Raw genomic sequence first — 57,671 nt, 5'->3', positions numbered from 1 at the left:
CGACACGTTAACAGCTCCTTACAATAACAAAGAAGCTTTAAGTGAACTTATCACAAAAAATAAAGGCAAAATAGCAGGTTTAATACTTGAGCCTGTAGTAGGTAATATGGGTTGCGTATTGCCTGAAACAGGATATTTAGAATTTATACGAGAAATCTGTACCAAAGAAAAAATCGTTTTGATTTTTGACGAAGTCATGACAGGCTTCAGATTGGCATTGGGAGGTGCACAAGAGCGTTTCGGAGTTACACCTGACCTTACGACTATGGGAAAAATAATAGGTGGTGGAATGCCTGTAGGAGCATATGGCGGAAAAAAAGAATTGATGGAAATGGTATCTCCATCCGGACCAATGTATCAGGCTGGAACTTTATCAGGTAATCCAATTGCAATGTCAGCAGGTTTAGAAATGTTAAAACAGCTAAAAAACCATCCAGAAATTTATAAAAATTTAGACGAGGCTGGCCAAGAAATAGCCTATGGAATTAAAGCTGCTTTGAATGAATTAGAGTTAAACTATACTGTAAATCAAATCGGCTCAATGTATAGCTTATTCTTTACAGATCAAACGGTTACAGACTATGACAAAGCAAAAACTTGTGATACTCAAACTTTTGGAAAATACTTTAATTTTATGCTTGAGAAGGGAATTTACCTTGCTCCAAGTCAATTTGAATCACTTTTTATTTCAACTAGAATAGACAAAAAGTTGATAAAAAAAATACTAAAGGCAAATTTCCAAAGTCTATATGAACTTAAAGCTCAAAAATGAGAAAGTATTCGGTTATAATACCTATCTATAATAGACCCGACGAATTAGACGAACTTTTAGAAAGTTTAAAGCTCCAAACCTTTAAAAATTTTGAAATTATTGTAATAGAGGATGGTTCGGTAAACAAATGCGAGCATATTGTAGTAAAACATAGGGATTTCCTTGATATAAAATATTTTTACAAAACAAATGGTGGACAAGGTTTTGCAAGAAACTTTGGATTTGAAAAAGCCTGTGGAGACTATTTTGTGCAGTTTGATTCTGATGCGATAATACCAGAGAACTATTTTGAACTTGTAGAAATTCATCTCCAGAGTAACTATATAGATGCTTATGGCGGGCCTGACGCTGCACATTCTTCATTTACAGATACACAAAAAGCGATAAACTTTGCAATGACCTCGGTTTTGACAACTGGAGGAACTAGAGGAAAAAAGAAAAATCTTGGAGGGAAATTTCACCCAAGGAGCTTCAATTTTGGGATTTCTAGAAAAGTTTATGAGACCGTTGGAGGTTACAAAATAACCAGAATGGGTGAAGATATAGAATATAGTATTCGAATAATCGAAGCCGGTTTTAATGTTGGTTTAATTCCTGAAGCCTTTATTTATCATAAAAGAAGAACAAGTTTAAGCCAGTTTTATAAACAACTCTTCTTTTTTGGTAGAGCAAGAATAAATATTGGGCGTTTTTTTCCAAAAGAATTAAAACTAGTGCATTTTTTCCCTGTTGCATTCACACTATTTGTGCTTTCAATTCCTTTTCAATTTTTAATATTTAAAACTTTAGGATTAGCCTCATTAGTAATTTTAATATTTTTTTTACTTTTGATTTTTATGAGTTCAACTCTAGAAAACAAAAGTATTTCAGTGGGATTAAAAAGTATTCCTGCCGCTTTTATTCAATTGTTTGCTTATGGTATGGGTTTTTTGAAAGAAGCATTTTTTGGTAAATCTATGATAAAATAAGATCCAAATTCAATTGTAGGTTTCTTAAGTTTGATTTAATTGTTGGATACCAATCTAAATGCAGAGCAATTGATTTACAATTTATATTTAAACATTCGGTAAATTCATGTTGATATCCGCAGCTTGGGCATTTAGCTTGGTTTTTGAAATGATTAAAATTTTCACCACAAAAACAAAGTGATTTTTCGGAAGTAGAAGGAACTGTTTTACAATCAGGACAGCAAACTAGCATTTTGTATAGTTAAGGTATACAAAAATAGGAAATTAGAGTTGGCAAAAAAACATTTTAAAATTAAAAATAAAATAGAGTAATTGGAAACGGAAAAAGGCGAAAAAAAAATTATTGATTATCAAATACTTAAACGATTATTCGGCTTTATTTTGCCTTATAAACGTCCTTTTTACGTTTTGGTATTTTTAATAATCTTAAGTGCTATTTTAGCCCCAGCCCTACCTTTATTGATTCAATCTACCATTGATGGACCTATAGCAGATAGAGACTACAACAAACTTGCTATATATCTTGGTATAATGGTGGGAGTTTTAATGCTTAATTCTATTATTTCCTATTTCAACACTTATCAAGCAGGTTGGCTCAGTCAGCAAATTATTCATGATATTAGATTAAAGGTTTTTAAGAAAATCATTTCGCTAAAACTCAAATACTATGATCAAACACCGATAGGAAGATTGGTAACAAGAACCATTTCTGATGTAGAGTCTCTATCTGAGGTTTTTAGTTCTGGTTTCGCCGCAATAGCTGGCGACTTCTTACAACTAGCTTTGATAATTTCTGTCATGTTTTATCTAAATTGGAAACTTACACTTATAAGTATAAGTACTGTTCCGCTACTTCTGATAAGTACTTATATTTTTAAAGAAAAAGTAAAAAAGTCATTTAATCAGGTTAGAAATGCGGTTGCTAATTTAAACTCTTTTGTACAAGAGAGAATTTCAGGAATGAGTTTAATTCAAATTTTCAATGTGGAGAAAGAAGAATACCAGAAATTTGAAAAACTAAATCTAGATCATAGAAATGCCAACATCAAATCTATATTTTATTATTCTGTGTATTTTCCAGTTGCAGATGTGATTTCTGCACTCGGGGTAGGTTTAATTGTATGGTATGGAGCTCAAGGCTTGATTAACGAAGAAGTAACTTATGGTACCATAACGGCATTCATAATGTTTATCAATCAGTTTTTCAGGCCTATTAGGATGATAGCTGATAGGATAAATACCCTGCAAATGGGTATAGTCTCTGTTTCTAGGATTATCGAAATATTGGATGATGACGAAAACCTTGAAGTGGAAAAAGGAGAAATTTTTAATATAAAAGGAGAAGTAAGCTTTAAAAATGTTTGGTTTGCCTATATAGATGAACAATGGGTTTTGAAAAACTTAAGTTTTGATGTAAAAAAAGGTCAATCAGTTGCATTTGTTGGAGCAACAGGTGCTGGTAAAACTTCAATAATAAGTCTTCTAAATGGATTTTATGAAATAAACAAAGGTGAAATTCTGGTCGATGGAAATAATATTGTGGATTGGAAAAAAGAGAACCTAAGAAATCAGATTGGTGTAGTGCTACAAGATGTTTTCCTTTTTAAAGGAAGCATAGCTGAGAACTTAAGAATGGGTGATAAGAGCATTACTGATGAAATGATTGAATATGCGGCAAAAGAGGTTGGCGTGCATGAATTTATTTTGAAACTGCCTAAACAATACCAATATGAAGTAATGGAGCGTGGTGCCACACTTTCGATGGGCCAAAGACAATTACTTTCTTTTGTTAGAGTTTTACTTCATAATCCCAAAATTATTATTCTTGACGAAGCAACATCTTCGATAGATAGCGAGTCTGAAGAACTTATTCAAAACGCAATTGAAAAGTTAATGAAAAATAGAACTTCTATAATTATTGCTCATAGACTCAGTACAATTCAAAAGGCCGATAAGATAATTTTATTGGAAAAAGGTGAGATAAAAGAAGTTGGCACGCATCAAGAACTTTTAGAGCTTGGTGGATTATATACCAATTTATACGAAATTCAGTTTGCTGGAGTATAATAACTATCAATTAGTTATGTAAAATTTGGCTACTGTTGATAAAAATATAAAAAAACTTGAAAATAAATTTAAAATAAATAATTAGCATTTGGCATAAAATTTGGGTGACTTTATGTACTAACTATCGTACCCATGTTTAAAGGAAAAAAACAAATTATAATTACACTCGCGTTTTCAGCATTGATTTCAATATCAACATTTGCTCAAAACTCCAAAAAATTCGCTGCTGGATTTAAATATTCCAACGGCTTCTCCAAAATTGTATTAAATGGAAAATATGGATATATAGACAAAGATGGTTCTTTGGCAATACCATGTGTTTTTGATTATACAAATGATTTTTCAAACAATTTTGCAATAGTAAGAAATGAAAAAAAATACGCCATAATTAGTACCAATGGTCTTCCAATAGTAGATTTCAAATACGAATATTTAGAAAATTTCTCAGATGGATTAGCACTAATTAAACAAAATGGCAAATTTGGGTTTGTAAATCAGAAAGGAATAGAAGTAGTAGCTCCAAAATATGATTTTGCTATGAGTTTTTCTGAGGACCTTGCTTTAGTAGAAATTAATGGTAAATATGGTTTTATTGATAAATCTGGTTCCGTAAAAATAGCTCCCAACTTCGACTTTGCCAGTGCTTTTAATGACGGAATGGCCGTTGTGAAGGTAAATAACAAATTTGGATACATTAATGCCAAAGGAAATTTTGTAATTGAGCCGGTTTATGAGTCGGCAACAACATTCACAGAAGGTTTAGCTTCAGTAAAAATGGATGGTAAATATGGTGTAATAAATAAGAAAGCGAAAAACATTGCTGCATTTGAATATACAAGTATTACACCATATAAAAACGGACTTGCAGTTTTTGAAAAAGAAGGAAATTTTGGGTTGATGGACGTAAAAGGCAATGAAACAATAGCTGCAAATTTTCAATATATCGAAGAAGCATCTGAAGGTTTATTTGGCTTCAAAAAATTTGGTCTTTGGGGTTTTATGAATACTAAAGGTGAAACTATTGTTGAGCCAATTTTCGAAAACATAAGATCATTCTCTAACGGAATGGCCGTAGTAAGTGTAAATAATAAATATGGTTACATTGACGCCAAAGGAAAACTTGTAGTGCCAATAATTTTTGACAATGCTACTGATTTTTCTGAAGGACTTGGTTCTGTTAAATTCAGAGACTCTTATCTTTTTATAGACCAAAAAGCTAGAGAAAGAATGGAAATAACAAGAAGCATAGACAATTTAGACAAAATAATGGTGAAAGTTACTGACCCAACTCAAAAGAGCGAAGTGCTACTTTCAAGCTTAGGACTAGAATAACAAAACAATTTATATAAAAACTGAAATCACTTAGGTCAAAAACTTAAGTGATTTTTATTTTTTAAGGAGTTCTGTAACCTTCTCTATTGGCAACGCTTTGCCTTTAAAGCCATTAAAACCTTCACTATCTTCGGCCGCAAAAAGTGAGTTTATAATAGCCTCTTCGGTTGTTTCTACGCACGCTTGAAACAAAAGATCTAAATTATTATTATTCAATACTTTAAAAGTCTCAAAAATCTCTGAAGTAGAATAAGGTATTCTTAAATCTTTAGCAGTAGAAATAGCAATTACATAATCTCCGCTCCCATTGGCAGCCATGCCACCAGTTCTAGATAAGCCCAACATGGCTCTGGCGGCTAGTCTTTTTAGATTTTTAGCATTAAGAGGAGCATCTGTAATAATCACCATCATACAAGAGCCATCTTCTTTATATGCCTCGTCAATGTTTTTAAATTTATGATTGCCAAGCATTTGACCAACTGGAATTCCACCTATTTGTAAAACGCCACCAAAATTTGACTGTACCAAAACACCTAAAGTATAGCCACCTTTAGATTTTGGTAAAACCCTAGATGCTGTGCCAATTCCACCTTTATATCCAAGGCACATTGTACCAGTTCCAGCACCTACATTACCTTCTTCAACTTTCCCAGATTTGGCATTTTTTATTGCCTTAAACATATCTTCTTTGGTCAGTACTCTCGCCCGAATATCGTTTAAACCACCATCGTTGGTTTCGCCAACTACAGCATTAACACTCTTTACGTCTTTGTTTTCGGGGTTATTCAAAGTATAATCTACCAAAGCATCAATGGCTGTTGAAACAGCTAAAGTATTGGTTAGTAGAATCGGAGTTTCTATGCTTCCTAGTTCCTCCACTTGGGTGTATCCAGCCAATTTTCCAAAACCATTGCCTACATATATAGCTGCTGGAACCTTACTTTGAAAGATATTTTCCTCAATTGGTAAAATTGCTGTAACACCAGTACGGATATCAGTTCCTTCATTTAAAGTAAAATGTCCGACTTTGACACCAGGTACATCAGTTATAGCATTTAAAGGACCAGTCTTAAGAACACCAAAGTCAATACCAAAATCTCTTGCACGTTTTTTTTGAGCAGATAGTGAATAAACTGAAATTAAAATCAGGAGAAGTGTAAGTATGTTTTTCATTTCTAGAATTTTTCCAAAAAAGTAATCCTTATTTGAACAAATCCCAAATATGTGAAGAAATTATCTTGAAATAAAATTGGCTTTATCCTTAAATTCGGATGGAGAAAGATTTTTCTTTTTCTTAAATATGCGACAGAAATAAGAAAAACTATTAAATCCGCTAGCTAAATAGGCCTCTTTCACACTAATACGAGGATCACGAAGCAAACTTTCTGCGACTTTTAGTCGCTCTTCTATTATAAAGTCATTTGGAGACGAACCAAGTTCATGCTTAAAAGTTCTATAAAAATTAGATTCGCTCATGTAAGCCTTTTCACTCAACAATTCCACCGATAAATCTTCGGTCAAGTTATCTCTGATAAACTTAATGACGAAGGAAAGCCTATCGCTATTAGCATCTGTGAAAGATTTTTTAAGATACATAGATTTGGTTTCTGTCTGAAGTATCCTAATTACCAATTCCTGAATCAACAAGTCAGAAAAAATATCCTTTGATGGGTGATTTTCGGTAAAAATAAAAATCAGACGTTGCAAAATCTGATGAATAGCTATATCATTGGTAAAGTGGTAGTTATAATCCATCACAGACCATTCCGTGCCATTTTGTTTGGTTCCGCGATTGTTCAGCAAATCTACCGCTTCTTTGAGTTTGAGTTCAGAAAGCGATAAGGCCAAACATTGCGTTGGGTTACTAACAGATGCTTCCGGAAAGTCGATACACATCAACTCATTTGCTGGTAAAATAACTGACTCCCCAGGCAAAAAGCCGAAAGAAGGAGAATCTTGCAAATGCATCACTTTTTTACCTTTGATCATACTTGCCAAAACCGGCTGAGAAAACTGCAATAAAACTTGGGAAGCCTGAAGGTGAGTTTCAAAAATATTTAATTCTGCATTATTTAAAGTATGGACAGTTCTATTCTCCACATGGTTTTCCAGTTTCCTGTTTTGATAATGAGCAGAACTTAAATTAAGCATATCTTTCTTTTTTCTCTAAATTATTAAATAATATTTTTTCCACAAAAAATTGAACTATACAAATTAATTATCGCCCTGAAATTAAGAGAAATGTACAACTGTTTGGAGAATTGTACAACAAGATGACTGAAAAATGAAATCAGACGATAGGATTGTGCCAATAAATATGAAAATATTAAGATTCTTTTGTCCATAATCTATTTTTTACTTAAATATTAAAAATTATGTCATCTGAAAACAGCAATTTGGTTGAAAAACCCATATTCAAATCTCATTACGATAATTATATAGGAGGCAAATGGACAGCCCCAGCTACGGGTCAATATTTCGATGTTGTTTCTCCAGTGGATGGAAAAGTAATGTCAAAAGTGGCACATTCTTCAAAAATGGACATTGACATGGCGGTAGATGCTGCTCATGAAGCCTTCAAAACTTGGAGTCAAACATCTGCAACAGAAAGAAGCATTATTCTCAACAAGATTGCAGATAGAATTGAGGCCAATTTGAATTACATAGCTGCAGTGGAAACTATGGACAATGGAAAAGCTATAAGAGAAACCATTAATGCTGACATTCCCTTGGCTATCGATCATTTTAGGTATTTTGCAGGGGTTATTCGTGCAGAAGAAGGTTCAATTTCTGAATTGGATAAAGATACTGTTTCAATTATCGTACACGAACCGATAGGTGTGGTGGCACAAATTATCCCTTGGAATTTCCCTATTTTAATGGCTACTTGGAAACTTGCTCCAGCTCTTGCAGCAGGAAACTGTGTTGTGTTAAAGCCCGCAGAAAGCACGCCAGTATCTATAATGGTATTGATGGAATTAATTGAAGATTTGCTTCCGGCAGGGGTTATAAATATTGTAAATGGTTTTGGTGCCGAACTTGGTAGAACTCTGGTAACCAATCCGAAAGTATCGAAAGCAGCCTTTACAGGTTCAACAGCTACAGGTAGAATGGTAATGCAATATGCTACTGAAAATATCATTCCAGTAACTTTGGAATTGGGCGGCAAATCTCCAAATATCTTCTTCCCTTCGGTAATGGACGAAGACGATGCATTTCTAGATAAGGCAATCGAAGGTGCGGTACTTTTTGCACTAAACCAAGGCGAAGTATGTACGTGTCCATCAAGACTTTTGATCCATGAATCTATTTATGAAAAATTCATTGAGAGAGTTTTGAAAAGAGTAAAAGCCATAAAAGTTGGTCATCCACTTGACCCAACAGTTATGATGGGAGCACAAGCCTCTCAAATCCAGAAAGATAAAATTCTATCTTATATTAAACTCGGAAAAGAGGAAGGAGCAGAACTTTTATGTGGTGGCGACGTGAATAAACTAGGCGAAGAGCTTGATGGTGGATATTATATCCAACCTACACTATTCAAAGGACATAATAAAATGAGAATTTTCCAAGAAGAAATATTTGGACCAGTACTCGCAGTTACAACCTTCAAAACAACAGAGGAAGCTTTAGAAATCGCAAATGACACACTTTATGGCTTGGGAGCGGGTGTTTGGACACGCGATGCACATGAGTTGTATCAAGTACCGAGAGCTATTCAGGCAGGCCGTGTTTGGGTAAATCAGTACCATGCATATCCAGCTGGGGCACCTTTTGGAGGCTATAAGCAGTCGGGAATAGGTAGAGAAAACCATAAAATGATGCTTGGACATTATCGCCAATCAAAAAATATGTTGATTTCTTATAATAAAAACAAATTAGGGTTCTTTTGATAATTCTAAAACAACTGCAAATTCAGAGACTAACCTATTTCTGAATTTGCGGTTTTAATTTATGGAAAAAATAAAACGATTAGACGCCACTGCAAAAGCTCTGGAGCTTATAGAAATGCTGCAAGAAAAGTTTGGAGAATTGATGTTTTATCAAGCTGGTGGTTGCTGTGAGGGCACTCAACCGCAATGTTTTGAAAAAGGCAGCTTTTTCCCAAGAACCAACGATGTATGTATAGGTCAAATCAAAGGTTTTGATTTTTGGCTTGACAAAGATCTTTTTGAATATTGGAAATATTCACATTTTACTTTGGACGTAACAGATGGATTTGGTGCAGGAGGTTTTTCTCTAGAAACACCTTATGGAAAGACGTTTAAAGTAATTTACAGATTATTTACAGAAGAAGAAAACGGCAATTTAGAAGAGGTAAAACTGAATACTTATTGAAAATCAAATGTAGCTTTAGTTTTCCACCAGTTCGATTCTATTCTATTTTCGATATTTAATCTGTAGGCCTTCTAAAAAGTTTCTTAAAAATTGGTCTTTACATTCGCGATATTGCGGCTGAGATGGATTTCTGAAAAACGCACTGAGTTCATGTTTACCAATACGCATTTCTACTAAATCATAAATTGCAAGGATATCTTCATCTTTAAAATTTAGTGCTATCTTCAGTTTTCTAAAGATTATGTTGTTATTCAGCGTCTTTTCTGGCTCAGGTATTGGACCATCTTTGGCACCTCTAAAGTTTGTGATAAAACCATTTAAAAAAACAGCAAAAATCCTATCATTTAAAGGTTTGTGTGTATCTTCTTCCTCCTTTTTCAGATAATCGCTCACATCTGCTCTTGAGACCACCATTCCACCTTTGGCAAAAAGTTCCATCATTTTGTCATCTCCAAAATTGAATGTATAACGTAATCTTCGTAGAATATCGTTGTTTTTCATTTGTATTATCTTTTCTAAATTATAAAAGTAACAGAAAAAGGAAGGTATTTTAACTTCTTTCTATTAATTATTAAGGAAGGTGATTTTAAACTTAGTAAATCAAAAATATAGCAGGTCGTTTATGCAAATCTGGCAACCCTTTTCTTTTCCAAGATTCTATTGATCGAGTTTGAATATATTCATTTTCGGCAGTAATATCACAGGCAATACAAAGCCTAACATTGCCATTTAAAGAAGTTAAGATTGATGCCAACATCTGATTGTTACGATAAGGCGTTTCCATAAAAATCTGCGTCTGTTTCTTTTGAAGGGCTTCTTTTTCCAAAAATCTCAACTTCTTAACTCTTTCGTCTTCTTTTATGGGTAAATAACCATGAAAAGCAAAAGATTGTCCATTAAAACCCGAAGCCATAAGAGCAAGTAAAATAGAATTCGGTCCAACCAAAGGTTTGACTTTTAATCCTAATTGATGGGCCACTTCTACAACCAGTGCACCAGGGTCGGCTACCCCTGCACAACCTGCTTCAGAAATAATACCAGCATCGCCTGAAAGATTATTAACTTCATTAAATATTTCTTCAAACTTTGAATCTTGATTAATTTCGATAAATTCAAGTTCATCGATAACAATTCCTGCTTTTAAGGAAGAGATAAAACGTCTGGTTGTTTTTACATTTTCAACAAAAAAAACCTTTAAACTCTTAATAGTTTCTAAAGCAAATGGTGTCAATACTTCTTGATGACTGTTCTCAGCTAAAAGCATTGGAAGCAAGTAAATGTTTGGTTTCTGCATTGGATTAAAGGCTAAGCCAGTAGGTCATTTTAGCAAATATCGCTCTACTTTTTGGCATCCAAATCTCCGAGTTATAATTATCTGTGTAAACAATAAAGAAATCAGAAACAGGTGCAAAACGCCACTGAAGACGAGAGTTTACATTTAGGTTTTGAAACTGGGAATTATATTGAACATAATTTGTCCAGAAGAGTTTTTTGCTCATTGTCAAATCTATATTTGGCCCAATAACGTATACTTTGTTTTTTCCAGTAGACAATTTTATATCATTATAGCTGTAATTCAAAGCAACAAGACCAAAAGGCTGAAAACGATAATTAAGATTTCCTGACATAGAAAAAATTTTACCGTCGTAATATTGCCCAACCAAAGGATTGAAATTTAAAGAGACTTTTTTTCTTAAGTCAGTAACCAAATTGGCATCCAAAGTATAATAAGTATAAGAATTCCCTTTCTTCAGTTTGGGAAGAGAATTATTACTTCGCAAAGCATCAAAATCATTGAAAAGATAGGTAAAATTCTGACTAAAAGTTGTGAGTAACCTCATGGTATTTTGGAAAGCCAATAGCACAAACGGTCCAGCTTTCCTGTCTGTTATACCGATGCCACTGCTCTGATATTGATCATAATTTAAGCCAAAACTATACCTATTTAGGATTTTAGATTTAGGGAAAAAATTGAAACCAAATGTAGGATTGATATGAAAAAAATTACTTCTGGGCACAAATCCAGACTCGGCCTTAAATCCTTCACCCAAATAATCATGAGACCATTTTGCAATAAAACCTTTTACGTTATAACTCAGCAGCATTCCGGTAGCATAAGGATTTTTAGATTGATTAACATCAAATGACCGATGGTAAAAAATCTTCCCAAGCCATTTATTGTCATTTGAAAGCAGATTATATTCCAGTCCTCCTACCCTATTAAAGACACTAAATCCTCCTGCACTTGGACTAAATTTATTAACGAAAATGGCTCCGATATTCGATCGCTGAAAAACTTTTTTCTGCAAAGCCATTACCGTAAAATTCTGAGCATCTATTCCTCTTTCTTCGTCTTTGGCAGTTTGGGTATTCATTAAGCCAACCCTCCAAGTATCTCCTATTTTACCACTTAATCTAGCTCCATAATCTATTCTCGTTTGAATGTTTAACCCAGAAGTTGTGTCAAGTCCTATTCCAATATTTCTTGAAAAAAATGGGCTATACAGCTGATTTCCAACAATCAATGTACCTGTTGAGGGCAAAAAAGGATTAGTAATAAGACTTCCAAAACCTGTAAACAGATCTGAGTTTTCAAGGAAAAACTGCCTTTGTTCTGGCAAATTTATACTAAACCGTGTCAAATTAACAACCTGCTGATCAGCAGCTACATTTGAAAAATCAGGATTGATAGTAAGGTCAAGGTTTAATCCAGCCGTTACCCCTATTTTAGCATCTAAGCCTATACCTGGCTTGTAACCTTCGTTTGGTTTGTCATTTTCAAAATCTTTGGCAAACTTGCTCGACACATAAGGAATCAAAGCCACACTAGCTCCGTTTTTCTTAAGTGGATGTTCAAACTGAATCGGCAAGGTATATCCCAAGCTCATAATTATTTGGGATTGTGGTAAGGCAACAAGAGCACTGGACTCATTAGACTGAGTATCAAACCTATATGCTTTAAAAAACCAAGTATCAGCTCCTTCCTTGTATCTAAAGGTTGAAAAAGGAATAATAGCCTCTGAATACCATCCATCTTCTCCTATGTAACACTCAACTTTCCATTTATTATCCCAAAAAACATTCAAAAAGCTATTGTCAGTAGCTCCATTGTACATCAATCCCTCTCTCATTACACCGTAAGGATTGGTACCAAACATAAAACCATTGGTATGGTCAGCGAAAGTATCAAAATTAAAAGTAATGTTATCACTACCTCCAGCTCTAAAATCCCGCCTATAAGATGAAACTATGTAGTTATTATTGGGCGAAATCATTTTTGCAGATAAATAAAGATTCTTATCATCATAAAACATCCTTATTTCGGTATCATAAGTGGCATCTTTTTTATCATCAGGAAAATACTGATGAAACCCCTTCAATACTTCGGCTTGTTGCCAAGCCTCCTCATCTAATTTTCCATCTAAAACTATCTTTTGACTTATCTTTTTTACCAAATAAGGCTTTTGTGCAAATGCAGAATTAATACCTATAAAAAATAATATCGTCAGTAAAATTTTATTCATCCAATCAAACTATTAATGGCATGTAGGTCTATTTCGCTATAATCATTTATATAAATCGAACAAGGTGGTAATTCATCTTTTGTATGCGAAGACAATACGCCAACTACTTTCATTCCAGCCTTTAGGCCTGCTGAAACACCAGAAAAGGAATCTTCAAAAACAATACATCTTTGCGGATTAACACCTAAGTTTTCTGCTGACTTAAGGTATACTTCGGGATTCGGTTTGTGTTGGCTCACATTTTCACTAGCCATTATTGACTCCATATTAGGCTCGAAGCCTAATTTTCCCATAATCAAATCAAGGTTGGCTCTTGGTGCTGAGGTAGCTACCCCAGTTTTAAAACCTCCAGATTTTAATTCACTTAGAAACTCTAAATACCTTTCAATTGGTTTTACGTTTTCAGAATAAATCTCCCTAAATAAAGATTCTTTTTCAAATTCTAAATCAATAAATTCTTGGCCTACAATTTCTCTACCTAAGAAATGCTTCAGAATATAGCTATTGCTTTTCCCATACATGTGCAACGAAAACTCTTCTTCTGTTGGATAAAGGTCTCTTTTTGCAAAAAAAGTTTTAAAAGCTAAACTATGAAAAGGATTGGTGTGACATATCACGCCATCCATATCGAATATTACAGCGGCTTGGTTCATTGTTCAAAAATAACACAAAAAGATATTTTTAGAGAATAAAAAATCTAGTTGTATGGTTTTATTCGACAAAAAATCAAAATCTGACAATTAGGAAGAAATATTTTTACATTTTTCTGAATAAAATCGCAACAATTTATGCTAAAAAAAGTATTAATATTCATTGCAAATAATTGAAATAGATGAAAACCGCTTAATTTTGCTAAATGAAAAAAAGCAATTCTGAAGAGACTTTGAAAGATATAGATTCCCTAGACCCCAAAAAATATATAATCATAAAAGGTGCAAGAGTAAACAATCTCAAAAACCTGAGTGTAGCTATAAAAAGAAATACTTTGACAGTAATAACAGGTCTTTCAGGTAGCGGAAAATCCTCTTTGGCGTTTGATACTTTGTATGCCGAAGGCCAAAGAATGTATGTAGAAAGCCTCAGTTCGTACGCAAGACAGTTTTTAGGAAGAATGGAAAAGCCCGAGGTAGATTATATCAAAGGAATATCACCAGCCATCGCCATCGAACAGAAAGTAGGTTCCAAAAACCCACGTTCTACAGTTGGAACTATTACAGAAATCTATGATTATCTTAAATTACTTTTTGCAAGAATTGGCGTAACTTATTCACCAATAAGTGGATTAAAAGTAAAAAAAGATAGTGTTTCTGATGTTGTAAATTTCCTCTTTTCTTTTCCGGAAAGTACCAAAGTTGTAATTCTTAGCCCGTTAAAACCCAAAGAAGAGCGAGATGTATTGTCAGAACTGACTTTACATTTAAAAAAGGGATTTACAAGAATTATGGTAAAAGAAGACATCGTATTGATTGAGGATTTCCTCGAACTCGCTGATAAGAAAAAAATCAAAGCATCGGATGTTAAAATCTTAATTGATAGAGCTGTAATTCATTTTGATGAGAATAATATCCCTGAAGAAGACACACAATATAGAATTTCGGATTCCTTACAGACGGCTTTTTTTGAAGGAGAAGGCGAAGCAGAGGTTCATGTGCTTTATGAAGATAAAAAAATCGTTAAAAACTTCTCTGATAAATTTGAGTTAGACGGTATATTATTCGAAGAACCTAGTGTAAATCTTTTTACTTTCAATAACCCTTTTGGAGCTTGTAAAAGATGCGAGGGCTTTGGAAATGTGCTTGGACTTGACCCAGATTTGGTTTTCCCTGACAAGAATCTCTCTGTTTTTGAAGGAGCTATAGCTCCTTGGAGAAGTGAGAAAATGAACGAATACCTCATGCCTTTGGTGAGAAAGGGCATACAGTTTGATTTCCCAATTCATAGAGCTATCAAGGATTTAACGGAAGATCAATACCGATTGCTTTGGACTGGAAACGAGCACTTTACAGGCCTAGATGATTTCTTTAAATTTCTAGAAGAACAGACTTATAAAATTCAATATAGAGTAATGCTTTCGAGGTACAGAGGCCGAACTACCTGTCCAGACTGTCGTGGCTCAAGACTCCGAAAAGATGCTTCTTACGTAAAAGTTGGTGGTAAATCTATAATAGACTTGGTTCTTTTGCCAATTTCCGTAGTTTACGAATTTTTCAATAACCTCGATGTGACAGAATATGAGCTAAAAGTTGGTAAAAGAATTTTGATAGAAATTAATAATCGCTTAGACTACATGCAGCGTGTAGGTTTGGGTTATTTAACACTCAATCGCTTGTCAAATTCCCTCTCAGGAGGAGAAACCCAAAGAATCCGTTTGGCTACTTCGCTCGGTAGCTCCTTAGTAGGTTCCATGTATATTCTTGACGAACCATCCATTGGCCTACATCCTCGAGATACGCAAAGGTTGGTTAGTGTTTTGGAATCATTAAAAGCCTTAGGCAATACAGTTATAGTTGTTGAACACGAAGAGGAAGTAATGAAAGCCTCTGACGAAATCATAGACATTGGCCCAGAAGCAGGGCTTTTAGGAGGACATTTGGTATTTCAAGGAGCTTGGAAAGGGCAAAAAGTAGAAAAATCCGATAGTCATACTTTGAATTTTTTAGGTGGAATAGATAGAGTAGAAATACCCAAACACCGAAGAAAATTCATGGATTTCATTTCACTAAACGGTGCCAGAGAAAATAACCTAAAAAATGTAAATGTAAAAATTCCATTGGGGGTTTTGGCTGTGGTTACCGGCGTTAGTGGTTCTGGAAAATCAACTTTGATAAGAAAAATATTGTACCCGGCACTTGCCAAATTAAAAGGTGAGTTTGGAGATGAGGTAGGCAAATACGACGATATTACAGGAAGCCTGAGCAGAATTACGCAGATAGAAATGGTTGACCAAAACCCAATTGGAAAATCAAGTCGTTCAAATCCAGTAACTTACATTAAAGCCTACGACAACCTCCGAGCCTTGATGGCAGAACAACCGCTCTCTAAAACCCGCGATTATAAACCTGCCCATTTCTCATTCAATGTAGAAGGCGGCAGATGCGAAGCTTGTCAAGGTGAGGGTTACCAAACCATAGAAATGCAGTTTATGGCCGATGTGAAACTTACATGTGAAAGCTGCCATGGCAAAAGGTTTAAACAAGAGGTTTTAGAAGTAAAATACCATGACAAAGACATTGCTGAAATATTAGATATGACGGTTGATGAAGCCGTTGAATTTTTCAAAAATGCCCATGCAAAAATCGCCGAAAAAATCCAACCACTTCAGGATGTTGGTCTAGGATACATAAAATTAGGGCAACCTTCCAACACTCTTTCTGGTGGTGAAGCTCAAAGGGTAAAACTGGCTTTCTTCTTGGGCAAAGGCAATGCAGACAAAGGTCGTACCCTTTTCATTTTTGATGAACCTACCACTGGCCTGCACTTTCATGATATCAAAAAATTGCTCAAAGCGATGAATGCATTGGTGGACCAAGGCGACAGTGTTATTATAATCGAGCATAATATGGAAGTGATAAAATCTTCGGATTGGATTATTGACCTTGGACCTGAAGGTGGAGACAAAGGCGGATACGTGTGCTTTGAAGGTACGCCTGAAGAAATGGTAAAAATAGAGGGGAACTATACGGCGGACTTTTTGAAAGAAAAACTTCCATGAGAATACCTGTCGAATTCAGACTGTTAATGCTCTTAGTTTTGGCTTGGAGATTGATTATAGCAGGTAAAAAGAAATTCGACTTGGGACATTCTAATTACGTAAATTTTGACATTTTACCTGAGGTAATACCCGAAAAGCCGATCAAAAACAATTCATTTTCAGTTATATATAAAGAATTTTTCAGGTCGAAAGTTCGGGATAAGCAAAACGAAAGCAAATTTTATTTTGCAATATTCCTAATTCAAAAAATTGAAAAACATTATCAAAAAAGAGGCATTTTTAGATTATTTTGGTATGATCAAAAATACGTCATTAGCTTCTACCAAATCCTTCAGTATTTAAATCTGGAAGAGGATGCGAAAAATTTCGGACAAATTTTAAACAAAATATCTCCAGAAATCTTTAATTTGTTAAAGTGCGGAGAATTTTCCAAGATAAAACCCGACAGTTTCAGTGTACATGGTGATGACCAATTTGAGGAATTTGCACTTTTTGATAAAACTTTCAGTATTCCAAAATATTACGAAGCATTGCATAAACTATGACAGCAAAATCTACTATTTGGCTTTTATCGACCATGTATCTCGCTGGTTTTATAGGACTTAGTATAAGCTCTACAAAAAATTCCTTCCAATTCCTCACGCCTTTTCATATATCAGCCGTTACATTTTTTTTGATTTTCTTTCAAAAAAACAAGAGCTCATCTTTTTGGATTTTTTTTACTATTTCAGCACTCGTTGGTTATTTAATAGAGGTTTTGGGCGTAAAAACCGGGCTGATTTTTGGTGAATACAAGTATCTTACCACATTAGGGCCAAAAATATTCGAAGTTCCACCCATTATTGGTCTCAATTGGTTTTTGATGATTTATTGTACGGGTTCGTTCGTTCTAAGCTTAAATACAAAAAGTATTTTCTTAAAAAGCCTTTTTGGAGCATTACTAATGACTGCTTTTGACTTTTTTGCTGAACCCGTAGCCATTGCTCAAAATATGTGGTCATGGACAAACAACAACCCTCCGATTCAAAATTATGTCGCTTGGTTTGCGATAAGTTTCGTCTTACTCTATTATTTCAACAAAACTACATTTGAAAAGAAAAACAAACTATCAACAGCTGTTTTTTGGTTTCAATGGTTGTTTTTTGTGAGTTTATTTCTTTTTCAGAAATTCTAAACAAAGACTAATCAATTGTTAAGTTTTAGTTTTAAAATCCAATAATTTTAGGCAATTATCCTAAAACAAGCTATATTAGAATTCAAAAGGGATAATAATGAAAATAGATGCTCATCAACATTTCTGGAACTATAATTCAACAGATTTTGCATGGATAAACGATGAAATGGCCAAGATTCAAAGGAGCTTTTTACCTGAAGATCTTAAACCAATATTGGATGCAAACCAAATCGACGGTACAGTTCTCGTTCAAGTAAATCAAACTGAGGAAGAAACCTTATATATCAACGGGCTAGCCGAGCAAAATGATTTCATAAAAGGCGTTGTTGGATGGACGGATTTAAAATCTCAAACTTTAAAACAATCCTTAGAAAAATTTAAAGAATATCCAAAAATCAAAGGCTTTAGGCATATTGTTCAGGGTGAAGAAATTGGCTTTATGAGAGATCCTTCTTTTGTGTCTGGCATTCAAACGCTTTCGGAATATGATTATACGTATGATATCCTAATCTATCCGACCCAAATGAAAGATGCGATTTATTTGGCCAAAACCTGCCCTAATACGCATTTTGTAATAGATCATCTAGCAAAACCTTATATCAAAGACCAAAAAATATCACAATGGGGGAATTACATCCAAAAACTTTCTGAACTTCCGAATGTACATTGCAAGGTTTCTGGAATGGTAACCGAAGCAGATTGGAATTCTTGGAAAAAAGAAGATTTTTATATCTATCTCGATATAGTTTTGGGTAGTTTTGGTGTAGACAGAATTATGTATGGCTCAGATTGGCCTGTATGTTTGGTTGCAGCAGAATATTCCGAGCAACTGAATATTTTAAAAAGCTATTTTGAAAAATTAACCACTTCTGAAAAAGATTTAATATTTGGCTCAAATGCCATCAAATTTTACAAACTATAAATATGTCAAACATTTTCCAAACCAATAAAATCAAGGAGATACTGCCCAAAGTTAAATCCTTTGTAAAAACACACCTCTATAATCTGGAAACTCCAGAAATAATGAATGGAAATTTCTCTAAAGTTGAGCCTATATTATTAGAAAAACGAGAAATCGTGAAGCAAGAAGGTCTGTTTGGTATGCACCTCTCCGAAAAAGAAGGTGGACTTGGGCTTAGTCTTTGCGAATTTGGACAAGTCTCTGAAATCCTAGCCTACTCTCCTTTCGGACATTTCGTGTTCAATACCCAAGCTCCAGATATTGGCAATACGGAATTACTGCATAAATACGCCTCTGAAGAACTAAAAAGTAAATTTTTGAAACCTTTGCAAGAAGGAAAAATTAGAAGTTGCTTTAGCATGACCGAGCCTGAGTTTGCCGGCTCAAATCCTACCATGATGGGAACTACAGCAGTTAAAGATGGTTCTGACTATATCATCAATGGACATAAATGGTTCACCTCATCTGCGGATGGTGCTGCTTTTGCTGTAGTTATGGCTATCACAAATCCCAATGCTCCAGCTCACCAAAGAGCCAGTCAAATTATTGTGCCTTTGGACAATCCCGGATATGAATTTGTTAGAAATATTCCAATAATGGGCCATGCGGGAGATAGCTGGGCAAGCCATGCAGAAGTCAAATACAATAATGTACGCGTGCCTCAGAGCTATTTGGTAGGACCAGAAGGTAGCGGTTTCAAATTAGCTCAAGAACGTTTAGGGCCGGGAAGAATCCATCATTGCATGCGTTTTATTGGCATAGCCCAGCGGAGTTTTGACCTAATGTGTCAATATGCTCTAAGTAGGAATATTACCGAAGAAAAAACACTTGGCCACATGCAATTTATTCACGGATTTATCGCTGAATCCAAAGCTGAAATAGAAGCTGCTAGACTATTGGTATTAAATACCGCACATAATATTGATTTAAATGGTGCGGCAGCTTGCAGAGATGAAATTTCCGCAATAAAATTTTCTACAGCTAACATGATGCTGAGAGTGGTGGATAGAGCTATTCAAGTTCATGGTGGTCTAGGAATGACTACCGATGTGATTTTGTCGTATTTTTATACGCACGAACGTGCCTCAAGGATTTATGATGGTGCCGATGAAGTACACAAATCTGCTTTGGCAAAGAATATTTTGAAAAACTTCAATCCTATTTCACTTTAATGGAAGATCAAGCTAAGAAAATTAGAATAGGAGAAGAGTTGGATATAGAAAATTTACAAAAAGCATTAAAAGAAAACATCCCAGATTTTACTAAAATTATAGAAATTCAACAATTTCCAGGTGGTTTTTCAAATCTTACCTATTTGATATTAACTAATGGGAATAAATACGTTTTAAGAAAGCCGCCTAAAGGTGCAAAAGCTATAAAAGGTGGACACAACATGAAACGTGAGTATGGTATTTTATGTAGTTTAAAGGAAGCTGGTTTTGCTAAAATCCCCGATCCTATTTTTTATTCATCTGATGAGGAGGTAATTGGAAGCGAATTTTATGTAATGGAAAAACTTGAAGGAACCATTCTAAGAAATTCTCAGATAAAAAACCAATTGCCTATTCTAAATCCTGAATTAATGCAAAATTTATCTATTGAACTTTGTAAAACTCAGGCAGAATTACATAAAATTGAAATTGATGGTACACCTCTGCAGCAAATTGGTAAACCTGAAGGTTATATAGAAAGGCAAGTTTTGGGGTGGCACGAACGTTATAAAAATGCCGAAACAGATGATATTTCCGAAGTGGAAAAAGTAATTGAGTGGTTAAAATCTAATCTCCCCGAAGAAATCAAACCTAGTTTGATTCATAATGATTTTAAGTTTGATAATGTTATTTTTGACTTAAAAACTCAAAAAATTCAAGCAATATTAGATTGGGAAATGACAACAGTTGGTGATCCGAGAATGGACATTGGCACAACACTTTCTTATTGGGCTGAAGCTGGAGATGGAGATTTTGAGAAGAACTTTAATTTAAGCTGGTTACCAGGTGCACTCACTCGAAATGAATATGTAGAGCTATATAAAAGTTTCAATCCAAACATTGACCTTTCAAAAATTTTATATTTTTATATTTTTGGCCTTTTCAAAAACGCAGTAATTATTCAACAAATATATTCTAGATACAAAAAAGGCTTAACCCAAGATCCCCGATTTGCTAATTTAGGATTTGGCGTAAAAAGTTTAATCAAAAAGGCGGCTGAATCAATTGATTATAAGAAGATGTTATAAAATTTAGATTAGAGACAATTTGGATTTAAATTCATAAAAAAAGGGGCCAAAAGCCCCTTTTTTAAATATAACATCTAAAATTTCTTATCTGTTCAATATCAAACTTTGTGTCATTGCTTCAGTACCATTGATAACTCTAACTGTAAGGTTAGTGGTAACCATGCCGTTTGGCAAAGTATACGCTTTTCTCAATTCTCTAACAGTACCTGACATTTTCATAACTACTCTACCATCTTGGTTTGTCAAATCAACAGAGATATTATCTGTGTCTCTCATTCCAGTAAGTTTCAAGTTAAATTCTCCTTGAGTTGGGTTTGGCCAAACACCGATTTCTTTCGTGATATTTCTGCCAGTTCCTGAAGTAAACATTGCACCGTCTTTGTTTCCAGAAGAAACATTGATTCTGCTGTTGTCTTTCACCCAAACGCCACTTTTAAGATAAGCAACATCTGATTTATCTTTCAAACTTACATCTACTGAACTGTTATCGTTTGATTTCAACACCCAGTATTCTGTTTGATTTATTGACTCAACATCATAGTCTAAATCAGCTGAAACATCCATAGGATTGTTTGCAACATATTTAGCCTCAAGTGTTTTACCATTCATTTTGCTAACTTCAAAGCTCTTCAAATTAGTACCATCACCTACAGGAAATTCAAAAGAACCATTTCCTGTTTTGCTCATTACTCCTGCAACGTGTGACATATCACTTGCTCCGCTTGTAGTAGCATTTTCGCCTAATTCAAGGCCAGACTCATTGTAAGTACTTACAATTCCTTTTCTAAATGAAACCTCATCAGAAACGGAAACAGGTGTTTGAAGATTTATGTCGTTTTCAACGGCAATCCTTGACATTTCTGCTTTGGTAGTTCCAGAAACAGTTTGTGGCGATTGACCATCAAAATTCACTTCACCTTTTGAAACCAATTTTGCATTGTTTTTCAAATCTCCTTTAAGGTGCAGTTTACCATTGTTAGTAATTTCACCATTGTTGGTTACATCAGAACCTAAACTTACTACTGCACCTTCTGCAATATAAAGTTTCGTAGAGTTAACCACCTGTGCTGAAGCATAAGTAACAACTAAACCTAAGCCGATTGAAAGAATAATTTTTTTCATATTTGTATAGTTTATGTCTAAATCCTGACCTAAAATTACCTTATTGATAATAGAATAAAAAATATTAAAAGCATTTTTTATTAAATGGCTCAGACGTATATATTATGCAATATAGCACATTATTTCATCCAATTGTTTAATCTAAGCCATTCTTCTAATCGTGCTGGCCAAGAAGCAACTGGGCCTTTATTACTTTTTTTCATTGAGAATCCATGCCCTCCTCTATCGTATATGTGCATTTCGGATGGAATTCCTTTCGCTTTAAGGGCTTTAAAATACGCTAAACTGTTGTTTACTAATACACCATCGTCAAATGCATGCACTAAAAAAGTAGGCGGAGTTCCATTTTTTACTTGAAGCTCATTTGAATAATGTTCGATTTTTTCAATCGTAGGATTATCGTTTAAAAGATTTTTCCTAGAACCTAAATGAGCATATTTATCAGAAAATGATATAACTGGATACAAAAGGATAGCGAAATTAGGTTTTACACTAATGGAGGCATCTGTTATTTCACCTATTTGCTCATCAAAATGTGTACTTACTGAAGCTGCTAAATGCCCTCCAGCCGAAAAACCCATGATTCCCACTTTTTCAGTATCTAAACCATACTTTTGGGCATTTTTTCTTATATATCTAAAAGCTTGCTGAGCATCCTGCAAAGGCCTAATTTCTGCATTTTCATATAAATCATATTGTGGAAGGCGATATTTAAGAACAAAAGCAGTTACACCTTTACTCGCAAACCACTCCCCTATGCTAGTTCCTTCATGATCCCATGCTAAAATTCCATAACCTCCACCTGGACAAATCACAACCGAGGCATCGGATGTTTTCTTTTTTGGTTTAATTACCGTTAAAGAAGGATCCATTATGTTATTTATCCTAGTTATCCCATCCTTTCCTATAACGACGTTTTCTTTGGTATTAATAGCACTTTCCTTTATACCTGGAACTCCATTTTCATACAAACTAACTACTGGATATTGTGCAAAAACAGTATTGGAAAGTATCATTAATATCAGAATTGTTTTTTTCATTTTTAATATAGGGTTGAATATTATTTTTCTCGAATTATTATTCTGAGGAAATCTCTAAAACTTTAAACTCAGTTCTTCTATTTACTTGGTGCTCTTCCTCAGTTTTGGCGTTTGAAATAATCAATTCAGTTTCACCATATCCTTTGGCTGTCAACCTTTCTTTTGATATTCCTTTGATTGCCAAATAATTAATTACTGACTCCGCTCGTCTTTGTGATAGTCTGATGTTATATAAATCCGTTCCTCTGGAATCCGTGTGAGAACCTAATTCGATTTTAATAAGCGGATTATCTTTAAGAATTTGAACTAGTTTGTCCAATTCCACAGCCGCATCTGATCGAATGTCGTATTTATCTAGGTCATAATAGATATTTTCTAATCTGAATGTTTTTCCAACAAACACCTGCTCTAGGTTAATTTCAATTTTGAAAGTTGTGTCAGTTACTGGCTTCTTTAGTAATGGGTAAGGTATACTTCTACCATACATCGAAAACCCTTCTCTTTTGGTGAGATAAGTGCTTTTCTCTACTAAGATCATATAATCTTCATCTTCATCCATTTTTACAGGACCAAATTTACCTTGAGAAGTATACACTTCAGCGAAGTCTGATTCTATGCCAGATTCAAGTTTGTAAATTTTCACCAAAGACGAATCCAAAGGTATTTTATTACCCAAAACAGTTCCTTCTAAGAAATAATTAGCAATTTTCTGATTTTTGAGATCATTGCCATCTTTATTGTTTGGATTATTAGGATTACTTGGGTCGTTTGGATCATCAGTTTTGGCAACAGTTTCGTCTGGAGTTGACGGAGCTAAATAATAATAAATATCATCATTTCCTTTTCCTCCTTCTCTATTTGATGTAAAAAATATATTTCCGGATTCATCAAAAGAAAGACCAAAATCATCCATTGAACTATTGTAAGGCAATCCTAAATTCTCCACAGAAATCTTCCCTCCTGACCTTACAGCTACAAAAAGATCCAATTTACCTAATCCAGGATGACCATCTGAAGCAAAATATAGTTTCCCATCCTCTGAAACATAAGGAAACATCTCATCTCCAGCAGTATTTATAGCTTTTCCCATGTTTGCAGGGTTTCCAAACCTGCCAGAGGCGTCCATATTTACTCTATAAATATCTAGACCTCCGCTTCCTCCTGCTCTATTTGAACTAAAATAAAGCGTCTTTCCATCTCGAGAAAACGCAGGGGAACCATCCCAAGCTAATGAATCAGACGCAGAAACTAATTTGGGCTCGGTCCAACCTTCATTTGCAACATACCTACTCATGTATAGGTCTACATCAGGAGAGGTATCTTTTCTTTTACCTGAATTACCTCTCGCAAAAATCATCGTTTTACCATCTGGTGAAAAAGTCGGCGTTCCTTCATTTCTATCAGGATCTAAAATGTTTTTGCTAAACGGCTCTGGTGTGCCTACTGTGGTAAAATCAGGGGATACTTTTGCTTTATAAATACCCAAAAATGGCAATCCGTTGGAATACAACTTGTCTTTCTTCGAAGCAGAAAAAATAAAATAGCCATCTTTTAGAATTCCAGAAAACTCAATTTTGTCAGTATTCAATGCAGAGAAGTTTTTGAATTCTAATTCTGAGGTTTTAGACTTAATATCAGAAATTAGCAAAAGCGTATTCATTTCTCTTTGTGCTCTTTCGTTTAATGTCTTGTTTTCGGATTTGGCATCAATAAATTTTTCAAGATAAATCTTTGCTTTGGCATACTCTTCGTTGGCTTTTAAAGCATAAGCATAATAAAAGATTGCATCTGTATTATTCAATCCTGAATCAAAAGCTTTTTCGTAGAAGGGAATGGATTCAATCCATCTATTGGTAAGTCTGTAGGCCTCTGCAATTTTAAAATTCAATTCGGCTTGCTGGGCATTGTCTATTTCTTTAACCTTCAAAAATTCTTTGATAGCCAAATCATAATATCCAGCCTGAAAACTCGTAAGTCCTTTTTTGAAATTTTTCAACTGTGCATGAGAATTCGAAAAACCAAAAGCCAAAAACACTAAAAACACAAAAGACAATTTTCTCATATATATAAGGCGTTCAAAAATACTTCACGTTAAGATTAACAAATATAAAACGTTAAGGTATTTTTATTGTTGTAGCTGATAATATTTTAGAAAAATAAAAATAAAGCAACCGTTTAATAAAATTCTACAAAATTTAATTTCGAAAAAACATGCCTCCTTTTAAAATTTGGTTTGCAAAAGACAGTACTTTAAAACCCACTAAAATAGTATTAATATCCCAAAAAAACTACTGTTACAAGCATAGAACCTGAATTACATCTTTAATGTTTAAGAAACATTAAACCTAAATTATTGAAATACAAAAACTTAAAGAAAAAGTTTTTTAAATATTATTACGGAAATTAATCCCAAATAGTTTGTAAATTCAAAAATAAAATTTACCTTTACGAAGTTTTCGAGTTGTTTCTTCGTTTGCTGTTCTCGGTTGTAAATTAATTCCTTGGATTTTGCTTCGTTGTTTTAGCTCATTTTATTTAATATTTTATTTTTTTTCCAATGAACATTTTCGTAGCAAAATTGAATTACGACACATCAGATGACACTTTATTAGGAGCATTTGAAGAATTTGGCACTGTAGATTCAGCCAAAATTATTTTTGACAAATTTACAGGTCGTTCTAAAGGATTTGGATTCGTAGAAATGCCAAACGACAGCGAGGCACAAAACGCAATCAACTCTTTGAATGAAACAGAATTAGACGGACGTACTATTGTTGTTAAAGTAGCTGAACCAAAAGGCGAAAGACCACAAAGAAGAGAAAGATATTAATTTGTCGTTATGCAATGTTAAGAGCCTTCCAATGGAAGGCTCTTTTTTTTGTTTAAAATTCAATATTTAAAAGAACAATTCTTTATTTCCCAGCGTCTTTGTTGGTCTTTACACCAATTAAAGTGTAAAGTGGACAAAAACTCACCAAACTTGTCAAAAGAAAAACAACTGCAAAAACCAAAAGCACTGTACCTAAAACTCCAGAGAGTGTGCCATTATAATAAAGATAACCAACAATTAGAGCTATAAGAACTCTTAAGCCACGATCCACTGTACCCATGTTTGCTTTCATAATATTAGTTTATTTAAGGTGAAAAAATCATACAAATATAAGATTTATAGCCACTTATCATAATTTTTCGGTAACTTCCATTTAGATTTTGGCTCGAAATATTTCCATAGTGCAGCTGAAACACTTCTGGCAGCTTTATAACCTTCATTGTCTTTTGTCCATGAAGTATCATTTTGGTTTTTAGTTATCAAACAATATACATATTCGCCATGTGGGGCATGTACATACATAACTTCTGATCTTGACCTATCAACGGCTCCGCTTTTGTAGGCCGTTTTTACATTCTCTGGAATTTGGGAAAGTCCTTCTCCATCCCAATATTGATTCCCTAAGGTTCTATACATTCTCAATGACGCATCCGGACTATAAATTTCGCCATTTCTAAGTTTTTTCATCAAACTCGCCATTTCTCTTGGCGAAGTTTGTCCCCATCCATAAATTTTCCAATTTCCCGACCTACCTGGTGTGCGTGTATTCATTCTTGTGTGCACCATTCCCAAAGAATCCATTATTTCATTAATTCTCTGACCTTTGACTATTCCTTGCAACCAAAGAGAGGCGGTATTGTCACTCACTGATTCCATCAGAAATATCAATTCTGAAATCGGAATTTTTGTACTATCCTTAAACGAGCCCACTATTCCATTGTCGTATTTTAATGAATCTTTAAAAGTCAACGGTTGGTCATAAGTAACAGTACCATCAAGGATTTTTGAAAATAGACCAATCATGATAGGTATTTTTATCATACTTGCAGTGGGAAATATAGTATCAGCATTTACGGCGGCAAATTTTCCAGTTTTGATATTTTCCACATAAACGCCTATTACTCCACCAAATCCTTTGGTTTGTTCTTCAATTATTTTTTGAAGTTTGGGATCATGTTTAAGGTTTTGAGAAAATACATTTGAACATAAAAACGTAGCCCAAATCAAGATTAAGAAGTTTTTCATTTGATAAATAGAGAAATTATTTTATTAAAAATAGATAAAAGTTTTGGATTCGTATTCGCAATAAAAAATATAAGTTTGGCTAAAAGCTATATTTGGCGTAATTTTGCGGAAAATTTAAATTTTATGGCCCTCAGAGCAGGAATAGTTGGACTACCGAATGTTGGAAAATCGACCTTGTTTAATGCAGTTTCGAGCAGTGCTAAAGCACAAGCAAGCAATTATAGATTTTGTACTATTGACCCCAATGTGGGTTTAGTTGACGTACCTGATACGCGAATAGACCAGCTTGCAGAATTGGTAAAACCAAATAAGATAGTTCCTACTCAAATCGAAATCGTAGATATAGCGGGTCTTGTAAAAGGTGCTAGCCGAGGAGAAGGATTAGGTAATAAATTTTTAGGTAATATCCGTGAGGTAGATGCTATTATACATGTGGTGCGTTGTTTTGAAGATGAGAACGTGTTGAGAGAAGAAGGCAAAATAGATCCGGTTAGCGATAAGGAAATTATAGATATCGAGCTGCAATTCAAAGACTTAGAAAGTGTAGACAAAAAAATACAAAAAACACAGAAACAAGCTAGAGTAGGTGGCGATACCCAAGCCAAGATAGAACTTGATGTATTGGGGAGAGTTAAGGCTTGGTTAGAACAAGGCAAAAACGTAAGATTAATGGGTCTTAGCAAAGAAGAGATGGTAGCGGTAGAAGATTTGTTTTTATTGACTATTAAACCAACACTTTACGTAGCTAATGTTGACGAAGCATCGATGCATACAGGCAATAAATATTCAGAAGCACTAAAAGTTGTTGCCGATGAAGAGGGTGCAGAATTAATAGTTTTGAACAACTCTATAGAAGCTCAAATAGCAGAAATGGAAGATCCTGATGACAAAGCTTTGTTTTTTGAAGAATACAAAATGCAGGAACCAGGCCTCAACAGATTGATTAGGTCTGCATATAAATTACTTAATTTAGCCACTTATTTTACTGCTGGTGTACAAGAAGTTAGAGCTTGGACGATTGGCATTGGTTGGAAAGCTCCACAGGCGGCAAGTGTTATTCATACTGATTTCGAGAAAGGCTTTATAAAAGCTGAGGTTATTTCGTTTGAAGATAGAATAAAATACGGAACTGAGGCGGCTTGTAGAGAAGCAGGTAGACTAAGAATAGAAGGGAAAGAATATATTGTAAAAGACGGAGACGTTATGCACTTTAGATTTAATGTTTAGTGTTAAAATCTGTTTTTAAAACCAAGAAAGCCAAGCTATTAAGTTTGGCTTTTTTTATAAAAAAATGTTTTAGTATTTTGAAAAAATAAATTTAGAAACTATTTTTAAAAACAAAACACTATAAACTGAGAATAACACTACTCATATTACTTTTTGTCACAATTCTAAATCCCAGCTTTGCACAATATACTTATCTCGGTGCTGATGCTTATGGAAGGGCAAATTCTATGGTTGCCGTACCAAGTATTTCCTCCATTTATCAAAATCCAGCAGGAATTTCTTTTTTAGAAGCTAGTCATATAGCCTTGGCATATCACAAAACGCTTCCAGTTGAGGGCTTTAGTACCTTAGGATTTTGGGGAAACTATAAATCCAAAATAGTGGACTTGGGTTTTTCGGCAGATAATTTCGGCGATCAGTATTATCATGAATCAAGAATAGGGCTGGCAGCTTCTAAAAAACTAGACAAGGTTTCGATGGGACTAAAATTCTCTTTGCTAAACAATGCAGTAAAAGATATCAGTAGTAAACAGACAGTTTTAGGTGAATTTGGCATTCATGCCTATCCCTCTAGGTTTTTTAGTATTGGTTTGCATGTTATAAACTTTACAAGTGCGAGACTTTATGCCTCTCAAAGCCTTCCAACTTATGTGAATTTTGGAATTGGCCTAAATCCTAGCAAAAAAGTAAACATCAGTGGACAAATGGATTATCCCGTTGGTCAAAAGCCTAACTTAAAAGTTGGAATGGCTTACCAAATTAAAGACGAATTGAGATTATCAACAGGTGTAAATCCTTCATTGAGAGCTGTTCATTTTGGCCTAGGTTACGATATTAAAAAATATAAATTTTCGTATGCAGTAAGTACGCACCCGAATATTGGACTATCAAATCACCTTACTTTAGCTTTGCAAATAGATGGTAAAAAGTAAACATACATATAGCTTTATACTTCTCATTTTTTGCTTTGGTAAAACAATAGCCCAAAACATAAAAAGACCTGAAATAAATTTGGATGATTTTATTCTAAAAATAGCCCCTATTCAAACGGAGGATGCCAATTATGAAGAAACTTACGAAAACCTCTTCACTATTTATCAAAATCCTATAGACTTAAATACTGCGAATTTGGGAGAATTTAGGGCTTTGTTTTTTCTCAGTGAAAGTAAAATAAATGCCATTTTGGATCATAGGAAAAAGTTTGGACCACTTCTGAGTATATACGAATTGCAGGCTGTGGATGGTTTTAGTTTGGAAGACATCAGAAATATCTTACCCTTTGTTCAAGTAAAGCCAGGATTTGGCTCTACTAGATTCTCTAATTTTGCAAAAAAAGCCGTTGAACATTATTTGGTGGTTCGTGCAGACCAAACTTTAGAACCTTCAGCTGGGTATTTAGAGGATAAATATATTGGTTCTCGGCAGAGGTATTATACTCGCTATCGCATGAGCCATTCCAAAGATTTCAATATTGGCTTTGTGACAGAAAAGGATGCTGGTGAAAGTAAAATGCTAGATTATTATAATTTCCATATTCAGGTTCAAAACAAAAGTTTTATAAAAAATCTGGTAATTGGAGATTATTTAATGCAGTTTGGACAAGGAATGATATTTTCGGCAGGATATGCCGCTGGAAAAGGTTCAGAGCCAGTTTATACCACTCGGAGGAGCAATATTGGTATACGACCTTATAATTCAGTGGTGGAAAATGGAAGTTTTAGAGGTGCTGCTACTACTATTACCAACGGAAATTTTGAAATAACTGCCATGGCAGCTGTTAATCGAAGAGATGCATCTGTACAGATTAATGCTGAAACCCAGGACGACTATTTTAGTTCGATTCTTTCGGCTGGTTTTCACAGAACAACTACAGAACTTAGCAATCAGAATCTTTTATTAGAGAAAAACATAGGTGGCAATATTCTTTATAAATTAGACCACATTCAAATTGGATTCTCTGTTTTGAACACGAGTTTTGATAAAAGTTTTCAAAAAAGAGAATTGCTTTATAATTTTTATGAATTCACCGGAAAACAAAACACTGTTTTAGGTCCAAATATCTCTATATCTTGGCAGAATTTCAACTTTTTTGGTGAGGCCGCGAAGAGCTCATCTGAAGGTTATGGATATATAACTGGCCTTGTGGGTTCGCTTGGGCCAAAAGTTGAATGGGCATTGAATCTCAGAAATTACCAACCTAATTTTCATACTTTTTACGGCTTTGCTTTTGCGGAAGGAAGTAGAACTATTAATGAAAAAGGTGTATATAATGGCTTAAAATATATTATTAAGAAAGGCCTTGAAGTTTCTGCATTCTATGATAGTTTTAGTTTTCCATGGTTGAAATATAGAATAGATGCTCCATCTGCGGGAAGTGATTATCAGGTGCGAATACTGTATAAACCAAATAAGATTTTCAGCCAATACATAGCTTTTCATCATGAAAATAAACAAAGGAATAATACTGATAGTAAAGAAGTTACACATTCTCTCGTGAATACAAGTCGAAACAATTTGGTTTTAGGTACTGACTATACATATCAAAAAGTCCTAAGATTACAAACCAAACTACAATACAATGGATTTGATGTAGAAAAGAGTGGCAAATCTAATGGATATGCCGTAATTCAAGACATAGAAGCAAAAATCAGGAGAATGCAGCTAAAAACGAGAATTGCGTATTTCAATACAGATTCTTACGATAGCAGAATATACGCTTACGAAAATGATGTTTTATACGCTGTTTCTTTCCCAGCTTATTATGGAAAAGGTTTTAGATACTATGCTGTGGCCAAGTTTCCAATTACTAGAAGCCTAGATGCTTGGGTAAGGATAGCACAAACCAATGTGAGTGACAGAAACACAATTGGAAGTGGAAATGATGAAATATTAGGTGGCAAAAAAACAGATTTAAAGGTTCAATTGAGATATAGTTTTTAACAAAAAAACAAATATGGTAATCCTGGAAAACGAAAATATTTTAGTAGAAATAAATCCTCTTGGAGCAGAGCTAAAGAGTTTATATTCAAAAAAACATAAGCAGGAATTTATTTGGGAAGCAGACCCAAAGTTTTGGGGTAAATCATCGCCAGTCCTATTTCCTATTGTTGGAGCTTTGAAAAACGATTCATTTGAATATCAAGGAAATACCTATAATTTACCAAGACATGGTTTTGCTCGAACTATGACTTTTGAAATCGAAAAGCTAGAAAAAGATTCCGCTGTTTTTTTATTAAAAGAAACCCAAGAAACACTTTCGGTTTTTCCTTTTAGGTTTGAACTGAGATTGGAATATTATCTTTTCGAGGATAAACTAAAGCTCAATTATAAAGTTTTAAATCCAAGCAAAAATGAATTGTATTTTTCTATTGGAGGTCATCCAGCTTTTAAATGCCCGATAAATTCTGAATTAAATTATGAAGATTATTCTTTGAGTTTTGAAAAAGAAGAAGATTTTGAGATTTGGCCCATTAATACAGAAGGATTAACAAAAAATAAACCTGAAAAACTAACCAAATCAGCTTCTAGACTAGATTTGAACTATGAATTATTTCATAAAGATGCTTTGGTTTTTAAAGATTTAAAGTCAGAAAGCATTAAAATTCAATCAGATAAAAGCAAAATAGCTCTTGAGTTTTCTTTTAAAAATTTCCCTTTCTTTGGTATTTGGGCAGCAAAAAATGCTGATTTTGTTTGTTTGGAACCTTGGTACGGAATTGCAGATGCCGAAGACCACAATAAAGATTTAAGCCAAAAAGAAGGTATAATCAGATTGTCAGAAAATGAGACTTTCGAGAATAGTTTTGAAATGAAAATTTTGGATAAATAAGAATTTCTAAAATAGATTTCAAAACAAATCTTAACGTTTCTAGGTTAAGATTTCATGAAAAATATCTTAATAATAGGAGGATCTAAAGGAATTGGACTTGCTTCTTGTGAGCTCCTTTCCAATTCTGGATACAATGTTTTTGGAACTTATAAAAACACGCCAACAAGTGTAGGAAACATTCAGTATTTCCCATTAGACGTTAACGAAGAAACTTACGATTTCGGAAGTCTGCCCGAAGTAATTGACGGTTTGGTGTATTGTCCTGGATTGATAAACTTAAAACCTTTTGCAAGGATAAAACCTGAGGATTTTCTGGAAGATTACAAAATCCAGGTTTTGGGTGCAATAAAAGTAATTCAGCAAATATTACCCAGACTCAAGAAATCAAATTCTGCTTCAATCGTGTTGTTTTCGACAGTAGCGGTGCAAACTGGTTTCTCATTTCATAGTTTGGTAGCAAGTTCAAAAGGTGCTGTTGAGGGTCTTACGAAAGCTTTATCTGCCGAATTTGCCCCAGCGATAAGGGTTAATTGTATAGCTCCATCCATTACTGAAACACCTTTGGCTGCTCAACTTTTAAGCACACCAGAAAAAATTGAAGCCAATGCTCAGAGACATCCTTTGAAGAAAATAGGAAAAGCCGAGGATCTGGCTAATGCCGTTAAGTTTTTGATTGGTGAAGAGTCGGCATGGATGACTGGCCAAATTTTGGCTATTGATGGAGGAATTTCATCTTTAAGAGTTTAATTTTCATGAAAAATATAATCATAAAAACTGCCGATTTAGATGAAATGGAAACTCGACATCGGGCTGCTTTTGTAAACTCTCTAGGTGGATTTAAAAGTGCTGTCTTGATTGGTACAAAAAACAAAGAAGGGCTAGAAAATTTAGCGATTTTCAATTCCTTGATTCATATTGGAGCTAATCCTGCACTATGTGCTTTTATTGTTAGACCAGATGTGTCTCCACGTCATACTTTGGAAAATATAATAGAGACTGGATATTACACCATAAACCACTTAAATACAGAGACTTACCAAAAAGCCCATCAAACCTCAGCGAGATATCCTCGAGAAACTTCTGAATTTGAAGCGACTGGTTTGGCCACAGCGTATTTAGAAGATTTTTTTGCTCCTTTTGTAGAAAATAGCCATGTAAAATTCGGTTGTGAATTCGTAGAAAGAATCAATATAGAACTGAATGGAACAAGTTTGATAATTGGCAAAATTGTCTATATTTCAGTTCCAGAAAACTGTGTTGAAGACGATAGCTTTGTGGACATTGAGAAAGCAGGAACGGTAACAGTTAGTGGATTAGATTCGTATCATACCACCAAAAGATTGGCAAGAATGGAATATGCAAAACCTGATAAGTTGCCTTTAACTAAATAGCTATTGTTTTTACTTCAAAGCATCCTATATTTTCAAAATTCTTAAAATAAAAATAAAGAATTTTGATTAATTCCCATTATACAATCTAGACTCAAAAATATTAAAGTAATTTAGCGATTTATATTCAAAACATGCTAAAAGACATAAATAACGCTGAAAATTTCAGAGCACTTGGTCACGAACTTATTGATATTATAGCGGATTATCTAAAAGGCGTAAAAGGTGAAGAAAAGGTATATCCTTACCTGGAGCCTGACAAAGCTCTCGATTTTTGGAGGAAAGATTTCGAAAATGACGACTTGGACGTGATGTCGTTTTTCAAGAAAACCATTAATATGTCCAACAAACTTCATCACCCTAAATATATGGGTCATCAAGTTTCCGCACCAGCTCCTATTACTGCCTTGGCCAGTATGGTCACAAGTATAATGAACAACGGTGGGGCGGTTTATGAAATGGGCATGGTAAACAACCCGATTGAGGAAATTATCAATGAATATCTTGCACAAAAAATAGGTTTTGGCAAAACTGGAGGTGGATTTTTAACCTCTGGAGGAACATTGGCTAATTTGACGGCATTGTTGGCAGCCAGAGCCAATAAAACAGAAGTGTGGGAAAATGGAACCGAGAAAAAACTAGGCATAATGGTATCTGAAGAAGCTCATTACTGTGTAGACAGAGCTGCCAGAATTATGGGTTTGGGTTCTGAAGGTATAATAAAAATCCCTGTGGATGTCAATTTTAGAATGAAAACTGATCTTTTAGAAAAATATTTTGAAAATGCTAAAAATGCTGGTATAGAAGTATTTGCTATTGTAGGGAGTTCTTGTGCCACTTCTACTGGAAACTATGACGATTTGGTTTCGATTGGTGCATTTGCCCAAAAACATAAGCTCTGGTTTCATGTGGATGGTGCACATGGCGGGGCTGTAGTTTTTTCAGAAAAACACCGACATTTAGTAAAAGGAATAGAAAAAGCAGATTCGGTAATAATTGATTGGCATAAAATGTTGCTCAATCCTGCTTTGATTACCTCGGTTATTTTCAAAAATAGTGATGATGCATACGGCACTTTTCACCAAAAAGCCCAATATCTATGGTCAAACGCTCAGTCTAAAGATTGGTTTAATATTGGAAAAAGAACCTTCGAGTGCACAAAGATCATGATGGGCGTTAAAATTTACAGTATCATAAAAGCTCATGGAAAATCAATATTTGGAGAACATGTTGATTATTTATATGGAGTAGGACATGCATTCGCTAATTTAATTTCCTCAAACGGTGCATTTGAACTTGCAACCCAACCTGATTCTAATATTGTTTGTTTTCGGATCAAAAATGCAACTAATGAGCAAAATTCGGCTATTAGGCAAAAAATATTAGAAGATGGCAAGTTTTATATTGTTCAAACCAATCTTAACGGAGAAGTATTTTTAAGGGTTTCGATTATGAATCCAGATACCAGAATTGAAGATTTAGAGCAGCTTTTGGAAGAGATTATGAAAGTAAACCTTAATCTATTTGGACAAAAAGATTAAACTGAATCTCAACATCATCTGAAATTTTAATGAATCTGATTGGGCTTTTGGGTTCAATGTTATACTCACTCATCAGAATTTTTTTATCAGAAGAAATCGAATATTGATTTTCATTGGTCTTTCTAAGGTTTACGTCTAAATTTTGCTGTCTGTTTTTACCAGCAATTGAAATATTCGCATGAATCTGGTATTTATAAATCCTATTGAGCTGCAGCTTATCTTCATTATGTAAAGGGCTGGCACTTAGCAATTCTACATGAATATTAGGATATTTTTCGGCTTTCAATGATTCGCAGATATCCTCATTTAAGAATTTATTTTTGCAGTCAAGGCTTTTCACTTTTATTAAAAAATCGGCTTTTGAAAATTCAATAAAATTGGTTCCTTTTACAAAGTTTGCATTTAAAGAAGAATTATTAAAATCATCGGAGCATTTACATTTGAAGTCATTAAAACTGGTTTTTCCCTTCAACACCATTACACTACCCTTTTTTATTTTGTAGTTTATGGTTTGAGGTTTTTCTACGAAAAACAAAAACAATATTAATAACAACCTAAATATCATGCTTTTATAATATATAGAAGGCCTCGAATAGCTCCGAGACCTTCTTTAAACCTTTTTATTTAATTAAAAACCTACGATTGCTTGTATCACAATACCTTTGAATTTGCCGTCTTTTAGAATACTTGTGGTTGGATAATCATTGTATTTTTGATTTACAAATTCTCCTTTCATCAAGATATTGTCAGTAACAAACCAACCTGCTGCAAGAGCTGTTCTATCTATGGTTTGTTTGTCAGCTACTTTGGATAACATTTGTCCATTCACCACATTGTATTTTGCTCCTACAAACAATTTCTCTTCTTTTCCTAATCTGTAGACAGCTTCAGCAGCTATTTGATTTACACTTCTTTTTCCAAAGTTTGCAACTTCTTCAGCAAACGTACCACCTTTTGCGTTTTCAAATGTTCCGAAAAATTCCAAACCCTGAACTTTGGCAAATAGATTAAATTGTGCGGAAGCGATTTTATTAGAGAATCCAGGATTTGCACGGCCTGAAAATGCATTTGCAGTAGTAGTAGCAGCTTCTGGCTCTAAAGCGTAGAAATAGTTACTACCTGTGCGGTCACCACCATAAAGTGTGCTTCTTCCATCACTTTGATTGTAATAAAACGAACCAGTGGCTCTTACTCTTACCTTCTCTTGTAGTTTTTTGTCATAAGACAATTTACCATAAATTGAAGGACTTCTTTTGTAGGTCTCTGTAGTACTTCCTGGCATTAATGGCTCTTGGAATCCTCCATTTATTAATCCATTAGACAATGCAACCATACCTAACAATCCATCTTTTTGAACATAAACCTCAGCTGCAACTTCAGTTGCGAAAGCATCCATAATGTAGTTTTCAATGAAAGGATTATATAGTGCGTGTCCGCCATCTGTTCTACGGAAGTGCATATCGCCATAGTTGATTTCCATATGACCAACTTTTACAGTTGCATATTTCATTATTTTATCCCAAAATTCACCTTTAAAAGGCACTTTGTCCATTTGGATATAACCGCCTTTAACCCAAGATTCGTTGTGGTGACGAGCAGATAAATAAGTGGTAAGATTTAATCTGATTCCGTCTGCCAACTGAACATCAGTATAAAGATTTGCCTGAGCAATAGCAAAACCAGGAGCCAAACGAGGATAAAGAGCCACAGCACCGGAGTTTTCGTGAGATATACTTTGGAATGGCTGCGTAAAACCAGCACCAATTCTTACTTTTAAGCCGTCAAATGTTGTTCCTTCCACTTTTGGAGTTTCGAACATATTCAAACCTGTTTTGTCATAAGGACGAAGATTATCAATTTTTGCTTGTTGGGCCACCGCTCCTATAGACATTGAGAGTATGAAGACGAAAGCTACTTTTCTGAAATAGTAAATGAGAGTTTTCATAATATTATTTTGTTTAATTATTTGTTTATTTTATTTTTTTAAGATTACATCAAAAGCTATACTTATTTGGTCAGCAACTTTTATAGCACCAGCCATAAATGAAGGAGGTTTTATTTTATGACTCGTTAATAATATTTTTTCGGTACCTTTTATCTGTAGATCGCCATTGGCTAGCGTGGTTACGCTCAAAATTAAATCTGTAGGTTTGGTTACACCTGCTATGGTCAAATTGCCGTTTACTTTAATTGTACCCGAGTTCCCAGTAACATTGGTCGAAACAGTATTTAAATATTCAAAAGTAATAAGTGGAAATTTCTCAGCATTTATAGTTTTGTAAGTTCGCTCATCCATTAAATCCGAATCTTGGTGAGATTTGAGCGATTTCGCTTCAATTTTTACTGTTGCACTGTTAATTTTTTTTAGACTTCCGTCTACTATAGTAAAGTCTCCATTAACACTTACTTTGGTCGCCTTCATGCTCCAATCGTGCATGGTAGAAGATCCACTAACGATTACACTTGAAGATCTTGCTGTAAGTTTTGCCTGAGAGAAAGCCATTTCCCCTATTATCAGAAGAGGCATTAACATTATCAAAATCACTTTGGTTTTCATTTTATTCTTTTGTTTTGTGATACAAATGTTGAACAAAAACCGAATTTAGACTATGACAAAACAAGTTAAAATGCAAATCATTAATCAGGGAGATATGTGACAAAAGTCACAAAAGGCGGAGCATAAAGGTTGCAGTTGACAAATTTTACAAAAATCAGACTAAAAAATACTTTATAAAATACTAACAATCAAATATTTGCGAAAAATCTATTACTAAGCCTAAAAAAGCGGGAAAAGTATAAAATAGAAAAAGTCGATACTCTTCATATTTTGAGGGATATCGACCTTATTGAAAAAATACAATTAAAAATTTTTATGTTAATATAATCCTATTTAATTTTTTTAGAATAATTAACCGTAATCTCAACAATTAGTTAATTTTTACCAACCTATACCATAATCTTCGCCATGATTGCTGGAGCCACCCCAAAAACTTCCATGCTTCCAATCGATAAATATGGCGTTGATTGGGCCGCTAGTTCTTGGCTGATAATCAAGCGTATAGCCTTTTCTTTTTAGCTCATTTCGGGTCCATTCGGGCATGGCATCGTTTAGCATCAACGATCCAGGTTTTTTCTCATGTTTACCAAATGAAGAAAACATTTGGTAGGTTTTGAAACTCGGAGCTTCGCAAGCTTCTTGAACAGTCATGCCAAACTCCACAATGTTTAAGAAAAACTGCGTTAGCAACTGATCTTGCTCATCGCCAGCTTGTTTGGCGAAAGCCAAAACTGGTTTTCCATCTTTCAAAGCCATACTCGGCGTTAGTGTTACTCTCGGTCTTTTTCCAGGTTCAAGCACATTAAATGGATTTTCTTTTTCATCAAAAACAAAAGACTGCATTCTTTGGCTTAGTCCAACACCTGTATTTCCTGCAATACAAGCAGGCACCCAACCACCACTCGGCGTGATAGAAACCAACCAACCTTCTTTATCTGAGGCAATTACGCTTGTAGTACCTGCCGTGAATTCTTGCAAAAAAGCTTCATTCATTGGCTCTTTGTTTACATAACCTACTTTATTGCCATTCAAAATATCCATAAAAGGATTAACCTTATTTTCATACGGATACGGATTACCTGGCTTAACATTTGGGTCGTTTTTTTCCCAATCTATAAGTTTAAGTCTATCTCTTGCATAATCTTTGGAAAGTAAACCTTTCATTGGTGATTTAGGCTCAAATGCTGGATCTCCATAATAAAAATCTCTATCAGCAAAGGCTAAATTCATAGACTGATACAAAGTATGAATGTACTTTGAGGTATTGTAACCCATGTTTTTTAAATCAAAATTCTCTAAAATATTTAAGGTCTGAAGCATTACGGGTCCTTGTGTCCATTCCTGCAATTTGTACACATCATATCCTTTATAATTGGTCATCAAAGGTTCCTCAATTTTCACTTTCCAATTGGCCAAATCTTGTTCTGTTATCAATCCGCCTTGTTCTTGCGTTCCTCTCGCTATTTCTTTGGCTATATCTCCTTTATAAAATCTATCATAGGCAGCATATATTGCTTCTTTTCTTGATTTTCCTTTTTTTAGGGCTTCTTGCTCGGTATATATCAGTTTTTGTAAAGTTTGTAACAATTCATTTTGAACAAAAATCTCACCTGGCTCCGGTGCTTCTCTTTCTTGACCCAAATGTGGCAAAAATACTTTTTTAGAATATGGCCATTGTTTAATATTTGCTTTTCCCTTTTCTATGGCGTTAGCCGTTTGAGCTTCAATTGGATAGCCTTCTGCCAAAGACATTGCTGGAGCTAAAACTTCTTTTAAACTCATAGTACCATATTCTGCCAACATGGTCAATAATCCACCTGGGGTACCTGGAGTTACTGCTGCCAAGGGACCATATTCGGGAGGATAGGCATATCCTTTGCTTTTGTAAAAATCAACCGTTGCACCTGTAGGAGCCACTCCCAAGGCATTTATGGCGATTACTTTCTTTGTTTTCGGGTTGTAAATCAAAGCTTGGGTCTCCCCTCCCCAACTCAAAACATCCCACATGGTACAGGTAGATGCGAGCATCGCACAAGATGCATCTATGGCATTTCCACCTTTGGCAAATATCATGGCTCCTGCAGTTGCAGCCAAAGGTTTACCGGTAATCGCCATCCAATTTTTACCGTGCAATGGCGGTTTTTGGGTTTGAACAGGGAAAGTGTTAAAAGATTGACTAAAACTCTGAAAACTCAGAAAAAGTAAGAAAGAAAATAGTTTGTTCATGATTAATAGATAAAGGTTATTTAGACAAATATGGCTAAAATGATTGAAAATATTTAGGTTTGAATCATTTTTTTAAGTACAAATTGTTAGCTTTAATTTTTATCAAAAATCAAAATGCCAAAAATAGAACATTTAGCCATTTATTGTAGAAATCTGGAAAACATGCGAGGTTTTTATTGCAAATACTTCGGCGGAATATCAGGAGAAAAATACATAAATGAAGCAAAAGGTTTTGAATCCTACTTCTTAAGTTTTGAAGACAGATGTCGATTAGAGTTAATGTCAAAAACTAGTGTAAATATCGAAAGCCCCGCGGATGAGTACTACGGATTCATTCATATTGCCATTTCGGTTGGATCAAAAAATAAAGTGGACGAACAAACGCAGCTGTTAGCAAAAGATGGTTTTTCAGTAATTGGTCAGCCAAGAACTACTGGAGATGGATACTATGAAAGCGTAATTTTAGACCCAGAAAACAATAGAATAGAAATAACTATTTAAAAATGAAAGCTTTAACTGCCTGTTTTTTAATTACTTTTTGTATTTTCCAAAAATCTGAAAATGAAAATTGGCAACAAGACTTCAACAATGATTTGACTGCTTTAAAAAGCAATTATGTCACAAATCCACAATTTTTTAAGAATGAAAAATTGAATTATAATTTTGATGATTATTTGCAAAATTTAAAGGATAATTGGAAAGCTGTTAAATCAATAAAATCTTTATTCAAAATCGAAGCTTCAAAAACTATTTCTTATGAAATTGGAAGTTTTAAAACTACCACCAATGATGAAATTTTTCATATAATTATTTGGAACAATAGTACTGGCAAAGAAAAAAGAGAGTTGGAATATTTCGAAAATAAATCTAATGTAGAAAAAGATTCGACAGGTTTAAATTCGGCAAGAAACAAATGGATAAAACTCTGCAATCAACATTTGCCAAATGCCTTGATAGAACAGTGTTATACGCCAAATGCAAATTATTACAACCACAGACCAATGGTAATTGGCACAAAATTGATTTCAAGCGAATATTCGTATATGAAAAACCCTAATTACAAACTTAATCTTAAACCTTTACATATCGAATATATAAATAGCTCAACTATTTTTGAAATCGGTCAATGCGAAGGATCATATCAAGGAAAATACCTACTTGTTTGGAAAAAAGAAAAAGATTGGAAAGTGTTTTTAGATGCAAATATTTAATCTTTCCTTAATTTCTTTCAAATAAAATAGGCTTTTTTTTACCTTTACACACACTTCAAACTATTGCCCTCTAAATGCTAAAAAAACTACTCATTTTAATAGGCTGTATTCCTATGAGTTTACTCGCTCAAGATGCAGAAATATTCAAACCCAAACCTCAAAAAGTAAAGTTTGAAGCCACTGAAATAAAAGCCAATTTAAAAATTGACGGCCACCTAAAAGACGAAGAATGGTCTTTAGCAAAGCCATTTGATGAATTTGTTGAAATCGACCCTTTTCAAGGTGCTACTCCAAAACATAAAACTATAGCTAAGGCTTTGTATAACCATCAATTTCTTTATATCGGGGTATTTAATATGGATACTCTAGGCAAAAAATCTGTCAGAGTGATTGATTTCAAAAGGGACTTTAATACCCGAACCTCGGATTATTTGGGCATGGGAATTGATGGCTTTAACGACGAACGCAATGCAATGGTTTTCACGACCAATCCACATGGGGTTCAACGAGATTTTCTTTCGTTTGATGCCACATTCATAGATTTGGATTGGGATGGCCTTTGGAAAGTCCGTACCTCCAGAACTGACTCTGGTTGGTATGCAGAATTTGCAATTCCATGGAAAACTTTGAGATATTCAAAAACACCGAACGGCGAAGCCACTGAGATTGGCTTTAACCTGAACCGAAGCCGAAGAATGACAAATGAGAATTATGCTCTTTCTGGTTTCCCGAGGTCATTCTCTGTCTTAAGAATGGACTATGCAGGAAAACTTGTCGGCATAAAACCACCTCCTCCTACGCCAAATATTAGGGTTCAGCCTTTTTTTCTAACTTCATTTGATCACTACAGAAACGTACCTGAAAAACTACCCAAAGAAAATGCAACAAAAGTAGGTGGCGAAATAAAATGGGCTATTACACCAAATTCGGTCTTGGATTTAACCTTCAACACAGATTTTGCACAGGCAGATGCAGATAGACAAGTTAATAACGTAACAAGATTCAATGTTTTTTTCCCAGAAAGAAGACAATTTTTCTTGGAAAACGCCTCACTTTTTGGGGCGAGTATTTCTCCATCAGCAGATATGTCTGGGGGCTCAATGCGTATTCAGCCATTTTTTAGTAGGCAAATTGGTTTGGATGGTTCCGGCAATCCAATTCCTATAGATGTAGGGGTAAGATTTGTTCATAGATCTACCAAATCCAATTACGGTGGAATGTTTATCAAACAAAGGAGTAGCGACATTTACCCTAGCACGTATTTTGGTGTTGGCCGTTTTTCAAGAAACTTTGGCTCTCAAAAACGAATTGGGGGACTTTTGACCTCAAAACAAAATAGCCTGAATACCAATATTACTGGCACAATAGACGGTTTTTTTAGGTTTGATGCAGCTCAATCATTCAATTGGATGCTGAGTACATCACATGATACTCAAACAAAAAAATCTGGTTTTGCTGGAGCTACGCAATACTTTTATGCCAACAACCAATGGAAACTTTGGTGGACAGAATCCATAATTTCGAAAGATTATAATCCGGAACTGGGTTTTGTTTCAAGAAAAGACGTAATAGCGACTACGCCAGGGATTTTTTATTACAACAGAACAAAACTAGTTCCTTTCAAAAAAATATTCAGGTCTTATGAGCCTAGTTTACTTGCCGAAAGCTACCATCAAGCGAGTACGAAGATACTAACTGAAGCATCTCTGGGATTAAGTCCATTTTGGTATATGTTACAAACTGGAGGATTTATTGGCCATATTCTTACCCTTTATCATCAAAATCTTTTAGAACCTTTCGTACCACTAAAAGTAAATATTGGCGTAGGAAAATATGATTATGCAAGACACATGATATATTGGGCAAGTGATGGCTCTAAAAAAGTAAGTTTTGCATGGAGCGGCGAGTATGGCAAATATTTCGACGGAAAATTAAACACAACCACTTTCAAAGTAAACTTTGCTCCGATTCCCCACATCACTTTTAATGCTCAATTAAACAGAAACGAATTTAAAAAAGTAGGAACCGAAAAAACGGACAAAACTGTAGATTTATTGGCTTTTGAAAGTCGCTTGGCTATGAATCCAAGAATTCAATTGATTGGATTTTACCAAAGAGACATTTCACAAAATGCTAATAATTATAACATTAGACTATCTTGGGAATATCAACCCCTATCCTATATTTATTTGGTATTTAATAATCGACAATATATTTCGTCATTAAGGCCAGACACCCGAGCAAATGAAGATCATGCTATAGCAAAAATAAGCTACCTTAAACAATTTTAAACTATGGCTGATTTATTTTAAAACAAATATAATAAACAATCAAAAAACACTTCAAATTCATTAATTTTGAACAAATAACCTTTTCATAAAATGAAGAAAAAACTTCTTGCTTTAATTATCATATACTTCAATATTTCAATAAATATTTTCGCCCAAAAACAACCAGAGTTTCTTTCTAAATACAATGAAGAATGGGTAGAGAAAACTTTCCAAAGCTTAACTTTGGACGAAAAAATAGGTCAATTGCTAATGCCACGTGGTAATACCTCAGGCAAAGGCTACGATCCCGAAAAATTAAAAACGTGGGTTAGAGACTATAAAATTGGCGGCTTGGTGTTTTTTGCTGGCCGACCAAGCGTGCAGGCGGGTATTATTAACGAACTCCAAGCAATGTCAAAAACACCTATGCTAATTGGAATGGATTTGGAATGGGGATTGGCTATGCGACTAGACAGCACAGTTAGATTTCCTTATCAAATGGCACTTGGAGCTATGCAAGGAGGGGACAAATACCTACTAGAAATGGGAAAAGAAGTCGGAAAACAGTGTAATCGACTTGGCGTACATATTAATTATGCTCCAGTGGTCGACATCAACAATAATCCGCTGAATCCAGTTATTAACTTTCGATCGTTTGGAGAAGATAAACTTTCAGTAACTAACAAAGCATTTACCTACATGAAAGGCATGCAAAGTCAAAACATCCTATCGACCGCCAAACATTTTCCTGGCCATGGAGATACAGGCGTTGATTCACACTTTGATTTACCAATTATTAATCATGGCAAAGAGCATCTTCTTGACAATGAACTTTTTCCTTATAAATTCCTAATAAACAATGGCTTGAGTGGCGTAATGACCTCTCACTTAAATGTTTTGAATCTTGACACCACAAAAAACCTGGCGGCCACATTTTCCAAAAAAATAGTAACGGATTTGCTAAAAACTGATCTCAAATTTGAAGGATTAACCTTTACAGATGCCATGGATATGCAGGGTGCTGTAAAATATTTCCCAAATGGAGAGGCTTTGGTGAGGGCAATTTTGGCTGGAAATGATATTTTAGAAACATTTGAAGATGTTCCTACCGCTGTAAATGCAATAAAAAAAGCCATTGAAACTAAACGATTACCCATTTCTGTAATAGACGAAAGAGTAAGAAAGATTTTAAAAGCTAAATCTTGGGTGGGTTTAAACCATTACAAACCAATAGAATTAAACAATCTGGTTGAAGACCTAAATACAATAGAATCTGACTATTTAAATAGAGTTTTTGCTGAAAAAACCTTGGTAAATCTTCGAAACGAAAAAGCCATTTTACCAATAAAAGATTTATCAAAGTCAACATCTGTGCTTTCCATAGATGCCAATGGAACCACCGCTTTTCAAGAAATGTCTGGCAAATATACAGATGTTAAATTTCTTTCAATTGCACCAAACACCTCTGTAAATGATGCTCAAAGTGTAATTTCAGAAGCAAAAAGAGCGGATAACCTTATAATAGGTTTACATCTTTCTAATATCAGGCCAGGTGCAAATTATGGCGTAAATACATCCAATTTAGATATATTGAAGCAATTTTCAGATAGAAAAAATACAGTTTTGGTAATATTTGGAAACCCTTATGCTCTTGGAAAAATAGAAGGTTTGCAGAATTTTGATGGATTAATATTAGCAAACCAACTTACAAAATATACAGAGGAAGCTGCTGCTATGGCTGTTTTTGGAGGAATAGAAACCAACGGAAAATTACCCGTAACGGTAAATGAAAACTTTAAGTTAAACGATGGGCAATTGGTAGCCGCAAATGGCCGCTTGTCATACGGTACTCCAGAAATGGTGGGTTTGGATAGCAGAATATTAAATGCAAGAATTGATTCTGTTATAAATATCGGAATGAGAGAAAAAGCCTTTCCAGGTGCCGTTATGGAGGTTGCTAAAAACGGAAGGGTGATTTATCAGAAAGCGTTCGGTTTTCATACTTATGAGGAGGCTGATGATTTGAATAAGAAATTAAGAGTTAAACCTAATTTTGAAGTTGGAAATAAGTCCGATGTAATGGACAATCCAAAAGACTTTAAAAATCAAGAACAAAATGCGATTACAAATGGCATTGACCCGAAGAAATTAGGAATGGTGGACATCGATGACATTTATGACTTTGCAAGCGTTACGAAAATTAGCACTTCGGCTTTGGCGGTAATGCAACTAATATCAGAGGATAAATTTTCTTTAGATAAAACTTTTGGAGATTATTTCCCTGATTTTAAAGGTTCAAACAAAGAAAATCTAACTTTCAAAAACATGCTGACCCACCGTTCTGGGCTGAAAGCTTGGATTCCGTTTTGGATGGATTGCATAGATTCTGTAGCAACTATAAAAAAAGCAGTGGAATTAAACCCTGAATTGGAGCCATTGATTTTGAAAGAATACAAAAAACAGAATTTCTTTGAAAGACTATTTAAAGCCAAACCAAAATTCACTTATGATTATGCAAAAACCTTAAAAACTGACAAGTCCATTTGGTTGAAAAGTTTAAACACAAAGAGCATTACATGGCTTCCAGAAATATTTAGCAATGTAAAGACGGACCAATATAGTGTCCAGGTTGCGGATACTTTGTACATGAACAAAGACCGCAAAGCTTTCATTATGAATCAAATAAAAGACTCACCTGTCAAACCTGAGCAAGGTTATGTTTACAGTGATTTACATTATTATACCTATCCAAGTTTTGTAGAAAACATAACCGGTAAGAAATGGGAAAATTATTTGAAAGAAACATACCAAGCGATTGGAGCGAGCACATTGACCTATAACCCAAGACGTTTTTATGGACTTGACAGGATAGTTCCAACTGAAAGAGACACGCTTTTCAGGAAAACTTTAATTCATGGTAGAGTGCATGACGAAGGTGCTGGAATGCTAGACGGTATTTCGGGGCATGCTGGCTTATTTGGCTCAGCTAATGACCTAATGAAGCTTATGCAAATGTATGTACAGAAAGGATATTTCGGAGGAAAACAATATATCAAACCTGAGGTAATTGAAGAATGTACAAACTATCAATTTCCGTACGAAGGAAACAGAAGAGGAATAGCTTTTGAGAAATTAGACTTTAATAAAAAAATAGCCAATGGGCCACAACTGGCTTCTGCAAAATCTTATGGGCATTCTGGCTATACTGGAACGTATACTTGGGTTGACCCTGAATTGGATTTGGTTTATGTTTTTTTATCAAACAGAGTGTATCCTACTAGAGATAACACTAAAATTGCCACTTTAAACATAAGGACGGAAGTAGGCAATCAAATAATTAGGACCATTAAAGAAAAATAGAGTTTTTATAATATCCATCCATAACATTATAATTATGAAAATTATTCAATCTAGATCGCCATTTGTTTTTGTAAATTTTCTACTTTTTGTAGGAGTAGTGATTGTAAATACTCTAGCAGTAACATTGCCCAATAATGGAAAAAGTACTGGCGAACTTTCGGACAAATACCCAAATCTTTTTGTGCCTGCTGGCATTACATTTTCTATTTGGGGAATAATCTATTTATTGCTTTTGATATTTGTTTCCTACCAAATATGGTGCTATTGGGACAAGACCAAAAGGAAATCATTGGACCTAAACGGGCAATTGTTATTCGGATTAACCTGTTTGCTCAACATGGCTTGGATATTGGCTTGGCATTATGAAATGATATTTCTTTCTGTAATAATAATGTTAAGCTTCCTGATTTCGCTAATATTTTTATTCTTAAACATTGATAGCATTAGAGACAAAACTATGCTTGAGATTATTTCACTCAAGATCCCCATCAGTGTTTATTTAGGTTGGATTTCGGTAGCTACTATTGCCAATATTACAGCACTTTTGGTCAGCTTAGGTTGGCAAGGCGGCATTTTTTCGGAAGTACAAATTACAATTATAATGATGATAATTGGTACAACTTTAGCCCTTATTATGCTTTTTAAAAGAAATAACATTCCTTACGCATTGGTAATAATTTGGGCGTATTATGGAATATATCTTAAAAGGGTAAATTCAGAAAACCCTGAAATAGCCAATTTTAGTTTAGCTTTGATTGCCATCATTTCTTTCGTAATTCTAATTACTTCAGTCAAATATTTTAGGATTAAAAGGCTACAGTAGCAAATTCAATTATTTTTTAATTTTTCCTGAAAATTTGGCATAGCTTTTGAAAAATAGTTTCAAAATAAATGTGCAAAAAATATGGAATTATTAGGAATAGGATCAAGAGTTAAACACGAAACATTTGGGATAGGAGTTGTTATAAATGTAAAATCTGATGGTTACGAAATTACCTTTATAGAGGATGGAACCAGAAAACTCAAACTTGAAGCAGATATAGAAATCATCGAAAAGTCGCCATTTAGCAATGACATGGTGAGTATGTTTGACGTAGAAAGATCAATGACAAAAATACTACAACGTTGGATGGATGCAACTGAAATAGTACCCATGGGCGACAAATGGAAAGGCGGTAAAATGATTTTAGAGCCCGGAAAAGTGGGCTTGTCTTCAAAAGAAATTCCTGTTGAAACTTTTTTTCATAAAATAGTGATGATGCGTGATCGCCTCCGGGTAATGGAACAAAAAATAAATGCGAGCAGTCTAGATGATGAAGCCAAGGTGGATATACAGCAATATATTTCAAGATGTTATGGCTCAATGACGACATTCAATATACTTTTTAAAGAAACGGACCATCAGTTTAAGAGTTAATCTAAAAAACCATTTATAAGAAAAAAGAGGAGCATCACTCCTCTTTTTTTCTATTTTACCCTATAAACCCTTAAAAAAAATTACTTAATCAATTTGTACTCCACTCTCCTGTTGAGTTTTCTACTTTCTTCATCATCATTTGATGCCACTGGATGCATATCTCCCATTCCTACGAATTTTATTCTTTTTCCATCTATACCTTTTCCAACCAAATACTCACGTACATTATAAGCTCGCTCAAGTGAAAGCTTTTTATTAGCCTTAGAGTCTCCTTGGTTATCTGTATGTCCTTCAATTTGGATTTTATATTCTTCGTTTTCAGATAAATACTCAACCAATTTATCCAATTGTTCGAAAGATTCAGGTAAAACCCTAGAATCTCCTAAATCAAAATAAACTTTATCTAATTTAAAACTATCTGATTCTTTATCGACAAGAACACCTATTTTCGAAGATTCTTCCAAAGGTTCAGGTATCTTCTCTTCGGCTGTCTCCTCTTCAACTACCTTTTCATTTGATATCGGCTCCACATATATATCTTTTTCAAAACTCCCTTTACTTAAAAAAGCACCTACATTGAAAGATTCTTCCATGTTTTCATAACCTTCAGAACTAATTTTATACAAAACCTCATTGTTATTTACTAAAAACTCATAAGAACCAGATTTAGAAGTCCTTACAGAATCTATCACCTCATTATTTTTTAGATTTAGACAAATTATTTTGGCAGCAATAGGTTTGTTAGTTATGGCATCTATTACTTTTCCATATAACCGAAAGTCCTCCGATAGTACTTCTTCTTCAATCTTAGGTTTTGCAGCCAAAGTTTTGGATTTACCATCTGGATTATTAATGCTAATTCCGAAGAAATTCCAGAACGTGAAACTATCCTCTTTGTCAGAATCGTGCTCAATTAGATCAATAAACTCATAACCTTTGGGTAGTTTTTCGAAATAAACTTTAAAGAAGTACTTTTTCCCGCCTTCTACATCTTTCCTATTAGGAGCCACTGGTATGTCAGTAGCTTTTAAAAACTTGTATTTTTTACCATCTGAAGTTCTTAAATACGAATTGGGTTGGAAACTTATCGTACTATTTCCAATCTGCTGCATCATTTGTTGAAGATATAGATTCCTCATAAAAGGATCCATATTTTGAAGTTGTTCTTTATCTTCAGGATTTCCCTCCAAATATTCTTTGATAGTTTCTTTGGGCGTTTTAGCCACAAACTGCATCGAAAACACAGTTTGATCGTCTGTGATTTCTATTTTATTTATAAAAACATCTTTAGTAGACTTCTTTTTTATTTTTGGATTAGAAGTAACCTGAGCATTTACCCCTAAGTTTACCAAAAAGAAGAGAATGATAAGGACTTGCTTCATTTTAATTTAAATCATGAGTTTAAATTCAGAACGCAAGTGAGCGGATTTTAGTTTGGCTGTAGAATGTTAAAAAGTGTTAAGATTAATCAACGTTAGTCTCTTATGTCTTTACCAATCATACTTTCGAAGTTCTTCAATTCACCCATCATCACCAAAATATCCTCTAAAGAAAACACATGATCAGGTTTTAAATTGATATCAACTGAAGCTTTCTGGGTTTTCATACCCAAGAAATTTTTCTTTTCTTCAAAATGCTTGATGGCTATAAGTCTTAGGTCGTATTTCTGCTCAAAATCCACGGTAGATAGTTCTCGACCCAAATATCTCTCTGGAACTTTTAGCTCAATTATACTGCAATTGTCAGATAAGTCAAAAGATTCCACTACACCTTTCATTTCCAATTGCTTAGCAAACATTTCAGCAGCAATTTCCTCTGGATTAAAAATGGTCTCAATTCCAATAGATTCAAGTACCGTATGATGAACAGGATTTATAGCTCGCCCTATGATTTGTTTTGCATTGAATTGTTTCATCAAAGCAGTGGTAATTATGGATGCTCCAACATCCTCACCAATGGCAATAACAACGATATCTACGTCTTTTACAGGTAAGCTATTATATGAACTAGCTTTTGAAGTATCTAAACTGATTACATGTGTCACTTTGTTTTTGAGCTGATCTACAACTTCAAACCTACTATCAACACCGAACACTTCATGACCCATTGTGGTCAATCTAATAGCCAATGTAGAACCGAAATTTCCTAATCCAACAACGATATATTTCATTTTTTGAATATTTTACATAACCTGAATACTGTCTTTTGGATAGCGATAGGTGTCACAATCTACTTTTTTAAATATTCCAAAAAGCATAGTGAACAAACCTACTCTTCCTAAAAACATACAAACTATTAATACCAATTTACTACCTTCAGACAAGGATGCGGTTAGGTTTAAAGACAAACCAACGGTTCCATACGCTGAAAAACACTCAAATGCCACTTTGTGTAGTGGAATCTGCGGATCAAATATAGAAACCATAAATATTGAAGAACCCAAAATAATTAAGGAAATAAAAATTACAACAAAGGCCCTTTGTACTGAACTTTGGGAAATTTCTCTTTTAAATAACTCTATACGATTCTTGCCTTTGGCTAATGCTACAATGTTAGACAAGGCCAAAGTGAATGTTGTTACTTTTATTCCTCCACCAGTAGAACTTGGAGCTGCTCCAATCCACATCAATAATAAATAAACCAATATTGTTCCTTGCATTACATTACCCATATTCACGGCATTAAAGCCTGCAGTTCTTGGCGTTACTGAACCGAAAAACGAACTCGTGATTTTGCCATAAAATGATGTGTGTTCAGCTAAAGTATTATTTCTTTCTAAAAAATAAAATGCTAGTGTCCCTAAAACTAACAAAATAAAACTACTCGATAAAACAAGTTTTGAATGTACTGACAAGGGTTTTGCCTGAAAAGTAAACCTTTCACCTAAAAACAATAACCTTAAACCGCTTCTTACATAATTTTTCGAGGCATTATATATGTCAATAACAACTGGAAAACCGATACCTCCGAGTATGATTAACCAAGAGAATACATTAAGCAAATTATAATTAAATCTTAAATTTTGATTGTACAACCCATCAGGAGCAGTTGAAAAACCGGCATTGCAAAAAGCAGAAATAGAATGAAAAAATGAGAAAAACCAATGGTCATACGTACTGCCTGGATAAGAATCTTTAATTAAAGTAAAGATTAAAATTGCACCTAAAACCTCAAGTAAAATAGTATAAAATAGAATTTTTTTGAGAATTGAAAAAAGCGAATTAGGCTCGTCAGTTTCTATAATATTGCTCAATATCAAGTGATTACGTAGAGACATACCACCTCTAAACAAAATAGCGAAGAAATTGGTAAATGTCATTAAGCCTAAACCGCCAATTTGAATCAATATCAATAGGATATCAATACCGAAAGGGGTAAACTTGGTGGGCACATCAACTGTAGACAAGCCAGTTACACATACTGCACTTGTGGCGGTAAATAGCGAATCAATTATACTAAGGTTACCATTGGTTGCCGTTGGAATCAACAACATCGCCGTACCCCAGAAAATCAAAAAACTGAAACTTATAGTAAATAAAACTGAAGGACTAAGGAGCGAATTTTTAACTTCAGTAGAAGCTGAGAGAAACCTTAAAAAGAAAAAAGAAGTAATGAGTAAATAAAGAAAATAATCACTGCGAATTATCTCGCTTCTATTTTTTAATACATTAAAAAGAAAAAGTATGAAAAAAATTATAAAATCAGAAATGTGTTTTCTTTCAAATATTATTTTTTTTGTACTTAAAATAATTTTCAAAAACCACTTAAACAGAAACAATAACATTAATGCCTTGGGTATTTGCCTTAAAACGTTATTCACCCAATTGATTAGATAAGGTTCTTTGGGGAAACCAATTTGGTAAATTACAAGTAATAGACCAAATGTAAGAGCAAGAAAAATCACTCTATTAGTTCGTCTAACGATAGATTCTTTGAGAATGAAAAAACGATCCTCGTAATCAACCCATTTTTCTCTTAGTCCCAATAATTTATTGCTTAAATTTTTTCCGACGTCAAAGGTAAAGAAGCAAACTTAGATTCCAAATCTTTCTGGCAAAAATCCTTCTAGAGCCATTTCAGGTTTTTCTTTTGTAATAATTTGACTCATAAGCTTTCCTGACCCCGGTGCTAAGCTAATACCCATCATTGCATGACCAGCATTAATAAACAAATTTTTAAAAATACCTGAAACACCAATGTAAGGCAAACCGTCAGGCGAACATGGTCGAAATCCATGCCAAACTTCTTCTTGGTTTGGCATCGGCAGATCATATTCAGGAAAAAAATCTGGGATAGATTTTACAATTCCTCTAACACGGTTCATATTTATGGTATCATCCAAGCCTCCAATCTCCATTGTACCTCCAAATCTTACAAAACTTCCCGACATTGGCGTAATAGCAACGCGAGCTTCAACCAAAATGTTTGGAATAAATATTTCCTTTCCTGCTAATTGGCTTTTGCTTATGCTATAACCTTTACCAGCTTGCATTGGAAGATTAAACCTAAGCTTTTTTGCTAAAACTCCTGACCAAGAACCAGCCGCTATTGTTAAAGTTTCTGGTTCTAGAAGTTCTACTTTTCCTGATGATTTTATTTTTATACTTTCTATTTTATTATTATTTCCATAAAAGTCAATCACCTCTGAATTGTACTTTATTTCAACACCTTTATTAAGCAAATAAACTTTTAGGTTTTTCACCAACTCACTCGGATTCAAATGTGCATCGCCAGGAAAATAAATACCTCCAGCTACATCTGGCTTAATATTCGGCTCTAATTCATGAAGTTCTTTGGTATCTAATATCTCTGCTTTTAACCCTATTTTGTTAGCCAAGTCAGCTACCTGAGATTCTTCTTCAAATGTTTCGGCTTTTTTACAATACATCACAAGACCCTTTTCCTCGTAAGAATATTTCAGTTCTTCGGCCAATTCATGATAAAGTGACTTTGAAAGTAAACCTAAATCTCTTAAATAAGGGATAGATTTGTCAACGTGTTTTTGATTGGCATTTTTATAAAAACTCAATCCCCATTTTATCAGATCCAAAGAAAGTCTAGGTTTTACATAAAATGGACTTTCGCTATCTAGCATCCATTTGAGTCCTTTTTCTATCATTCCTGGTGAAGCCAAAGGAATAAAATGACTAGGAACAACCATGCCGGCGTTCCCGAAGGAGCAGCCTTCTTCTCCATCAGACTTTTCAATTATTACGATTTCTCTTCCAGTTTCTAACAAATAAAAGGCTGTAAACAAGCCTATTATACCCCCACCTACTATAACATGCGGCTTTTGAGACATTTAAAAATTAATTTTACAAATAAAAACTAGATTACTTGAAATCCGTAAGCATAAGGATCATCTTGGTCGTCAATGGTTATTGTATTTTCCCCATAAATTCGAGCCCAACCTTCAATGCTTGGATAAATAGCATCAAATTCTCCAACTTTGGTTCTACCTTCTATCTTTCCAACAAACTTACTTCCGATGATGCTTTCATGAATAAAATCTTGCTCCTCTTTCAACAAACCTTTGGCTGCCCATTGGGCCATCCGAGCAGATGTACCAGTTCCGCAAGGAGAACGGTCTATTGCTTTATCACCGTAAAAAACGGCATTTCTAGCAGTTGAAGTTTTATCAATTGTGGCTCCTGTCCATAAAATGTGACTTAAACCATTAATAGACTCATTTTCAGGATGCACAAAGGTATGTTTTTCATTTAGCAGCTGTCTTAATACTCTTGACCAAGCAATTAGTTGGTCCGCCTTGTAATGTTCCAAGCCAGGAAAGTTTTCTTGCACATCTACAATTGCATAAAAATTTCCTCCATATGAAACATCTACTTTTAGTAAACCCAAACCTGGACATTCAACTGCCAAATCTTGCTTATAAAGAAATGAAGCAACATTGGTAAGTTTCACCGATTTCACTTTGTTATTTTCAGACTTATAAGAAATATTTACAAGTCCGGCTGGAGCTTCCATCCTGATTTCCCCAGGCACTTTAGGTACAATCAGACCTTTTTCTACTCCAATTGTTATAGTACCGATAGTTCCATGACCACACATGGGTAAACAGCCAGAAGTTTCGATGAACAAAACTGCTACGTCATTCTCTGGATTGCTCGGCGGATACAATATACTACCAGACATCATATCATGCCCGCGTGGCTCAAACATCAATCCTTTTCTAATCCAATCAAATTCCTTCAGGAAATGTTGGCGTTTTTCAGACATGTTTTTGCCTTCTAAATTTGGGCCTCCTTTGGCAACAAGTCTGACGGGATTACCACAGGTATGTGCATCAAAACAATGAAACTCTGCGTTCATTTTATTTCAAATTTGAGGTAAAACTGGTCTAGATTTTAAAGCTTTCTCAATTACAGCCAAGACTTTTTCACGCTCCTCACCTATTAAAGGCAATCTCGGTTCTCTAACCATTTCAGTACCCATTCCTGCTCCTACTTCGGCCAACTTGATGTTCTGGACAAATTTATTGCCAATATCTAAATGTAAAAGCGGGAAAAACCAACGATAAATTTCTCTGGCCTCTTGAATCCTTCCTTGTTTTACAAGCTCATAAATAACAACCGTTTCTCTCGGAAAACCACATACCAAACCTGCTACCCAACCATCTGCACCCATTACCAAACTCTCAAAAGCAAGGTCATCTACGCCACTTAATATCTTGAACCTTCCACCAAATTCGTTGATGACATCTGTCATGTATCTAATATCTCCAGTGGACTCTTTCATAGACTCAAAGTGTTGATTTTGAGCCAAATCCTTAAACATATCTATAGAAATGAAAGTCTTGTAAGCGACAGGATTATTGTAGGCCATAACTGGCAAATCTGTGGCATCAGCTACTTTATGTAAATAATGCAAGGTTTCTCTATCATCTGAAGCATATCTCATTGGTGGCAACATCATTAGACCATTGGCACCTTCTTTTTCAGAATTTTTTACAAAACTTATGGCTTCACTTGTCACACATTCGGCCACGGTCATAATTAATGGCACTCTACCATTGATAACTTTTTTTGCTGAAGCCAACAAAGCAAACTTTTCATCTTTTGACAAAGTACCAGCCTCACCCAAAGAACCACAGACAATAATACCATGTACACCAGCTTCAATCTGTTTTTCAATATTGGTCTCGAATGTTTCAAAATCTAAACTTTGATCTTGAAAAAAATTAGAAGTAACTGCTGGATAAACTCCTGTCCAGTTTGGTTTCATAGAATTCTATTTTAGTTTATTGATAAAAAAATACTTCCAAACCATTGGCTTGGAAGCAAATACATTAATATTCAAATTAAGCTTCTGGCTTATCTTCTACTGGAGTTTTAGGCTTGATTAAACCTGAAAACAAGTCAGAAATCATTTTTTCAGCTTCAGGATATTGGTTTTTTAAATTTTCTACAACTTCATTAAATTTGGTACTTGCACCATTTTTAAGGTCTTCGAAATATTCTGGAGCTTTTTCAATAGCAGCTTCTGCTTCATCTTTAAGCTCATTTCCTTTGGCCTTCAAGTCTTCCATAACTTTTTCGCCTTGTTCTGTATCCAAATATTTATTTAATGCAATTCCAGCCGCCGCTCCTAAAATAAAAGTAGCTAGGTGTTTTGATGTTACGCTCATGATAGTAATTATTTAATTTTAAAAACTAAATTTAAGACCAAAATTCAAGATAAAAAAGAATAATCTTTATAGATTGGTATTTAAAAATATTGCTGAATTTCCTGTTTAAGAGATTTAAGAGCATCGTCTATTAAAACCAAACTCGATAAATTTTGATTACGAAGAATTTGCAAAACAATCTCTTTGGATGTTCCTAAATTATTTGATTCTAATATACTCCTATTTATATCATTTGCTGTAGAATTTGCCGCCAATACTATTTTATCCCAAGTGGCGGGTTCGATATATATTTGCTGAGCGATATTGTGATTTAGTTCGTTTTTAACATCAGAAATAACAGCACTTTGTAAATCCTGAATGCTTAAGTTTTCAAAACTAAACCTTGTAAACATATTGGAAGGCTTGATTCGTTCAAGAAAGAGAGCCATACGTTCATATGCCTGCAGACGAAGGGGAAATGCTATTTCTTGTTGGCTTTTAATTTTTGCAAATGCAAAGTGTCGATTTAAAAAGTAATTATACAGCAGAAAAAATACCGCAACTATTAAAACTATAAACCCTCCTATTCCTAGAAATTCACTATTCATTTATTAAATATTCTTTTTGCCAAAATTACTTCTTTCTATTTCAAAAAAAATACTAAAAATTATTTTTTATTAGATTTACATAAATGAACCTACTATTTATTAAAACTCTATCAATCTATTTAGTTCGTACTTTGGCATGATTTTTCGTAATTTGATACAAGAATATAGTCAAATTAGTTGATTATAAAACATTGCTGAAAACAAAATTTGAATGAAATCATTCGATATTAAAAAATACATATTCTTAATACTCGGACTCATTGCCTTAACTATTGGCCTTGTTTACTACTTTTCTATAGAAAAATCAAACTCAAAAAATCAATCTTCGCAGTACCAAAGTATCTTACAAGAATCAATTCAAAAGACTTTAAAAAAGTCTGACAATGAAATTCAACAAGTAAATGAAATAATAAAATCTTCGAAAAATAGTACTTTTGAGCAAATCCAGTTAAAAACCAGCTTCCCCTATTTTGTTTTTAAAAATAAAAAAATTATTTATTGGTCTGACAATAGGTATGTTCCAAAATACGAAAGAATTCAAGAAAAAGGTCCGGTATTTTTCGACAATTATTTTCAAAATTTAGCTATTTTTAATGTAAAAAAAGAGTACATACAGCAAGATACAATTGAAACTGTTTCGTTAATTAACTTATACAAGTTTTACCAAAATCAAAACGATTATTTACAATCTGGATATAACTCAGCTATTTTTCATTTAAATCCAAAAAAAATAGCTTCTGATAAATTCGAAAATAGCAAAACCATTTTTGATAATTCGGGAAAAGAATTATTTTATTATCAAAGTCCGGAAAACGAAAAAATTATAAATACTAACGTCTCCAAAACAAATCTTTGGATATTATTAATATCATTAGCTCTTTTAAGCCTCCATTTCTTCAAAACAGTAAAATCCTATTTACACATTCACAAGTTTGGTAAAGCCCTTCTTTTACTTTTAACTGTATTGGTAATAATTAGATTAATCCTTATAATTACTGGTTTACCTTGGATTTTCTTAGATCAGGATGTTTTCAATCCAAGTTTTTACACAGGAAATTTATGGGCACCAACTCTTGGCGACTTAGTCCT

General features: G+C 34.2%; 50 protein-coding genes (2 of these 50 only partly in view). 27 read left to right on the top strand and 23 right to left on the bottom strand.

Annotation, left to right across the window (positions count from 1 at the left end):
- The 4 genes from hemL to EGI22_RS03500 form a co-directional block, all read left to right on the top strand.
- Positions 1-772, top strand: the 3' portion of a protein-coding gene (hemL, locus tag EGI22_RS03515) for a glutamate-1-semialdehyde 2,1-aminomutase (protein WP_255066455.1). Its footprint begins 527 nt before the window's first position; 772 of the gene's 1,299 nt are visible here — the last part of the coding sequence; the start codon falls outside the window, past its left edge; it ends in the stop codon at positions 770-772.
- Complete coding sequence (locus tag EGI22_RS03510; RefSeq protein WP_255066454.1) at positions 769-1,740, top strand: glycosyltransferase family 2 protein; 972 nt, start codon at positions 769-771, stop codon at positions 1,738-1,740. The genes hemL and EGI22_RS03510 overlap by 4 nt, the downstream gene beginning before the upstream one ends.
- Before the next feature lie 312 nt (positions 1,741-2,052).
- A complete protein-coding gene (locus EGI22_RS03505; RefSeq protein WP_255066453.1) occupies positions 2,053-3,807 on the top strand; it encodes an ABC transporter ATP-binding protein in 1,755 nt (584 codons plus the stop codon).
- Positions 3,808-3,939: 132 nt separating this feature from the next.
- Positions 3,940-5,139: a WG repeat-containing protein gene (locus EGI22_RS03500; RefSeq protein WP_255066452.1), complete on the top strand. Its 1,200-nt coding sequence runs from the start codon at positions 3,940-3,942 to the stop codon at positions 5,137-5,139.
- Positions 5,140-5,193: 54 nt separating this feature from the next.
- Here the strand turns inward: EGI22_RS03500 and EGI22_RS03495 are convergent, their stop codons facing one another.
- On the bottom strand, positions 5,194-6,312 hold the full coding sequence (locus EGI22_RS03495) for a P1 family peptidase (RefSeq protein WP_255066450.1): 1,119 nt from the start codon (positions 6,310-6,312) through the stop codon (positions 5,194-5,196).
- A gap of 60 nt (positions 6,313-6,372) precedes the next feature.
- Complete coding sequence (locus EGI22_RS03490) at positions 6,373-7,290, bottom strand: AraC family transcriptional regulator (protein ID WP_255066448.1); 918 nt, start codon at positions 7,288-7,290, stop codon at positions 6,373-6,375.
- Positions 7,291-7,514: 224 nt separating this feature from the next.
- Here EGI22_RS03490 and EGI22_RS03485 point away from each other — a divergent pair, with 224 nt between their 5' ends.
- Together EGI22_RS03485 and EGI22_RS03480 are read left to right on the top strand one after the other, a co-directional pair.
- Positions 7,515-9,032 carry an aldehyde dehydrogenase family protein gene (locus EGI22_RS03485; RefSeq protein WP_255066447.1) on the top strand — a complete coding sequence of 506 codons (1,518 nt, stop codon included), beginning with the start codon at positions 7,515-7,517 and terminating at the stop codon, positions 9,030-9,032.
- 61 nt (positions 9,033-9,093) lie between these two features.
- The gene (locus EGI22_RS03480; RefSeq protein ID WP_255066446.1) at positions 9,094-9,477 is read left to right on the top strand and encodes a DUF779 domain-containing protein; all 384 of its coding nucleotides are present in this window, start codon (positions 9,094-9,096) and stop codon (positions 9,475-9,477) included.
- 42 nt (positions 9,478-9,519) lie between these two features.
- On the opposite strand, the gene EGI22_RS03475 is transcribed toward EGI22_RS03480, so the two are convergent.
- From EGI22_RS03475 to EGI22_RS03460, 4 genes are all read right to left on the bottom strand, one after another.
- Entirely contained in the window at positions 9,520-9,978 is a 459-nt protein-coding gene (locus EGI22_RS03475) for a DUF1456 family protein (RefSeq protein ID WP_255066445.1), read from the bottom strand.
- A gap of 91 nt (positions 9,979-10,069) precedes the next feature.
- A complete protein-coding gene (locus EGI22_RS03470) occupies positions 10,070-10,771 on the bottom strand; it encodes an SAM-dependent methyltransferase (protein ID WP_255066444.1) in 702 nt (233 codons plus the stop codon).
- A 4-nt stretch (positions 10,772-10,775) separates the two neighbouring features.
- On the bottom strand, positions 10,776-13,001 hold the full coding sequence (locus EGI22_RS03465) for a DUF5916 domain-containing protein (protein WP_255066442.1): 2,226 nt from the start codon (positions 12,999-13,001) through the stop codon (positions 10,776-10,778).
- Entirely contained in the window at positions 12,998-13,654 is a 657-nt protein-coding gene (locus EGI22_RS03460) for an HAD family phosphatase (RefSeq protein ID WP_255066441.1), read from the bottom strand. Before EGI22_RS03460 ends, EGI22_RS03465 begins: the two co-directional genes overlap by 4 nt.
- Positions 13,655-13,857: 203 nt before the next feature.
- Between EGI22_RS03460 and uvrA the strand changes: the two genes are divergently transcribed.
- The 6 genes from uvrA (at position 13,858) to EGI22_RS03430 (ending at position 21,087) form a co-directional block, all read left to right on the top strand.
- On the top strand, positions 13,858-16,713 hold the full coding sequence (gene uvrA, locus EGI22_RS03455) for an excinuclease ABC subunit UvrA (RefSeq protein WP_255066439.1): 2,856 nt from the start codon (positions 13,858-13,860) through the stop codon (positions 16,711-16,713).
- The gene (locus tag EGI22_RS03450) at positions 16,710-17,258 is read left to right on the top strand and encodes a hypothetical protein (RefSeq protein WP_255066438.1); all 549 of its coding nucleotides are present in this window, start codon (positions 16,710-16,712) and stop codon (positions 17,256-17,258) included. Before uvrA ends, EGI22_RS03450 begins: the two co-directional genes overlap by 4 nt.
- The gene (locus EGI22_RS03445) at positions 17,255-17,887 is read left to right on the top strand and encodes a carotenoid biosynthesis protein (RefSeq protein ID WP_255066437.1); all 633 of its coding nucleotides are present in this window, start codon (positions 17,255-17,257) and stop codon (positions 17,885-17,887) included. The genes EGI22_RS03450 and EGI22_RS03445 overlap by 4 nt, the downstream gene beginning before the upstream one ends.
- A 97-nt stretch (positions 17,888-17,984) precedes the next feature.
- Complete coding sequence (locus tag EGI22_RS03440; protein ID WP_255066436.1) at positions 17,985-18,809, top strand: amidohydrolase; 825 nt, start codon at positions 17,985-17,987, stop codon at positions 18,807-18,809.
- A 2-nt stretch (positions 18,810-18,811) separates the two neighbouring features.
- Positions 18,812-20,020 carry an acyl-CoA dehydrogenase family protein gene (locus EGI22_RS03435; RefSeq protein ID WP_255066435.1) on the top strand — a complete coding sequence of 403 codons (1,209 nt, stop codon included), beginning with the start codon at positions 18,812-18,814 and terminating at the stop codon, positions 20,018-20,020.
- The gene (locus tag EGI22_RS03430; protein ID WP_255066434.1) at positions 20,020-21,087 is read left to right on the top strand and encodes a phosphotransferase family protein; all 1,068 of its coding nucleotides are present in this window, start codon (positions 20,020-20,022) and stop codon (positions 21,085-21,087) included. Before EGI22_RS03435 ends, EGI22_RS03430 begins: the two co-directional genes overlap by 1 nt.
- An 84-nt stretch (positions 21,088-21,171) precedes the next feature.
- On the opposite strand, the gene EGI22_RS03425 is transcribed toward EGI22_RS03430, so the two are convergent.
- From EGI22_RS03425 to EGI22_RS03415, 3 genes are all read right to left on the bottom strand, one after another.
- A complete protein-coding gene (locus tag EGI22_RS03425; protein ID WP_255066433.1) occupies positions 21,172-22,209 on the bottom strand; it encodes a hypothetical protein in 1,038 nt (345 codons plus the stop codon).
- 119 nt (positions 22,210-22,328) lie between these two features.
- Positions 22,329-23,249, bottom strand: coding sequence for an alpha/beta hydrolase (locus EGI22_RS03420; RefSeq protein WP_255066432.1), 921 nt, complete (start codon positions 23,247-23,249; stop codon positions 22,329-22,331).
- A gap of 37 nt (positions 23,250-23,286) precedes the next feature.
- Positions 23,287-25,311 carry an OmpA family protein gene (locus EGI22_RS03415; RefSeq protein ID WP_255066431.1) on the bottom strand — a complete coding sequence of 675 codons (2,025 nt, stop codon included), beginning with the start codon at positions 25,309-25,311 and terminating at the stop codon, positions 23,287-23,289.
- Positions 25,312-25,806: 495 nt separating this feature from the next.
- Between EGI22_RS03415 and EGI22_RS03410 the strand changes: the two genes are divergently transcribed.
- Positions 25,807-26,079: an RNA-binding protein gene (locus EGI22_RS03410; protein ID WP_255066429.1), complete on the top strand. Its 273-nt coding sequence runs from the start codon at positions 25,807-25,809 to the stop codon at positions 26,077-26,079.
- An 82-nt stretch (positions 26,080-26,161) separates the two neighbouring features.
- On the opposite strand, the gene EGI22_RS03405 is transcribed toward EGI22_RS03410, so the two are convergent.
- Together EGI22_RS03405 and EGI22_RS03400 are read right to left on the bottom strand one after the other, a co-directional pair.
- Positions 26,162-26,371, bottom strand: a complete 210-nt coding sequence (locus tag EGI22_RS03405) for a DUF2892 domain-containing protein (RefSeq protein ID WP_255066427.1) — start codon at positions 26,369-26,371, stop codon at positions 26,162-26,164.
- 44 nt (positions 26,372-26,415) lie between these two features.
- On the bottom strand, positions 26,416-27,324 hold the full coding sequence (locus tag EGI22_RS03400) for a serine hydrolase (protein WP_255066426.1): 909 nt from the start codon (positions 27,322-27,324) through the stop codon (positions 26,416-26,418).
- A 123-nt stretch (positions 27,325-27,447) separates the two neighbouring features.
- On the opposite strand from EGI22_RS03400, the gene ychF reads away from it, so the two are divergent.
- The 7 genes from ychF (at position 27,448) to EGI22_RS03365 (ending at position 35,309) form a co-directional block, all read left to right on the top strand.
- The gene (gene ychF / locus EGI22_RS03395) at positions 27,448-28,551 is read left to right on the top strand and encodes a redox-regulated ATPase YchF (protein ID WP_255066424.1); all 1,104 of its coding nucleotides are present in this window, start codon (positions 27,448-27,450) and stop codon (positions 28,549-28,551) included.
- Between the two features lie 227 nt (positions 28,552-28,778).
- On the top strand, positions 28,779-29,483 hold the full coding sequence (locus tag EGI22_RS03390) for a hypothetical protein (RefSeq protein WP_255066423.1): 705 nt from the start codon (positions 28,779-28,781) through the stop codon (positions 29,481-29,483).
- Complete coding sequence (locus EGI22_RS03385) at positions 29,470-31,491, top strand: helix-hairpin-helix domain-containing protein (RefSeq protein WP_255066422.1); 2,022 nt, start codon at positions 29,470-29,472, stop codon at positions 31,489-31,491. Before EGI22_RS03390 ends, EGI22_RS03385 begins: the two co-directional genes overlap by 14 nt.
- A 13-nt stretch (positions 31,492-31,504) precedes the next feature.
- A complete protein-coding gene (locus tag EGI22_RS03380) occupies positions 31,505-32,380 on the top strand; it encodes an aldose 1-epimerase family protein (RefSeq protein WP_255066421.1) in 876 nt (291 codons plus the stop codon).
- Between the two features lie 54 nt (positions 32,381-32,434).
- The gene (locus tag EGI22_RS03375) at positions 32,435-33,127 is read left to right on the top strand and encodes an SDR family NAD(P)-dependent oxidoreductase (protein WP_255066420.1); all 693 of its coding nucleotides are present in this window, start codon (positions 32,435-32,437) and stop codon (positions 33,125-33,127) included.
- Positions 33,128-33,132: 5 nt separating this feature from the next.
- The gene (locus tag EGI22_RS03370; RefSeq protein WP_255066419.1) at positions 33,133-33,771 is read left to right on the top strand and encodes a flavin reductase family protein; all 639 of its coding nucleotides are present in this window, start codon (positions 33,133-33,135) and stop codon (positions 33,769-33,771) included.
- Positions 33,772-33,902: 131 nt separating this feature from the next.
- The gene (locus EGI22_RS03365) at positions 33,903-35,309 is read left to right on the top strand and encodes a pyridoxal-dependent decarboxylase (RefSeq protein ID WP_255066417.1); all 1,407 of its coding nucleotides are present in this window, start codon (positions 33,903-33,905) and stop codon (positions 35,307-35,309) included.
- Here EGI22_RS03365 and EGI22_RS03360 read toward each other — a convergent pair.
- The 4 genes from EGI22_RS03360 to EGI22_RS03345 form a co-directional block, all read right to left on the bottom strand.
- On the bottom strand, positions 35,284-35,874 hold the full coding sequence (locus EGI22_RS03360) for a YceI family protein (RefSeq protein WP_255066415.1): 591 nt from the start codon (positions 35,872-35,874) through the stop codon (positions 35,284-35,286). The genes EGI22_RS03365 and EGI22_RS03360 overlap by 26 nt on opposite strands.
- Before the next feature lie 63 nt (positions 35,875-35,937).
- Positions 35,938-37,254 carry a hypothetical protein gene (locus EGI22_RS03355; protein WP_255066414.1) on the bottom strand — a complete coding sequence of 439 codons (1,317 nt, stop codon included), beginning with the start codon at positions 37,252-37,254 and terminating at the stop codon, positions 35,938-35,940.
- 30 nt (positions 37,255-37,284) lie between these two features.
- Positions 37,285-37,866 (bottom strand): YceI family protein, encoded by a 582-nt coding sequence (locus EGI22_RS03350; protein ID WP_255066413.1) that lies wholly within the window; start codon positions 37,864-37,866, stop codon positions 37,285-37,287.
- Between the two features lie 381 nt (positions 37,867-38,247).
- On the bottom strand, positions 38,248-40,092 hold the full coding sequence (locus tag EGI22_RS03345; protein WP_255066412.1) for a gamma-glutamyltransferase family protein: 1,845 nt from the start codon (positions 40,090-40,092) through the stop codon (positions 38,248-38,250).
- A gap of 114 nt (positions 40,093-40,206) precedes the next feature.
- Between EGI22_RS03345 and EGI22_RS03340 the strand changes: the two genes are divergently transcribed.
- The 6 genes from EGI22_RS03340 to EGI22_RS03315 all read left to right on the top strand — a co-directional run bounded on the left by EGI22_RS03340 (position 40,207) and on the right by EGI22_RS03315 (position 48,350).
- A complete protein-coding gene (locus tag EGI22_RS03340) occupies positions 40,207-40,593 on the top strand; it encodes a VOC family protein (RefSeq protein WP_255066411.1) in 387 nt (128 codons plus the stop codon).
- 2 nt (positions 40,594-40,595) lie between these two features.
- Complete coding sequence (locus EGI22_RS03335) at positions 40,596-41,303, top strand: hypothetical protein (RefSeq protein WP_255066410.1); 708 nt, start codon at positions 40,596-40,598, stop codon at positions 41,301-41,303.
- A 74-nt stretch (positions 41,304-41,377) separates the two neighbouring features.
- Entirely contained in the window at positions 41,378-43,594 is a 2,217-nt protein-coding gene (locus EGI22_RS03330) for a carbohydrate binding family 9 domain-containing protein (protein ID WP_255066409.1), read from the top strand.
- 90 nt (positions 43,595-43,684) lie between these two features.
- On the top strand, positions 43,685-46,933 hold the full coding sequence (locus EGI22_RS03325) for a glycoside hydrolase family 3 N-terminal domain-containing protein (protein ID WP_255066408.1): 3,249 nt from the start codon (positions 43,685-43,687) through the stop codon (positions 46,931-46,933).
- 34 nt (positions 46,934-46,967) lie between these two features.
- A complete protein-coding gene (locus EGI22_RS03320) occupies positions 46,968-47,756 on the top strand; it encodes a TspO/MBR family protein (RefSeq protein ID WP_255066407.1) in 789 nt (262 codons plus the stop codon).
- Between the two features lie 81 nt (positions 47,757-47,837).
- The gene (locus EGI22_RS03315; RefSeq protein WP_255066405.1) at positions 47,838-48,350 is read left to right on the top strand and encodes a hypothetical protein; all 513 of its coding nucleotides are present in this window, start codon (positions 47,838-47,840) and stop codon (positions 48,348-48,350) included.
- Between the two features lie 80 nt (positions 48,351-48,430).
- Here EGI22_RS03315 and EGI22_RS03310 read toward each other — a convergent pair whose 3' ends face one another.
- From EGI22_RS03310 to EGI22_RS03275, 8 genes are all read right to left on the bottom strand, one after another.
- The gene (locus tag EGI22_RS03310; RefSeq protein WP_255066404.1) at positions 48,431-49,732 is read right to left on the bottom strand and encodes an OmpA family protein; all 1,302 of its coding nucleotides are present in this window, start codon (positions 49,730-49,732) and stop codon (positions 48,431-48,433) included.
- A 92-nt stretch (positions 49,733-49,824) separates the two neighbouring features.
- Entirely contained in the window at positions 49,825-50,520 is a 696-nt protein-coding gene (locus EGI22_RS03305) for a TrkA family potassium uptake protein (RefSeq protein ID WP_255066403.1), read from the bottom strand.
- 12 nt (positions 50,521-50,532) lie between these two features.
- Complete coding sequence (locus EGI22_RS03300) at positions 50,533-51,864, bottom strand: TrkH family potassium uptake protein (protein WP_255066401.1); 1,332 nt, start codon at positions 51,862-51,864, stop codon at positions 50,533-50,535.
- Positions 51,865-52,383: 519 nt separating this feature from the next.
- Positions 52,384-53,652 (bottom strand): FAD-binding oxidoreductase, encoded by a 1,269-nt coding sequence (locus EGI22_RS03295; RefSeq protein WP_255066399.1) that lies wholly within the window; start codon positions 53,650-53,652, stop codon positions 52,384-52,386.
- A gap of 26 nt (positions 53,653-53,678) precedes the next feature.
- Positions 53,679-54,680 carry a 4-hydroxyproline epimerase gene (locus tag EGI22_RS03290; protein ID WP_255066397.1) on the bottom strand — a complete coding sequence of 334 codons (1,002 nt, stop codon included), beginning with the start codon at positions 54,678-54,680 and terminating at the stop codon, positions 53,679-53,681.
- 6 nt (positions 54,681-54,686) lie between these two features.
- On the bottom strand, positions 54,687-55,592 hold the full coding sequence (locus EGI22_RS03285) for a dihydrodipicolinate synthase family protein (protein ID WP_255066391.1): 906 nt from the start codon (positions 55,590-55,592) through the stop codon (positions 54,687-54,689).
- A 76-nt stretch (positions 55,593-55,668) separates the two neighbouring features.
- The gene (locus EGI22_RS03280; RefSeq protein ID WP_255066389.1) at positions 55,669-55,995 is read right to left on the bottom strand and encodes a YtxH domain-containing protein; all 327 of its coding nucleotides are present in this window, start codon (positions 55,993-55,995) and stop codon (positions 55,669-55,671) included.
- An 80-nt stretch (positions 55,996-56,075) separates the two neighbouring features.
- A complete protein-coding gene (locus tag EGI22_RS03275; RefSeq protein WP_255066387.1) occupies positions 56,076-56,582 on the bottom strand; it encodes a hypothetical protein in 507 nt (168 codons plus the stop codon).
- A 211-nt stretch (positions 56,583-56,793) separates the two neighbouring features.
- On the opposite strand from EGI22_RS03275, the gene EGI22_RS03270 reads away from it, so the two are divergent.
- Positions 56,794-57,671, top strand: partial view of a PAS domain-containing sensor histidine kinase gene (locus EGI22_RS03270; protein WP_255066386.1) — the beginning only. Its footprint extends 2,830 nt past the window's final position; 878 of the gene's 3,708 nt are visible here — the first part of the coding sequence; its start codon is at positions 56,794-56,796; its stop codon lies beyond the right edge, outside the window.

This window comes from Lacihabitans sp. LS3-19 (assembly GCF_024343575.1).
GTDB lineage: Bacteria > Bacteroidota > Bacteroidia > Cytophagales > Spirosomataceae > Leadbetterella.
Note: the sequence above shows the minus strand (reverse complement) of the source record. Positions and strands in the feature narration are given on the sequence as shown.

Bases quoted from the DNA above. Each gene is read 5' to 3' on its own strand.
- EGI22_RS03335 (WP_255066410.1), top strand. From the start codon at position 40,596: ATGAAAGCTTTAACTGCCTGTTTTTTAATTACTTTTTGTATTTTCCAA.
- EGI22_RS03360 (WP_255066415.1), bottom strand. From the start codon at position 35,874: ATGATATTTAGGTTGTTATTAATATTGTTTTTGTTTTTCGTAGAAAAA.
- EGI22_RS03345 (WP_255066412.1), bottom strand. From the start codon at position 40,092: ATGAACAAACTATTTTCTTTCTTACTTTTTCTGAGTTTTCAGAGTTTT.
- EGI22_RS03485 (WP_255066447.1), top strand. From the start codon at position 7,515: ATGTCATCTGAAAACAGCAATTTGGTTGAAAAACCCATATTCAAATCT.
- EGI22_RS03440 (WP_255066436.1), top strand. From the start codon at position 17,985: ATGAAAATAGATGCTCATCAACATTTCTGGAACTATAATTCAACAGAT.
- EGI22_RS03275 (WP_255066387.1), bottom strand. From the start codon at position 56,582: ATGAATAGTGAATTTCTAGGAATAGGAGGGTTTATAGTTTTAATAGTT.
- EGI22_RS03325 (WP_255066408.1), top strand. From the start codon at position 43,685: ATGAAGAAAAAACTTCTTGCTTTAATTATCATATACTTCAATATTTCA.
- EGI22_RS03405 (WP_255066427.1), bottom strand. From the start codon at position 26,371: ATGAAAGCAAACATGGGTACAGTGGATCGTGGCTTAAGAGTTCTTATA.
- EGI22_RS03415 (WP_255066431.1), bottom strand. From the start codon at position 25,311: ATGAGAAAATTGTCTTTTGTGTTTTTAGTGTTTTTGGCTTTTGGTTTT.
- EGI22_RS03465 (WP_255066442.1), bottom strand. From the start codon at position 13,001: ATGAATAAAATTTTACTGACGATATTATTTTTTATAGGTATTAATTCT.
- EGI22_RS03450 (WP_255066438.1), top strand. From the start codon at position 16,710: ATGAGAATACCTGTCGAATTCAGACTGTTAATGCTCTTAGTTTTGGCT.
- EGI22_RS03495 (WP_255066450.1), bottom strand. From the start codon at position 6,312: ATGAAAAACATACTTACACTTCTCCTGATTTTAATTTCAGTTTATTCA.
- EGI22_RS03490 (WP_255066448.1), bottom strand. From the start codon at position 7,290: ATGCTTAATTTAAGTTCTGCTCATTATCAAAACAGGAAACTGGAAAAC.
- EGI22_RS03315 (WP_255066405.1), top strand. From the start codon at position 47,838: ATGGAATTATTAGGAATAGGATCAAGAGTTAAACACGAAACATTTGGG.
- EGI22_RS03305 (WP_255066403.1), bottom strand. From the start codon at position 50,520: ATGAAATATATCGTTGTTGGATTAGGAAATTTCGGTTCTACATTGGCT.
- EGI22_RS03295 (WP_255066399.1), bottom strand. From the start codon at position 53,652: ATGTCTCAAAAGCCGCATGTTATAGTAGGTGGGGGTATAATAGGCTTG.
- EGI22_RS03425 (WP_255066433.1), bottom strand. From the start codon at position 22,209: ATGAAAAAAATTATTCTTTCAATCGGCTTAGGTTTAGTTGTTACTTAT.
- EGI22_RS03410 (WP_255066429.1), top strand. From the start codon at position 25,807: ATGAACATTTTCGTAGCAAAATTGAATTACGACACATCAGATGACACT.
- EGI22_RS03430 (WP_255066434.1), top strand. From the start codon at position 20,020: ATGGAAGATCAAGCTAAGAAAATTAGAATAGGAGAAGAGTTGGATATA.
- EGI22_RS03340 (WP_255066411.1), top strand. From the start codon at position 40,207: ATGCCAAAAATAGAACATTTAGCCATTTATTGTAGAAATCTGGAAAAC.
- EGI22_RS03460 (WP_255066441.1), bottom strand. From the start codon at position 13,654: ATGAACCAAGCCGCTGTAATATTCGATATGGATGGCGTGATATGTCAC.
- EGI22_RS03365 (WP_255066417.1), top strand. From the start codon at position 33,903: ATGCTAAAAGACATAAATAACGCTGAAAATTTCAGAGCACTTGGTCAC.
- EGI22_RS03475 (WP_255066445.1), bottom strand. From the start codon at position 9,978: ATGAAAAACAACGATATTCTACGAAGATTACGTTATACATTCAATTTT.
- EGI22_RS03385 (WP_255066422.1), top strand. From the start codon at position 29,470: ATGGTAAAAAGTAAACATACATATAGCTTTATACTTCTCATTTTTTGC.
- EGI22_RS03285 (WP_255066391.1), bottom strand. From the start codon at position 55,592: ATGAAACCAAACTGGACAGGAGTTTATCCAGCAGTTACTTCTAATTTT.
- EGI22_RS03470 (WP_255066444.1), bottom strand. From the start codon at position 10,771: ATGCAGAAACCAAACATTTACTTGCTTCCAATGCTTTTAGCTGAGAAC.
- EGI22_RS03380 (WP_255066421.1), top strand. From the start codon at position 31,505: ATGGTAATCCTGGAAAACGAAAATATTTTAGTAGAAATAAATCCTCTT.
- EGI22_RS03420 (WP_255066432.1), bottom strand. From the start codon at position 23,249: ATGAAAAAAACAATTCTGATATTAATGATACTTTCCAATACTGTTTTT.
- EGI22_RS03280 (WP_255066389.1), bottom strand. From the start codon at position 55,995: ATGAGCGTAACATCAAAACACCTAGCTACTTTTATTTTAGGAGCGGCG.
- EGI22_RS03330 (WP_255066409.1), top strand. From the start codon at position 41,378: ATGCTAAAAAAACTACTCATTTTAATAGGCTGTATTCCTATGAGTTTA.
- ychF (WP_255066424.1), top strand. From the start codon at position 27,448: ATGGCCCTCAGAGCAGGAATAGTTGGACTACCGAATGTTGGAAAATCG.
- EGI22_RS03290 (WP_255066397.1), bottom strand. From the start codon at position 54,680: ATGAACGCAGAGTTTCATTGTTTTGATGCACATACCTGTGGTAATCCC.
- EGI22_RS03320 (WP_255066407.1), top strand. From the start codon at position 46,968: ATGAAAATTATTCAATCTAGATCGCCATTTGTTTTTGTAAATTTTCTA.
- EGI22_RS03510 (WP_255066454.1), top strand. From the start codon at position 769: ATGAGAAAGTATTCGGTTATAATACCTATCTATAATAGACCCGACGAA.
- EGI22_RS03350 (WP_255066413.1), bottom strand. From the start codon at position 37,866: ATGAAAACCAAAGTGATTTTGATAATGTTAATGCCTCTTCTGATAATA.
- EGI22_RS03445 (WP_255066437.1), top strand. From the start codon at position 17,255: ATGACAGCAAAATCTACTATTTGGCTTTTATCGACCATGTATCTCGCT.
- EGI22_RS03370 (WP_255066419.1), top strand. From the start codon at position 33,133: ATGAAAAATATAATCATAAAAACTGCCGATTTAGATGAAATGGAAACT.
- EGI22_RS03390 (WP_255066423.1), top strand. From the start codon at position 28,779: ATGGTTGCCGTACCAAGTATTTCCTCCATTTATCAAAATCCAGCAGGA.
- EGI22_RS03500 (WP_255066452.1), top strand. From the start codon at position 3,940: ATGTTTAAAGGAAAAAAACAAATTATAATTACACTCGCGTTTTCAGCA.
- EGI22_RS03355 (WP_255066414.1), bottom strand. From the start codon at position 37,254: ATGAAAACTCTCATTTACTATTTCAGAAAAGTAGCTTTCGTCTTCATA.
- EGI22_RS03310 (WP_255066404.1), bottom strand. From the start codon at position 49,732: ATGAAGCAAGTCCTTATCATTCTCTTCTTTTTGGTAAACTTAGGGGTA.
- uvrA (WP_255066439.1), top strand. From the start codon at position 13,858: ATGAAAAAAAGCAATTCTGAAGAGACTTTGAAAGATATAGATTCCCTA.
- EGI22_RS03435 (WP_255066435.1), top strand. From the start codon at position 18,812: ATGTCAAACATTTTCCAAACCAATAAAATCAAGGAGATACTGCCCAAA.
- EGI22_RS03480 (WP_255066446.1), top strand. From the start codon at position 9,094: ATGGAAAAAATAAAACGATTAGACGCCACTGCAAAAGCTCTGGAGCTT.
- EGI22_RS03400 (WP_255066426.1), bottom strand. From the start codon at position 27,324: ATGAAAAACTTCTTAATCTTGATTTGGGCTACGTTTTTATGTTCAAAT.
- EGI22_RS03375 (WP_255066420.1), top strand. From the start codon at position 32,435: ATGAAAAATATCTTAATAATAGGAGGATCTAAAGGAATTGGACTTGCT.